Annotated in this window: 57 protein-coding genes, 1 tRNA gene and 6 pseudogenes (2 of these 64 only partly in view); 34 read left to right on the top strand and 30 right to left on the bottom strand. The window is 59.3% G+C overall.

Annotation, left to right across the window (positions count from 1 at the left end; all coding sequences use genetic code 11):
- The 3 genes in view from B3I26_RS20710 to B3I26_RS20700 are tightly spaced (at most 40 nt apart) and all read right to left on the bottom strand, a layout consistent with a single transcriptional unit that may run on beyond the window.
- Positions 1–908 carry the 5' portion of an FAD-binding oxidoreductase gene (locus B3I26_RS20710; protein WP_296260384.1) on the bottom strand. Its footprint begins 532 nt before the window's first position, so only the first 908 of its 1440 coding nucleotides appear in the window; its start codon is at positions 906–908; its stop codon lies beyond the left edge, outside the window.
- 12 nt (positions 909–920) lie between these two features.
- The gene (locus B3I26_RS20705; RefSeq protein ID WP_296260382.1) at positions 921–1769 is read right to left on the bottom strand and encodes a transporter substrate-binding domain-containing protein; all 849 of its coding nucleotides are present in this window, start codon (positions 1767–1769) and stop codon (positions 921–923) included.
- Positions 1770–1809: 40 nt separating this feature from the next.
- Complete coding sequence (locus B3I26_RS20700; protein WP_296260380.1) at positions 1810–2652, bottom strand: transporter substrate-binding domain-containing protein; 843 nt, start codon at positions 2650–2652, stop codon at positions 1810–1812.
- Positions 2653–3081: 429 nt separating this feature from the next.
- Between B3I26_RS20700 and B3I26_RS20695 the strand changes: the two genes are divergently transcribed.
- Complete coding sequence (locus B3I26_RS20695; protein ID WP_296260378.1) at positions 3082–3936, top strand: LysR substrate-binding domain-containing protein; 855 nt, start codon at positions 3082–3084, stop codon at positions 3934–3936.
- Positions 3937–4082: 146 nt separating this feature from the next.
- Here the strand turns inward: B3I26_RS20695 and B3I26_RS20690 are convergent, their stop codons facing one another.
- The 3 genes from B3I26_RS20690 to B3I26_RS20680 all read right to left on the bottom strand — a co-directional run bounded on the left by B3I26_RS20690 (position 4083) and on the right by B3I26_RS20680 (position 7396).
- The gene (locus tag B3I26_RS20690) at positions 4083–4808 is read right to left on the bottom strand and encodes an alpha/beta hydrolase (protein ID WP_296260376.1); all 726 of its coding nucleotides are present in this window, start codon (positions 4806–4808) and stop codon (positions 4083–4085) included.
- Positions 4809–5101: 293 nt separating this feature from the next.
- On the bottom strand, positions 5102–6427 hold the full coding sequence (locus B3I26_RS20685) for an LLM class flavin-dependent oxidoreductase (RefSeq protein ID WP_296260375.1): 1326 nt from the start codon (positions 6425–6427) through the stop codon (positions 5102–5104).
- A gap of 15 nt (positions 6428–6442) precedes the next feature.
- Entirely contained in the window at positions 6443–7396 is a 954-nt protein-coding gene (locus B3I26_RS20680; protein ID WP_296260373.1) for an aliphatic sulfonate ABC transporter substrate-binding protein, read from the bottom strand.
- Positions 7397–7615: 219 nt separating this feature from the next.
- Between B3I26_RS20680 and B3I26_RS20675 the strand changes: the two genes are divergently transcribed.
- Complete coding sequence (locus tag B3I26_RS20675) at positions 7616–8059, top strand: hemerythrin domain-containing protein (RefSeq protein WP_296260407.1); 444 nt, start codon at positions 7616–7618, stop codon at positions 8057–8059.
- A gap of 178 nt (positions 8060–8237) precedes the next feature.
- Here the strand turns inward: B3I26_RS20675 and B3I26_RS20670 are convergent, their stop codons facing one another.
- The 3 genes from B3I26_RS20670 to B3I26_RS20660 form a co-directional block, all read right to left on the bottom strand.
- Positions 8238–10904, bottom strand: a complete 2667-nt coding sequence (locus B3I26_RS20670; protein WP_296260372.1) for a DUF3616 domain-containing protein — start codon at positions 10902–10904, stop codon at positions 8238–8240.
- Between the two features lie 119 nt (positions 10905–11023).
- Positions 11024–12022: a bile acid:sodium symporter family protein gene (locus tag B3I26_RS20665; protein ID WP_296260371.1), complete on the bottom strand. Its 999-nt coding sequence runs from the start codon at positions 12020–12022 to the stop codon at positions 11024–11026.
- A 106-nt stretch (positions 12023–12128) separates the two neighbouring features.
- Entirely contained in the window at positions 12129–12359 is a 231-nt protein-coding gene (locus tag B3I26_RS20660; protein WP_296260370.1) for a hypothetical protein, read from the bottom strand.
- A 249-nt stretch (positions 12360–12608) separates the two neighbouring features.
- Between B3I26_RS20660 and B3I26_RS20655 the strand changes: the two genes are divergently transcribed.
- The 4 genes from B3I26_RS20655 to B3I26_RS20640 are packed head-to-tail and all read left to right on the top strand — an operon-like array spanning position 12609 to position 17552.
- Positions 12609–13622, top strand: a complete 1014-nt coding sequence (locus tag B3I26_RS20655; RefSeq protein WP_296260368.1) for a FecCD family ABC transporter permease — start codon at positions 12609–12611, stop codon at positions 13620–13622.
- The gene (locus B3I26_RS20650; protein ID WP_296260366.1) at positions 13619–14383 is read left to right on the top strand and encodes an ABC transporter ATP-binding protein; all 765 of its coding nucleotides are present in this window, start codon (positions 13619–13621) and stop codon (positions 14381–14383) included. Before B3I26_RS20655 ends, B3I26_RS20650 begins: the two co-directional genes overlap by 4 nt.
- 11 nt (positions 14384–14394) lie before the next feature.
- Positions 14395–16506 carry a TonB-dependent receptor gene (locus B3I26_RS20645; RefSeq protein ID WP_296260364.1) on the top strand — a complete coding sequence of 704 codons (2112 nt, stop codon included), beginning with the start codon at positions 14395–14397 and terminating at the stop codon, positions 16504–16506.
- Positions 16506–17552, top strand: coding sequence for an ABC transporter substrate-binding protein (locus B3I26_RS20640; protein ID WP_296260363.1), 1047 nt, complete (start codon positions 16506–16508; stop codon positions 17550–17552). The genes B3I26_RS20645 and B3I26_RS20640 overlap by 1 nt, the downstream gene beginning before the upstream one ends.
- A gap of 32 nt (positions 17553–17584) precedes the next feature.
- On the opposite strand, the gene B3I26_RS20635 is transcribed toward B3I26_RS20640, so the two are convergent.
- The gene (locus tag B3I26_RS20635; RefSeq protein WP_296260406.1) at positions 17585–17884 is read right to left on the bottom strand and encodes an ArsR/SmtB family transcription factor; all 300 of its coding nucleotides are present in this window, start codon (positions 17882–17884) and stop codon (positions 17585–17587) included.
- 85 nt (positions 17885–17969) lie between these two features.
- On the opposite strand from B3I26_RS20635, the gene B3I26_RS20630 reads away from it, so the two are divergent.
- Positions 17970–19061 (top strand): NADH:flavin oxidoreductase/NADH oxidase, encoded by a 1092-nt coding sequence (locus B3I26_RS20630; protein WP_296260361.1) that lies wholly within the window; start codon positions 17970–17972, stop codon positions 19059–19061.
- A 5-nt stretch (positions 19062–19066) separates the two neighbouring features.
- On the opposite strand, the gene B3I26_RS20625 is transcribed toward B3I26_RS20630, so the two are convergent.
- Complete coding sequence (locus B3I26_RS20625; protein ID WP_296260359.1) at positions 19067–19195, bottom strand: hypothetical protein; 129 nt, start codon at positions 19193–19195, stop codon at positions 19067–19069.
- 228 nt (positions 19196–19423) lie between these two features.
- On the opposite strand from B3I26_RS20625, the gene B3I26_RS20620 reads away from it, so the two are divergent.
- Positions 19424–19837, top strand: coding sequence for a hypothetical protein (locus B3I26_RS20620; RefSeq protein WP_296260358.1), 414 nt, complete (start codon positions 19424–19426; stop codon positions 19835–19837).
- Positions 19838–19886: 49 nt separating this feature from the next.
- Here B3I26_RS20620 and B3I26_RS20615 read toward each other — a convergent pair whose 3' ends face one another.
- Positions 19887–20135 (bottom strand): hypothetical protein, encoded by a 249-nt coding sequence (locus B3I26_RS20615; RefSeq protein ID WP_296260357.1) that lies wholly within the window; start codon positions 20133–20135, stop codon positions 19887–19889.
- 139 nt (positions 20136–20274) lie between these two features.
- On the opposite strand from B3I26_RS20615, the gene B3I26_RS20610 reads away from it, so the two are divergent.
- Together B3I26_RS20610 and tspO are read left to right on the top strand one after the other, a co-directional pair.
- The gene (locus B3I26_RS20610; protein WP_296260355.1) at positions 20275–20598 is read left to right on the top strand and encodes a hypothetical protein; all 324 of its coding nucleotides are present in this window, start codon (positions 20275–20277) and stop codon (positions 20596–20598) included.
- Between the two features lie 631 nt (positions 20599–21229).
- Positions 21230–21670 carry a tryptophan-rich sensory protein TspO gene (gene tspO, locus B3I26_RS20605; protein WP_296260354.1) on the top strand — a complete coding sequence of 147 codons (441 nt, stop codon included), beginning with the start codon at positions 21230–21232 and terminating at the stop codon, positions 21668–21670.
- A 49-nt stretch (positions 21671–21719) separates the two neighbouring features.
- Here tspO and B3I26_RS20600 read toward each other — a convergent pair whose 3' ends face one another.
- The 3 genes from B3I26_RS20600 to B3I26_RS20590 all read right to left on the bottom strand — a co-directional run bounded on the left by B3I26_RS20600 (position 21720) and on the right by B3I26_RS20590 (position 22996).
- Positions 21720–21986: a cupin domain-containing protein gene (locus B3I26_RS20600; RefSeq protein ID WP_296260353.1), complete on the bottom strand. Its 267-nt coding sequence runs from the start codon at positions 21984–21986 to the stop codon at positions 21720–21722.
- A gap of 24 nt (positions 21987–22010) precedes the next feature.
- Entirely contained in the window at positions 22011–22403 is a 393-nt protein-coding gene (locus B3I26_RS20595; RefSeq protein ID WP_296260351.1) for a VOC family protein, read from the bottom strand.
- A 98-nt stretch (positions 22404–22501) separates the two neighbouring features.
- Positions 22502–22996, bottom strand: a complete 495-nt coding sequence (locus tag B3I26_RS20590) for a GNAT family N-acetyltransferase (RefSeq protein WP_296260349.1) — start codon at positions 22994–22996, stop codon at positions 22502–22504.
- A gap of 141 nt (positions 22997–23137) precedes the next feature.
- On the opposite strand from B3I26_RS20590, the pseudogene B3I26_RS20585 reads away from it, so the two are divergent.
- Positions 23138–23509, top strand: a pseudogene (locus B3I26_RS20585) (NYN domain-containing protein); the annotation flags it as partial.
- A gap of 72 nt (positions 23510–23581) precedes the next feature.
- On the opposite strand, the gene B3I26_RS20580 reads toward B3I26_RS20585, so the two are convergent.
- The gene (locus tag B3I26_RS20580; protein WP_296260347.1) at positions 23582–24088 is read right to left on the bottom strand and encodes a GNAT family N-acetyltransferase; all 507 of its coding nucleotides are present in this window, start codon (positions 24086–24088) and stop codon (positions 23582–23584) included.
- A 1014-nt stretch (positions 24089–25102) separates the two neighbouring features.
- Between B3I26_RS20580 and B3I26_RS20575 the strand changes: the two genes are divergently transcribed.
- The 10 genes from B3I26_RS20575 to B3I26_RS20530 all read left to right on the top strand — a co-directional run bounded on the left by B3I26_RS20575 (position 25103) and on the right by B3I26_RS20530 (position 36816).
- Complete coding sequence (locus B3I26_RS20575) at positions 25103–25402, top strand: energy transducer TonB (RefSeq protein ID WP_296260346.1); 300 nt, start codon at positions 25103–25105, stop codon at positions 25400–25402.
- Positions 25403–25444: 42 nt separating this feature from the next.
- Positions 25445–26185 carry a MotA/TolQ/ExbB proton channel family protein gene (locus B3I26_RS20570; protein WP_296260344.1) on the top strand — a complete coding sequence of 247 codons (741 nt, stop codon included), beginning with the start codon at positions 25445–25447 and terminating at the stop codon, positions 26183–26185.
- A 53-nt stretch (positions 26186–26238) separates the two neighbouring features.
- Positions 26239–26604: an ExbD/TolR family protein gene (locus B3I26_RS20565; protein ID WP_409522079.1), complete on the top strand. Its 366-nt coding sequence runs from the start codon at positions 26239–26241 to the stop codon at positions 26602–26604.
- A 189-nt stretch (positions 26605–26793) separates the two neighbouring features.
- Entirely contained in the window at positions 26794–27726 is a 933-nt protein-coding gene (locus tag B3I26_RS20560) for a hypothetical protein (RefSeq protein ID WP_296260340.1), read from the top strand.
- Positions 27727–27904: 178 nt separating this feature from the next.
- Entirely contained in the window at positions 27905–28423 is a 519-nt protein-coding gene (locus B3I26_RS20555) for a sigma-70 family RNA polymerase sigma factor (protein WP_296260339.1), read from the top strand.
- A 73-nt stretch (positions 28424–28496) separates the two neighbouring features.
- On the top strand, positions 28497–30200 hold the full coding sequence (locus B3I26_RS20550) for an ABC transporter ATP-binding protein/permease (protein WP_296260338.1): 1704 nt from the start codon (positions 28497–28499) through the stop codon (positions 30198–30200).
- Between the two features lie 19 nt (positions 30201–30219).
- Positions 30220–31470, top strand: a complete 1251-nt coding sequence (locus B3I26_RS20545; RefSeq protein ID WP_296260337.1) for a thioredoxin family protein — start codon at positions 30220–30222, stop codon at positions 31468–31470.
- A 17-nt stretch (positions 31471–31487) separates the two neighbouring features.
- Positions 31488–32834, top strand: coding sequence for a TldD/PmbA family protein (locus B3I26_RS20540; protein WP_296260336.1), 1347 nt, complete (start codon positions 31488–31490; stop codon positions 32832–32834).
- Between the two features lie 19 nt (positions 32835–32853).
- Complete coding sequence (tldD, locus tag B3I26_RS20535) at positions 32854–34296, top strand: metalloprotease TldD (protein WP_296260335.1); 1443 nt, start codon at positions 32854–32856, stop codon at positions 34294–34296.
- Between the two features lie 129 nt (positions 34297–34425).
- The gene (locus tag B3I26_RS20530) at positions 34426–36816 is read left to right on the top strand and encodes a TonB-dependent siderophore receptor (RefSeq protein ID WP_296260334.1); all 2391 of its coding nucleotides are present in this window, start codon (positions 34426–34428) and stop codon (positions 36814–36816) included.
- A gap of 166 nt (positions 36817–36982) precedes the next feature.
- Here the strand turns inward: B3I26_RS20530 and B3I26_RS20525 are convergent, their stop codons facing one another.
- Positions 36983–37207: a hypothetical protein gene (locus tag B3I26_RS20525; protein ID WP_296260331.1), complete on the bottom strand. Its 225-nt coding sequence runs from the start codon at positions 37205–37207 to the stop codon at positions 36983–36985.
- A 1545-nt stretch (positions 37208–38752) separates the two neighbouring features.
- On the opposite strand from B3I26_RS20525, the gene B3I26_RS20515 reads away from it, so the two are divergent.
- Positions 38753–39871: a hypothetical protein gene (locus B3I26_RS20515; protein WP_296260330.1), complete on the top strand. Its 1119-nt coding sequence runs from the start codon at positions 38753–38755 to the stop codon at positions 39869–39871.
- Entirely contained in the window at positions 39838–40590 is a 753-nt protein-coding gene (locus B3I26_RS28695; protein WP_313484088.1) for an SOS response-associated peptidase family protein, read from the top strand. The genes B3I26_RS20515 and B3I26_RS28695 overlap by 34 nt, the downstream gene beginning before the upstream one ends.
- Here the strand turns inward: B3I26_RS28695 and B3I26_RS20505 are convergent.
- The 5 genes and pseudogenes from B3I26_RS20505 to B3I26_RS20485 all read right to left on the bottom strand — a co-directional run bounded on the left by B3I26_RS20505 (position 40577) and on the right by B3I26_RS20485 (position 44025).
- Positions 40577–41312 (bottom strand): annotated as a pseudogene (locus B3I26_RS20505) (DNA adenine methylase). The gene B3I26_RS28695 and the pseudogene B3I26_RS20505 overlap by 14 nt on opposite strands.
- Before the next feature lie 227 nt (positions 41313–41539).
- Positions 41540–42298 (bottom strand): SGNH/GDSL hydrolase family protein, encoded by a 759-nt coding sequence (locus B3I26_RS20500; protein ID WP_296260326.1) that lies wholly within the window; start codon positions 42296–42298, stop codon positions 41540–41542.
- Positions 42299–42301: 3 nt separating this feature from the next.
- Positions 42302–42784, bottom strand: a complete 483-nt coding sequence (locus B3I26_RS20495) for a hypothetical protein (RefSeq protein WP_296260325.1) — start codon at positions 42782–42784, stop codon at positions 42302–42304.
- A 120-nt stretch (positions 42785–42904) separates the two neighbouring features.
- Positions 42905–43381, bottom strand: a pseudogene (locus B3I26_RS20490) (DUF2280 domain-containing protein).
- Between the two features lie 29 nt (positions 43382–43410).
- On the bottom strand, positions 43411–44025 hold the full coding sequence (locus tag B3I26_RS20485; protein ID WP_296260323.1) for a putative metallopeptidase: 615 nt from the start codon (positions 44023–44025) through the stop codon (positions 43411–43413).
- Between the two features lie 70 nt (positions 44026–44095).
- Between B3I26_RS20485 and B3I26_RS20480 the strand changes: the two genes are divergently transcribed.
- Both B3I26_RS20480 and B3I26_RS20475 read left to right on the top strand, forming a co-directional pair.
- Positions 44096–44446, top strand: coding sequence for a hypothetical protein (locus tag B3I26_RS20480; RefSeq protein ID WP_296260321.1), 351 nt, complete (start codon positions 44096–44098; stop codon positions 44444–44446).
- A 136-nt stretch (positions 44447–44582) separates the two neighbouring features.
- Positions 44583–45149 carry a hypothetical protein gene (locus tag B3I26_RS20475; RefSeq protein WP_296260320.1) on the top strand — a complete coding sequence of 189 codons (567 nt, stop codon included), beginning with the start codon at positions 44583–44585 and terminating at the stop codon, positions 45147–45149.
- Here B3I26_RS20475 and B3I26_RS20470 read toward each other — a convergent pair.
- Complete coding sequence (locus B3I26_RS20470; protein ID WP_296260318.1) at positions 45146–45334, bottom strand: hypothetical protein; 189 nt, start codon at positions 45332–45334, stop codon at positions 45146–45148. The two genes, B3I26_RS20475 and B3I26_RS20470, sit on opposite strands and share 4 nt — an antisense overlap.
- 80 nt (positions 45335–45414) lie before the next feature.
- Between B3I26_RS20470 and B3I26_RS28690 the strand changes: the two genes are divergently transcribed.
- A complete protein-coding gene (locus tag B3I26_RS28690; RefSeq protein ID WP_313484067.1) occupies positions 45415–45543 on the top strand; it encodes a hypothetical protein in 129 nt (42 codons plus the stop codon).
- 108 nt (positions 45544–45651) lie between these two features.
- Here B3I26_RS28690 and B3I26_RS20460 read toward each other — a convergent pair.
- From B3I26_RS20460 to B3I26_RS20445, 4 genes and pseudogenes are all read right to left on the bottom strand, one after another.
- Positions 45652–45926: pseudogene (locus B3I26_RS20460) on the bottom strand (hypothetical protein).
- Between the two features lie 32 nt (positions 45927–45958).
- Positions 45959–46281: pseudogene (locus B3I26_RS20455) on the bottom strand (MFS transporter).
- 157 nt (positions 46282–46438) lie between these two features.
- A complete protein-coding gene (locus B3I26_RS20450) occupies positions 46439–47296 on the bottom strand; it encodes a putidacin L1 family lectin-like bacteriocin (RefSeq protein WP_296260316.1) in 858 nt (285 codons plus the stop codon).
- 8 nt (positions 47297–47304) lie between these two features.
- The gene (locus B3I26_RS20445) at positions 47305–47490 is read right to left on the bottom strand and encodes a Com family DNA-binding transcriptional regulator (protein WP_296260314.1); all 186 of its coding nucleotides are present in this window, start codon (positions 47488–47490) and stop codon (positions 47305–47307) included.
- Positions 47491–47835: 345 nt separating this feature from the next.
- Between B3I26_RS20445 and B3I26_RS20440 the strand changes: the two are divergent.
- A pseudogene (locus B3I26_RS20440) lies at positions 47836–48819 on the top strand (tyrosine-type recombinase/integrase).
- A 127-nt stretch (positions 48820–48946) separates the two neighbouring features.
- Here B3I26_RS20440 and B3I26_RS20435 read toward each other — a convergent pair.
- Positions 48947–49037 (bottom strand) — tRNA-Ser (locus tag B3I26_RS20435).
- A gap of 256 nt (positions 49038–49293) precedes the next feature.
- Between B3I26_RS20435 and B3I26_RS20430 the strand changes: the two genes are divergently transcribed.
- The 7 genes from B3I26_RS20430 (at position 49294) to B3I26_RS20400 (ending at position 53562) form a co-directional block, all read left to right on the top strand.
- On the top strand, positions 49294–49965 hold the full coding sequence (locus B3I26_RS20430; RefSeq protein ID WP_296260312.1) for a Bax inhibitor-1/YccA family protein: 672 nt from the start codon (positions 49294–49296) through the stop codon (positions 49963–49965).
- 115 nt (positions 49966–50080) lie between these two features.
- Positions 50081–50473 carry a sulfurtransferase complex subunit TusD gene (gene tusD, locus B3I26_RS20425; protein WP_296260310.1) on the top strand — a complete coding sequence of 131 codons (393 nt, stop codon included), beginning with the start codon at positions 50081–50083 and terminating at the stop codon, positions 50471–50473.
- Position 50474: 1 nt separating this feature from the next.
- On the top strand, positions 50475–50837 hold the full coding sequence (gene tusC / locus B3I26_RS20420; RefSeq protein ID WP_296260309.1) for a sulfurtransferase complex subunit TusC: 363 nt from the start codon (positions 50475–50477) through the stop codon (positions 50835–50837).
- Positions 50837–51136: a sulfurtransferase complex subunit TusB gene (tusB, locus tag B3I26_RS20415; protein WP_296260306.1), complete on the top strand. Its 300-nt coding sequence runs from the start codon at positions 50837–50839 to the stop codon at positions 51134–51136. The genes tusC and tusB overlap by 1 nt, the downstream gene beginning before the upstream one ends.
- A complete protein-coding gene (locus B3I26_RS20410; RefSeq protein ID WP_296260304.1) occupies positions 51133–51468 on the top strand; it encodes a TusE/DsrC/DsvC family sulfur relay protein in 336 nt (111 codons plus the stop codon). The genes tusB and B3I26_RS20410 overlap by 4 nt, the downstream gene beginning before the upstream one ends.
- Positions 51465–52466, top strand: coding sequence for a glycosyl transferase family protein (locus B3I26_RS20405; RefSeq protein WP_296260303.1), 1002 nt, complete (start codon positions 51465–51467; stop codon positions 52464–52466). Before B3I26_RS20410 ends, B3I26_RS20405 begins: the two co-directional genes overlap by 4 nt.
- Before the next feature lie 94 nt (positions 52467–52560).
- Entirely contained in the window at positions 52561–53562 is a 1002-nt protein-coding gene (locus B3I26_RS20400) for a glutathione S-transferase family protein (RefSeq protein WP_296260301.1), read from the top strand.
- A gap of 112 nt (positions 53563–53674) precedes the next feature.
- Here B3I26_RS20400 and cysG read toward each other — a convergent pair whose 3' ends face one another.
- Positions 53675–55069, bottom strand: coding sequence for a siroheme synthase CysG (cysG, locus tag B3I26_RS20395; RefSeq protein WP_296260300.1), 1395 nt, complete (start codon positions 55067–55069; stop codon positions 53675–53677).
- Positions 55070–55995 carry the 3' portion of a serine--tRNA ligase gene (gene serS / locus B3I26_RS20390; protein ID WP_296260299.1) on the bottom strand. The gene runs 355 nt beyond the window's last position, so the window shows 926 of its 1281 coding nt (coding positions 356–1281); its start codon lies off the right edge, out of view; it ends in the stop codon at positions 55070–55072.

Raw genomic sequence — 55995 nt, 5'->3', positions numbered from 1 at the left:
AGTACATCCTCGAATGCCTGGCGCGCATGGGCGTCGCTGTGATTGTCCGACAGCTCCAGCAAGGCGAACCAGGGTTGCGGCGCATTGATAAAAGGCTGCGGCCCCTCTGGAAACTGCTCACGCAGCAATGCCAGGCAATCGGCGGTCAGCAATTCGAATGCCGTCAGGCTTGCGCCAAAACCGCCTCGGGCGTGGGACAGGAAACTCACCGCCTGAGCCAGTGAATCAAAGGCCAGGAATGCCGTGCTTCGGGCTTTGGGCAGCGGGAACAGCTTCAGGGTCGCGGCAGTGATAATGCCCAGCGTGCCTTCGCTGCCGATGTACAGGTCGCGCAGGTCGTACCCGGTATTGTCCTTGCGCAGCCCGCGCAGGCCGTTCCAGATTTCGCCCTCAGCCGTGACCACCTCCAGACCCAAGGTCAGTTCGCGGGTATTGCCGTAACGCAGCACCGCCGTGCCTCCGGCATTGGTGCCCAGATTGCCGCCGATGGTGCAACTGCCTTCCGCGCCCAGGCTCAGCGGGAATAAACGGTCTGCCTCACGGGCAACATCCTGAACGTTCTGCAGGATGCAGCCCGCTTCGACGGTCAGCGTGTCATTGTCGGTATCGACCTCGCGCACGCGATTCAGGCGATCGAGAATCAGCAGCACCGAACGTCCACTGGCGTCCGGGGTGGCCGCGCCCATCAATCCAGTGTTGCCGCCCTGTACCACGATCGGCGCACGATGTGCGACACAGGCCTTTACGACCGCCGCGACTTCTTCGGTATTGGCCGGCCGCGCTACCGCCAGCGCCTGGCCAACATAAGTGCCCTGCTTGTCGGTCAGCTGCGCGATGGACGGATCACCCGGCAACACATGATGGGCGCCGAGCAGATGCTGCAATGTCTGGAACAGATCGCTGCTCATTGTCAGCCTCCGTTATTGAGCGGCAAGAGGCGCGGCATTGCTGAACTGCTGGTGCAGGTCACGCAGTGCCTGGGAAGGCGCCATACCGGTGCGCTCGCCGACTTCGATCAGCCAGCCACTGCGGTGCCAGTCGCGAATGATCGCGTCGATTTTCGCCTGGGTGTCGTGCTCGCCCTTGCGCACCCAGATCACCGATTTCGACGGGATCAGTTCGCTGGCCAGGGGGATGTTGTAGTCAGCCCATTCGGGGGCATCGAGCAGCGCGTGCATGGTCGGGCTGACGTGAACGGCCGCCACACAACCGTTGCCGCGCAGGGACAGCAGCGACTCGGACTGGCTACGGAAGGCCTTGATCTCGGCGCCATAGGTTTCCTGCAGCGGCTTGATGAAGTTGCTGCCCTGGGAGACGCACACCGGCTTGCCCCTGAGGTCTTCCCACGTGCCGATGCCCGCGCCCTTGCGGATCAGTGCCGCGCCACCGACTTCTTCATAGGGGGTCGGCGCGTAGTCGAGAATGCCGGCGCGCTCGTCGGTGTACTGCATGTTGGCGATCAGGATGTCGACCTTGCCCTGTTGCAGAAACTGCACGCGATTGGGCGCCAGCACCGACACGGTCTCAAGGTCCACGCCCAGTTTCTGCGCGATGCCTTTGGCCAGCTCGACGTTGTAGCCCAGATGCTCGCCAGTCTTGGGGTCGATGGTGCCGAACGGCGGGCCGCTGAGAATCACGCCAATGCTGATCTTGTGGCGCTGCTGAATCTTGTCCAGCGTGGCGTCGGCGTGGGCCAGGGTCGCGCCCATGGCAATGCCGATGGAAATGCCAAATGCGCACAGCGTCTTGCCAAAGGAAAAACTGCTCATGAACGATTGCCTTGTACGGTGCATGAAAGAAAGAAACGACTTACGCGCCGCCGGCCTGGAATTGGTCGTGCAACTCGACCAGCGCTGGCGAGGCCGGGGTGATGTGGTGGCGTTTTTCGCCCTCGATCAGCCAGCCGCTGCGGTGCCAGCCTTTGACAATGGTGTCGAGCCGGGCCTGGGTATCGGCCTCGCCAGGGCGGGTCCAGATCACCGATGGCGCAGGGTTGAGTTCGGGGGTGATTGCGCGGTAGTCCTTCCATTCGGCGCTGTCGGCGATCAGCGGGTTGATCAGCGTAGCGTCGTGCACGGCGGCGACGCAGTTGTTGCCGCGCAAGGCCAGGAGCGATTCGGAAGAACTCTTGAACGCCTTGAGTTGTGCGCCGAACTCGGTCAGCGGTTTGACGTAGCTGCTGCCTTGCGAAGTGCAAACCGGCTGGCCCTTGAGGTCTTCCCAGCGGGTGATTTTGCTGTCCTTGAGCACGGCCGCCGTCCCGCCCACGCGATAAAACGGCGTGGGCACGAAACCCAGTTGCTGGCCGCGTTCTGCCGTCCATTCCATGTTGGCGATCAGCAAATCGACCTTGCCCTGTTGCAGGAACTGCACGCGGTTGGCCGGCAGCACCGGGACCAGTTCGACCTCGGCCCCCAATTGGCGACCGATATCTTGGGCCATGTCGACGTTCAAGCCCTTGGGTTTTTGATCGCTTGGGTCGATGGAACCGAACGGCCCACCTGACAGCAACACGCCGACCACCACGCGGTGACGCTCGGCAATTTTGTCCAGCGTGGCATCGGCCTGGGCGCCGAGGCTGGCACCCAAGGTCAGCGCAGCGCCCATGAGTAAAGGCAGAAAACGGGCAACGGGCGGGCGTGTGTACGGCATGGACTTCCCCTGGAATGATCATCGGCTCGACGCTTGCAACGTCGGTAGCGTCAGCGCCTTGTAATGAAGCGCATCCTAGGGAGAGGGCACAGACAACGGAAATTCAAATATCAAATATGGTTATAACTTTCTGGTTTACGGGGATAGCTCTGGGGGGCATAAGCGCGTTTTTATTGATCAAAGTTGGCACATTTGAAAACAAAGACTTCAAAAAATATAAAACAACGTAATGTATTAACCTGCTCAGCTGATGCAATAGAGTGCTGCCGATGCGCTTCGAGGGTTGAACCCGTTTGTTGAGGCATGCGCTCGAACGCACGCGAGGCGCCAGCGATTCATCTGCAACGGGTCAGCCCCGTTCGCTGCCGTCGTAATCTCCGGCGTCTCCTACAGAGATTGCATTTCGACCTGACTGACGAGTAATAGCCTATGCCCACCACGCTCGACCTCGAACTGCTGCGCACCTTCGTCGCCGTCGTCGATCACCACAGCTTCGCTGGCGCCGGCGCCCGGCTTTCGCGCACGCAGTCGTCGGTGACCCAACACATGCAACGCCTGGAACAGCAGATTGGCGTCAGCCTGTTCCAGAAGCAGGGTCGGCACAAGCAGCTCACCGAGGCCGGGCGCCAGCTCTTGCGTCATGCCCGGCAAATGCTCTCGCTCAATGACGATGCGCTCAGTTCGCTCAGGGAAAGCAACCTCAGCGGGGTGCTGCGGATCGGCTCGCCTCACGACATCGCCGACACCATCCTGCCGCCGATCCTCAGCCACATCGCCCGATCAGCTCCGAAACTGCGCCTGGAAATCGACGTGGGTCGCAGCCCGTTTCTGATGGATGATCTGCACCGCGGCAAGGTCGACATGGTGATTTCCACACGCGAAGACCCCAGCCTTGAAGGCTTCGCCTTGCGCACCTCGCCAGTGTGGTGGATCTGTTCGGCGCAGTACCAGCATGTGCCAAACGAGCCGATGCCGCTGATTCTGGTGGACGAGCCAAGCATCTATCGGCGCTATGCCATCGAGGCGCTGGAGCGGGCGAACATTGCCTGGCGCCAGGCGTACCTGGCCTCGAACCTGATCGGCATCAAGGCCGCCACTCGCGCCGGGCTGGGCGTGACGGCCCGCAGTATGGAAATGCTGGGGCCGGACATGCGTGTACTGGGCGAAGCCGATGGCCTGCCGCGAATGCCGGACGTGACGTATCACTTGTGGATCCGCCCCAACACGGTCAACCCGCTGGCGCGCCGGGCATATGAGTTGATTCGGGGGAGTCAGGGGTTGTGATCGATCGGTTGGGCACAGGGACCCTGTCGGCATTTGCGACAAGACTTGTCGACATCCGTAGCTGACCAGCCCGTCATGCAGCCTTCCGGCTTACCGACGGCGACGTCCGAAAAACCGTTGGCAGGCCGTGCGGCTGCAGAAGACCGTCAGTGAGCCGCCAGCGTCTGCTCAATCCACGCGTTCAAATCCCCTACTTCCGCCGACGTGATGGTATGCCCTGCCCCCGCATAAGCGTGGAATTCGGGGCTGATGAGCAGATTTTCCAGCAGGGTCTGCGCTTCGGTGGCGCCGGAGAACGGCACGCGGTTATCCGCCGCCCCATGGCCGATGAACACGTTCAGCGGCTTGAGCTGATCATCCGGTTTCAGCCGGGCCTTGAGCGCGGCGAGGATCTTGCCGCTCAGCGGCGCAATGCCGCGCACCAGTTGCGGATACTGCAGGCCGATCTGATAGCTCATCATCGCGCCCTGACTGAAGCCCACCAGAATCACTTTGTCCGGCTGCGTGGCGTACTTTTCGGTCGCCTGCTGGATGAAGGTCCTGAGGCTGTCGGTGCTTTTGTCCACATCACTGGTCACGCCTTCATACTCGGCTTGATCGGTGTCCTGGGTGAACCACTTGTAGCCACCCCCATCGACCTCGGCGGGCGCACGCACGGAAAGGTAGGTGTAATCCTGCGGCAGCTCGTCCTTGATGCTGAACAGGTCGCGTTCGTTACTGCCATAGCCGTGCAGGAAGATGATCAGCGGTTTGTCTTTGGAGTCTGCCGGTGCGGCAGCCAGATAAGGCAAGGCCAGATCCGTGAGCAGTGCAGGTTCGGCGTGGGCGAAGCCTGTGAACACACAGAGCAGCGCGGCGAAAAACTTCATCATTGAGAACGGGCCCCTTGAGAGAAAACGTCGGGCCTATCATACGCAGCAGGTTTGGGATGTCAGCCCGCAATCGATCAGGGGACGCTGTCGGATCGCTGTACGGGGTGCAGATTTATATGCGCTTTTTCCCGGGAGCCGCAGCACGGGCAAGCGATGGCGGACCGACCTGGGAAGCGAATTCATTCGCGAAGTATATGCAAAGCGATAGGGGGACATGAACCGTACCGGCCAATCGCAACTGAATTCACTCCCACAGAACTTGCGTCGCTGGGTTACAGCACGATGCCGCGCGTTCAATCCTCCAGCGCGGCGAGCCCCAGATGCTCACGCAAGGTCGAGCCTTCGTAGGCCGTGCGGAACAGCCCTTTACGCTGCAGATGCGGGATCACGCTTTCGACGAATTCACTGAACGACCCCGGCAGATACGCCGGGGAAATCACGAAACCGTCACAGCCGCCCTGGGTGAACAGCTCGGCCAGTTGATCGGCAATCTGTGCGCCGGTGCCCACCAGTTGCGGCACGCGCACGCTGCTGGCGAAGATCCTGCCCAGTTCCTCCAGCGTGGTGTCTGCCCCTTGCATCAACAGTTTTTCCGCCGCCGCCGGATGGATCGACGGCGCTTGGGCAATTTCGGCCAGGGTCGAGGACAGCGCGAAAGGCGAGAGATCGACATTCAGCTGCGAGGCCAGTGTGACCAACCCCAGCTCAGGGCGCGCCAGGGCGTTGTGCTTATCGCGTTTGGCACGGGCCTCGGCCTCGCTGCCACCGATGAACGGCATCACGGCGGTCAGCACCTTGCAACTGTCAGCTGCACGCCCCTGCTGCTGCACCTGCCCACGCACGTCCTCGCGAAAGGCCTGCATGGCTTTGAGGTGCGGATGAATGGTGAAGATCGCTTCGGCCCAACGCGCACCGAAGCGCCGACCCCGCCCCGACGAGCCTGCCTGAATCAGTACCGGCCTGCCCTGTGGTGTACGCGGAATGTTCAACGGGCCTTCGACCTTGAACCACTCGCCCTGATGCTGCACGGAGGTGATTTTGTCGGGATCGGCCAGCACGCCACTCTCGCGGTCAAGCTTCAAAGCGCCCGGCGCCCAGCTGCGCCAGAGCTTCAGCGCAACTTCGACGAACTCATCGGCGCGGTCGTAACGCAAGTCGTGCTCAAGATGCTTGTCCTTGCCGAACAGGCGCCCTTCGCTGTCGTTCATCGAGGTGACGATGTTCCAGGCCGCGCGCCCCCTAGACAGATGATCGAGGGTAGCGAACTCCCGAGCGATATGCGCGGGTTCGTAGTAGGTGGTCGACCGGGTTGCGCCCAGTCCCAGCTTGCGGGTCTGCCCGACCAGGTACGAGAGGATCGGCAGCGGGTCCAGCCGCGTTGCATCCTGCGCGCCGTAACGCAGCGCCAGATCCCGCGAACCGCCCATTTGATCGCCGACGGCCAGGCGATCGGCAAAGAACAGAAAGTCGAACAACCCCTCTTCCACCACCCGTGCCGTACGCGCGTAGTACTCGGGATCAAGGTAGTTGCCCAGCGTTTCCGGGTGACGCCAGGCCGCGTGACTGTGAATGACCGGACCGGTCAAGAGAAAGGCAGACAGGTGAATTTGACGGCTCATGATCGTTCTCCTGCCTTATTCGGATGTGGGCTTGGCTTGCGGAACCCAAACCGAAATATCGGAAATCTTCAGAGGCTTGGGAATCAACTTCGCCTCGTAGTAATAATCGGCGATGCGTTGCTGCTCGACCAATTCGTCGATCTTGACCGGGACGATGTCATAGCTGCGGCGGCTATTGGCCAGCTCCACGGTTCCAGGCGGGATGTTGCCCCACAGCGGCGCAAGGTTCTTCGCCGCTTCCTGCGGGTGGCCCTTGACCCACTGGCCGGCCTGATGAAGGGTGTCGAAGACCACTTGCAGTACCTCAGGATGAGCCTTGGCAAAGCGGGTGTTGGCCACATAGAAACGGTTGTAGTTGGCAACGCCATCGGTGCCATCAGCCAATACACGCACGTGGTGCTCGCGTTGCTGGGTCGCCAGGAACGGGTCCCAGATTGCCCATGCATCGACGTTGCCGCTGGAGAACGCCGCCACACCGTCGGGCGCCTCCAGGTATACCGGCTTAATGTCGGCCAGAGTCAGACCCGCTTTCTTAAGCGCAGAAATGAGCAGGAAGTTGCTACCCGAGCCTTTGGAGACTGCAACCGACTTACCCTTCAGATCCGCGACGCTGCGGATCGGCGAACCGTCCTGCACGATGATCGCTTGAGCAGTCGGTGATGGATTTTCTCGCGCGTAGTAAGTCAGCGGTGTGTTGGCTGCCTGAGTGAACAGCGCAAACGCGTCGGCCACGTCAGCGTGCAGGTCCACGCTCCCCGCGTTCATTGCGCTCAACAGACCGCTGCTGAATTCATGCCAATTGACGGTAAAGCCCAATGGCTTGAGCCGCTGCTCCAGCTGGCCGTCATTCTTGAGCAAGATCCACAGCGTTGAAGAGCGCTGGTATCCGATGTTGATGACTTGCTCGGCGTGTGCCGTGACCGTCGCCAGCAATAATGCAGAAGCGACGATGAGTTTGCGTAGCGACATGGCGATCCTTGGAATAAAAAGAGAGAGCCGGATAGATGACGCATTCAGGCCTGAAAAGCATGAGCGCAGAAGATGAAAGTCGTTTTGATTATAAAAACTGCCAAAAATTATGAAAGAAACGTATGGATCTATGCTTATGCCACTTCCCCCTGTGAACGACAGCTGCTCAGTCGAGGTCTAGGATATGCACCGAACCTGACCCCGATTGAGGAAGCCCTTGTGAATATCTTCGAAGCCTTAAGAGAAAGCCATGAACGCCAGCGCGGCTATGCCGAGGCGCTGGTTAAAACCCATGGGGAAAACCAGGAGCGCGTCGAAGCCTATGGACAGCTCAAAGCCGAGCTGCAGGCGCACGAAACTGCGGAGGAGCGTTTTTTCTATATACCCCTGATGCAGTACGACAACGGTGTTGACCTGAGCCGCCATGCCATTTCCGAGCATCATGAAATGGACGAGTTGATGGAGACACTGGACGAAACCGAGATGTCCAGCCCGTCCTGGCTGGCGACAGCGAAGAAGCTGTCGGATAAGGTGCATCATCATCTTAAGGAAGAAGAGCACAAATTCTTTCAGTTGGCCGGAAAGCTGCTGGATGAACAGCAGAAACAAGCACTCGCCGGGCAGTATGTGAAGGAGTACGAGGCGCAGTTGGCCGAAGCGTGATGTTTGATGAGCGTTGCACCTGGGGCGCTGTTTGGGGGTGTCAGCCGTCGTTTCGAGCGCTGTTGGTTTAGATCCTTCGTAACGTCTGGACTGCTGCGCCTTCGGCGAGTCACTAGCCGAAGGCGCAGCAGGTCTGCCTAACGGCAGCGCCGACAGCCCCTATCAAGCCACCGCGCTATCAAGCCACCGCCCTATCAAGGTGCGGCGCCGTCGCCCCGGTCTGCACGATCTCGACCACGCCGGGCGAGCCTACCGATGTCGAACTCCCCGCTTGTGCATAAGCCCCCAACTGCCCTGCCACCGCGCCAATGTAGTGCGCATTGGCGGTCGATACGCCGTCCCATACCGCCGAGGCCGTTGCAGTGCTGCCATAGGCCGCACCCGCATGGGCGCCATTGGTGAATGCATTCGTTGCAAGGGACTGCGTGATAACCGTGCCGTCACTGGCCTTCACGCTGGCAGCATCGTAATTGAAGGCGGTTGCCACGTTTCCATTGGCATCGAACAGCACCACCGCATCGGCCTTGCCAAGGCCGGGGCCGTCGATACTGATGACGTTCGCTCGATCGTCCAGGCCCCACGCCGTCTTGAATGCCGCGAAGTCAGCGTCCTTCACCGAAGCCACCAGCAAACTCTGGCCCGCAGCCAGTGTCAGGTTGGCGGGCAGGCCCGTTGCGTCGCTGAACGTGCCCGCCTCGTCGTTCATTCTCCAGCCGCTCAGGTCGAGCGGGGTCGAGCCGTAGTTGTAGACCTCGAAGAAGTCGCCTGCGACAGCATTTGAGTTCACCTCGGTGATCAGTACCTCGTAATGCGGCACCTCACCGGTGGTGAAACTGATGGTTTTGCCTGCCAGCGCGTTGCCCGAATGATCGGTAACCGCGTCGGCGCTGATCACCAGCTTATAGTTGCTGCTGAACGTGAGTTTGTCGGCCGGCTGGAGGGTAATTTTGTTGTAATCGATTTTGACCCCCGTATCACCCAACTTGAACGTCTGTACGGTGTTGCCGTTGGCGTCCTGCAATTGCAGGGTGCCGACACCGAGGGCCACGCCCTCATCGAAGATCAGGGACAGCGAACTGCTGACGGCAACACCCGTGCCCCCGTCGTCGGGGGAAGCCTTCATCAGCAACGGCGCGGTCGTGTCGGTTACCGGCGAACCCAGCGTGATGAGGTTGCCAAGGAAGTGCTGGTCCGCCGGGTCGAGATCCTTGGAGGCGCTGGTCTGGCCCGGCCAGATCGTGTCGCCGTTATCCTGCAACAGCTGGACCTGCGTGCCCGGCTTTATGCTGGCCGGCGAGACGATGGATTCGAAGCTGCCACCTGTTGCCTTAAGCAACGCGTCGAGGTTGTTGTCAAGCTCGACAGGGGCGCTGCTGGCCTTGCCGTCCCAGGTGTACAGGCGAAAGTCGTGAGTCACGTCCGCGCTCGCAACACCAGACGGCCCGGCCACGATCAGATAACCGCTGCCATCGATGGCCTTGTCGATGGAGCGGATACCGCGGCCGCCCAGGTTCAGCTCGATAGCCTCCCCGAAGACCGGGGTGGTGGCGCTGTGATCGAGCAACGCCAGGTAATTATCCACCGGCACGATCAACGCCTTATCGCGGGTGACGGTGTCGGTCTGAGGGGCGCGAAAGCCCAGCCACAATTCGCTGTTATCGACAGATGTCGTCATCCCTTCGATGGAAAAGCCGTTGGTGTTTTCTGGCGCCAGCCCCGGATCCGACGAGGCCGCAAAGCCAAAGTAACCGGCTGGCTTGCCACTGCTGCCACTTTCGTCCCACGCCACCAGCGCTGCTTCGAACCCGGTGAACTTGCCTTGATAGGCGAACTGCGTGCTGACGCCGGTTCCGCTGACTTTCACGCTGAACACGATCTCGCGACTGTCAGCGTCGACGCCTTTTTTGGTGTTGCTGTGAGAACCGGTGACGTAAAGGCTATCGCCGACCAGGGTCAGCGCTTCCAGGTCCAGTTCGCCCGCGCTGCCGATGGCGTCGCTGTAGTCCCATTCCACCAGGGCGTCGCCGCCCGCGCGATCATAGACGCGCAACACGCTGGCTTCGTCATCGCCCACGATCATGTATTTGCCGTCCAGCGCGACGGCCCCGGAGGCGTCGGACGATCCGGCCAGGCTGCCCTTGATTGGCGTGAACGTCGTCTCGGTCGGCGTGGCAGGTGCCGTGGGGATGCCTGGCGGGGTCGGCGCAGTGCCACCGCCTGCAAGCAGAGCGTTGGCGGTGTCCTTGATCAGCTCGGCGGAAGACTTACCGCTCTGACTCTGCATAATGTCGTGGATTTCGGCTTGCGATGGCGAACGACCCAGCAGGCCGTTATAGGCGAGTACGATCTGGGTTGTCACCCCAGTCGCCGATTGGCTTTGCGCAGAAGCGCTGATCGCCGACAGCACCTGATCCCGGCTCAGACCATTGGCCAGTTGCTCGATCCAATAGCTCAAGCCCGCAGCATCCGGCGTGCGCCCCAGCGCGTTCTGATACAACGAGGTCAGGAAGCTTTCGTCTTGCGCGCTGGCGGCCTGGGCGAATTCGGCGGACTGGGTGAAGGCCTGGGCGATGCCGCCAAGACTCATGCCGTTGTGATGCGCATTGAGCCAATACTGCAGCCCGGCAGCGTCAGGCACGCGGCCAAATGCACTGAAGTAAAGATTGACGATCGGCGCGACGTTGCTCGCCGCTTCATCGGATGCGGTGAAGGCCCAGACGACCTCGGCAACGCTTTCCACGGCGCTGTCGATACGGCTGACCCAGTAGGCGGCTTCACTGCTGGCGGCGTCGCGCCCGAGAATCTGTTTATAGAGGGAGGAAACCGTATCGAGGGTGGTAGCCATGAGGGACGTACGCTGCTGATAGCAAAATGAGCTCGGACGTTATCAGCAGAGGTTTACCAAATTGTTTCAACGCTGGGACTCAAGCGCACGAGGCGCTGTACCGCGCCCCGCCCGTGGTTTCAAGGATCGACTTGGGCCATTAGCTCGGACACCGACTCCTGGCGCTTGGCGTAACGCTGGGCGAGCACTGCGCAGACCATCAGCTGGATCTGGTGAAACAACATCAGCGGCAGGATCAAGACACCAATGGTGCTGCCGGCAAACAACACCTGAGCCATCGGCACGCCCGTGGCCAGGCTCTTTTTCGAACCGCAGAACAAAATGGTGATGCGGTCTTCCAGGTTAAAGCCAAACAGCTTGCCCAGCAGCGTCGAAATCGCTAGCACCAGTGCCAGCAGCACACCACAGACCACGACCAGGCCGGCCAGATCCCACAGCGGAATCTTGTGCCAGATACCTTCATTCACCGCCTCACTGAACGCGCCATACACCACCAGCAGTATGGAGCCCTGATCGACGTATTTCAGCCAGCTCTTGTTGCGCCCGACCCAGGTGCCGATCCAGCGTCGGGCAATCTGCCCGGCCACAAACGGCAACAGCAACTGCACGCTGATTTTGATGATGGCATCGAGGGTCGAGCCACCTTCGCCGTGGACGTTCAATAGCAGGGTTACCAGCAACGGCGTCAGGAAAATCCCGAACAGACTCGACGCCGCCGCGCTGCAGATGGCTGCCGGGATATTGCCTCGGGCAAGCGAAGTAAACGCGATCGCCGATTGCACGGTGGCAGGCAGCGCACACAGATACAGAATGCCCATGTACAGGTCCTTGCCGATCAGCGGTGATAGCACCGGCTTGAGCGCCAACCCCAAAAGCGGAAACACCACGAACGTGAGGCCGAACACCAGCACATGCAGGCGCCAGTGGCCTGCGCCGGCGATGATCGATTCACGTGAAAGCTTGGCGCCGTGCAAGAAAAACAGCAACGCGATGGCGATATTGGTCAACCAACCAAAGCCCACCGCCACCTGACCGCTGGCGGGCAGGAAGCTGGCAATGATCACCACCGCAATCAGCGTAAGGGTGAAGTTATCGGGTAAAAAACGAGGACGACTCATCGGCATAATCCGGTCATGGCAAGGACAGTGTGGCGACTCTACGCCCTTGCACAGGGGCTGGCTAACGCCAATAAGCCGAGTAATAGCGCCTAACGGACAGCGCCGCTCAGGACATGCCACCTTTGATCACCCGTAAAACCGTCACGCGCCGCTTCACTGGCGTATGACTGATGAGCTCCGTCAGTGCCGCTTGCCACTTATGCACGTCGCGTTCCCGGGACAGGGTCATCAACTGCTCCCAGCCCATCTCGTCCTGGGCCATGAGCTGCGCGCTGGAAAGCTCGGCCATACGTTCACGCTTCATCAGATTTGCTGCAATTTCCGAGAGAGTACTCAAGGCTGGCTCCATGACACGCTCGCCGGGAGCGCGTCTCTACATAGCGACGGGGTGGGCGCAAAGGCGGCTGGACGTCAAAATCCAGACGTCGCAGCCCCTGCGCCTATGTCATAGCAAGGTTCAGACCATTAAACCTCGGCAGCGGGGAGATTCGGACCAAGATGAAACGTTGGCCTGTGGCAACCCACCACGTAGAGCCTCGGCGCGTATCGCTGTATAGTTTTTTATACGCCCAGACCCGAGTGACCAATGCCCCTGCGAGCACCCTTGCCTCTGCTCAGTTTTCTCTTACTGATTATCGCGACGCTGTTGTCCTTGATGCTTGGCCGTTACGCGATCTCGCTGACGGAACTGCTTCGGTTTCTGGCGACCTGGTGTGGCATGGGAGACCTGCCCCTGGCGCGTTTTCAGCTGATCCACAGCCTGGTGATCGAGGCTCGCGCGCCGCGGGTCCTTGCCGGGATTCTGGTGGGCGCCGGGCTTTCGGTGTCGGGGGCGGCGTATCAAGCAGTGTTTCGCAATCCGCTGGTCTCACCGGGCTTGCTCGGGGTGCTCAGTGGCTGCGCGTTCGGCGCCGCATTGGGAATCCTTTGGCATTTGCAGCCCTTGCCAATTGCCCTGCTGGCCGGCGTGACCGGCTTGATCGCGGTCGCCGCAGGCGTTGGCATTGCGCGCATGTTCCAAACGACATCGATTTTGCTGCTGGTCCTTGGAGGCATCATCGCCAATGCGCTGTTTACCTCGCTGTTGTCCATTACCCAGTACCTGGCAGACCCGGTCGACCAACTGCCAAGCATCGTTTACTGGTTGCTCGGCAGCCTCAGCGCGGTAGACCGACACACACTCTGGCTCACCGCACCTGTGCTGATGCTCGCAATTGCGCTGTTGTGCATGGCTGGGCGTGCCATCGACACGCTGTCGTTGAGCGATGACGAGGCGTTGAGCCTGGGCGTCCCGGTACTGACAATTCGGTATGGCGTGATCGTCCTGGCCACATTGATCTGTGCGCTGACCGTGAGCCTGGCTGGGATGGTGGGCTGGATCGGCTTGCTGATGCCGCATCTGGCGCGGCTTCTCGTCGGACCGGGCAACGCCCGCTTGCTGCCGGTCAGCGCCTGCCTGGGCGGCGCGTTCTTGCTGGTGGCTGACGGTATCGCCCGCAGCCTTTCGGCGGGTGAAATCCCATTGGGCATCATCACCGAGCTATTCGGCGCACTTGCGTTCGTGCTGGTGCTGCACCGTGTGCGCAAGGGTTGGTTATGACGCGCTTGCAGGCAGAGGCCTTGAGTTATCGGATCGACCACCGGGAGATTCTCAAGGGGATCTCGCTGACCGTTAATGCTGGCGACAACATCGCCTTGCTCGGCGCCAATGGTGCGGGCAAAAGCACCCTGCTGCGCATCCTGCTGGGCTTGATCGCCCCCTGCAGCGGACAGGTCAGTCTTGAGGGGCGGCCATTGACTACCCTGAATCGGCGCGCCATCGCCCGGCAGCTGGCCTACGTCCCGCAAAGCCACGTTCCCGGTTTTCCCTTCAGCGTGTCCCACGTCGTCGGCCAGGGCCGCTTGCCTGCCGTCGGCCTGATGCGCGCCCCGAGCCGCGCCGATCAAGCAGTTGTCGAACAAGCCCTTAGCGACCTGGGTATCGCACACCTGGCCGCGCGGACGTATACCGATTTATCCGGTGGCGAGCGACAACTGGTGCTGATCGCCCGGGCCTTGGTCCAGCGCGCGCAGGTACTTGTCCTCGATGAGCCCATTACCGGCCTAGATTATGGCCATCAACTGCGATTGCTCGGGCTGCTGGACACGCTCGCCCAACAGGGATTGAGCATCGTTTCCAGCACCCACCGCCCTGACCAGGCGCTTGCCTCGGCCAATCGCACGTGGGTGTTGCACGACGGCCAATTGATCGCCGATGGCCATCCCCGGGACGTCATCGACAGCGATCTGATGCAGCGCCTCTATCAGGTCAAGGTCAGGCAGATCGATGCCGACGGCCACCGTTTTTTTATCCCTTGCTGAGTCCTTCATTCATGAAACGCTCGTTCTCGTCACGCTTTGCCTTTGCGCCGCTGCTGGTCGGCAGTGCCGTGCATTTGGCCCATGCCGATGAAGTCACCCTGGCGCCCATCGACGTGGGCGCCGATGAGTCGATCACGCAACAGGCGCGGGAGAAGTCGGCAACGTTGGGGCCTATGGGCCAGCGACGCCTCCAGGACACGCCCTACTCCATCAGCGTTGTGCCACGCGAGCTGATCGACAGTCAGCAACTGAAGAGTTTCAAGGACATCATTCGCTACCTGCCTTCGGTACAGGCTGACGGCGCCAGGCCGCAAACTCGAGGCCTGCAAGGCAGCGTGGTGCAGAACAGCCGTCTGGACGGCCTCAATGTGGTGTCAACCACCGACTACCCGGCCGAACAACTCGGTGGCGTGGAAGTGCTCAGTGGTTTGTCAGGGTCGCTTTACGGCCCCGCCAACCCGGCGGGCACCTTCAACCTGCTGTCCAAACGACCGACCGACTACACCCGCAACCGCGTGACGCTGGGTGTCGGCACCGGCCTGAGCTGGCTGAAAACCGCCGACCTCAGCGGCCCGTTCGACCCCGAGGGCAAGATCAAATACCGCCTCAATCTGGCTGACGAGCAGGGCCACAGCTACGCGCACGGCAGCACCCTGCGCCGACAGCTGGTGAGCCTGGCAACGGATTTCCAGATCAGCGACGACAGCGTCATAGAGACCCACTTCAGCCATTACAACTACCTGGCCAAAGGCTTGCCGGGGAAGTTCGCGGTGGCCTCAGGCGTCACCCTGCCCCACGCACCGGATCCAACGCGCAGTCACCTGGGGCAGAACTATGCGGGGGATAACAACACCACCGACACCGCCAGCGCGCACTTCAAGCACGATTTGGACGGCAACTGGAAACTCGACGTCGGCGCGCTGCGGCAGATCGCCGACCGTGAGTCGAGCGGCGTTACCAACACCCTGATCAACAACGCCGGGACCTACCGCAGCTCGGTCTCGAGCGCCACGGCCAGCCGCTTTACGATCAACAGCTATCTGGCCAACCTCAACGGCAGCGTCTACACCGGGCCCGTCCGGCATGAGCTGACGTTCGGCCTGACCGGTTTTGACTGGGACAATTACAACCCGGTGGCAGGCAGCGCCAAGACATTGGGCACTGCCAGCTTGAGTGACCCGTCGAGCTTCGCGGAGCCGGATTATCCGGACTTCACACATCGCTATCATTCGGCCAATGCCAAGCAGCGCTCGTTCATCGTTGGCGACACCCTGACTTTCACGCCGCAATGGAGCCTGATGCTCAGCGGCAGCCAAAGCCGTCTGACCGCCGATAACTACACCCTGGCCGGCGCCCACACCTCGTCGCAAGACTCGGGAATCAGCACTGCCAGCAGCTTGTTGTACAAGCCGGTCGACGACTTGACGCTGTACCTGACCTACGCCGACAGCCTGCAGCAAGGCGACAGCGCCACCGCAGGCAGCAGCAACGCGGGGAGCATTCTTTCGCCCTATCGCAGTCGCATGTGGGAGTTGGGTAGCAAGTGGGTGGTCAGCGGCGTCAACCTGTCGCTGGCCGCGTTTCAAATCAAGCGGCCTTTCGCCTACACCCAGGCGGACAACGTCTATGCCATCGCCGGCCAACAGCGCAATCGTGGCCTGGAGTTTCTGGTCGACGGCAACCTCACGCAGAACCTGAAGATGTACGGCGGCCTCACCTGGCTTGATCCCAAGCTGCTCTCGACGGGCAATGCCAGCACCGAAAACACGCGCATCGTCGGGCTGTCGCGGGTAACCGGGAGCCTGTTGACCGAGTATCGAATCGATCAGGTACCAGGACTTGCGGTCAATCTGAACGCCCGCTACGTTGGCCCTCGTCCCACCGACGACAGCAACGATCATTGGGTCGGCAGCTATGAGACCTTCGACATTGGCGCCAGCTACAGCACCCGGCTGATGAAGCGCGACACGGTGTATCGCCTGGAAATGACCAATGTCGGTAACGAGCACTACTGGACCAACATCGTTCCCGGCGGCCTGAACGGCTATACCGGTGCCGGCCAGTCCAGTGCCACGCCCGCTGCCCCGCGGATGCTGCAGGCCTCCATTCAAGTGGACCTGTAATGAGCGCCTCTTCCTTAAAGTGCTGGGCCAAAGCGATGTTGGGCTGCCTGCTTATCATCAGCGTTGTTGCGCATTCTGCGGACCAAACCACCGGCACGCGGCAGGTCGTTGATGACAGCGGACGTTCGGTGAATGTGCCCCATGAGGCCACGCGCATCGCCGACGCCTGGTACGCCCACCACGTGCTGCTAATGACGTTGGGCGCCGGTTCGCGGATCGTCGCGACGGTCAATCATCCCCGCAGCCAGCCGTGGATGTTCAAGGTCCTTCCGGTGTTGAACAACGCAACTGCAGTCGAAGGCACGGCGTTTAATGTGGAAGGGTTGCTCGGTCAGCAGGTGGATCTGGTCTTCACCTCACTCGCAGACCGGCAGGGTCTGGCTTATGAACAAGTCGGCCTGCCCGTGATGCGTATGGGATACACAGACCTACCCGGCTTGCAGCGGTCGATGCTCGCGACCGCTCGGTCGCTGGGTTCAAAAACGGCGATGGAGCGCGCCCAAACCTACAACCAGTATCTGGATCAACACGTGGGGAATGTCAGCAGCCTGATATCTGACCTGCCAACGGAACAGCGTCCGCGGGTGCTGCATATCGCCTCGATCAATCCCCTGAAAGTGGACGGCAGCGATACGCTGATCGATGACTGGATAAAAATCGCCGGTGGCCGCAATGCTGCCGTTGGGGTGCGAGGCAACATGCAGATCGTTTCGGCAGAACAGCTGCTCGCCTGGCAGCCCGACGTACTGATTCTGGCCGCAGGCGCGGGCGACATCGACCAGGCGGCACAAGCATCGTTACTCCAGCAACTTGACGCGGTAAAGAATCAACGCGTGTTGCGCAATCCTGCTGGCGTGTTCCCGTGGGACCGTTATGGCACCGAGGTCGCGTTGCAGGTCCAGTGGGCAGCGCAACAGCTGCATCCGGCGCGCTTTGCGGGTATCGATATGGCGCGTACAACCATGGACTTCTATCGGCAATTCTTTGATTACGCACTGAGCCGCGGCGACGCTGAACGGATACTGCAGGGGCTGCCGCCTGCGTAGAAGCAAATGTTCAGGCCTGTGCAGGGTGATGCTCAGGCTTGCGCAAGAATGCTGCGCAGCAGACCTGGGAAGCGCTGGTCCAACTCCTCGGTGCGCAACGAGTTCATGTGCGTGGTGCCAACATTACGGGTATGAACCAGCCCTGCATCGCGCAATACCCGGAAGTGGTGAGACATGGTGGACTTGGGCCGGCCGCCATCGAGTTCTCCGCATGACGCTTCGTCCACGCCCGCCAGGCAGCGCACGATTTCAAGGCGCACCGGGTCGCTCAGCGCATAAAGCAGCCGCTCGAGGGCAAAGTCGCGGGGAATAGGGTGTTTGAAGGCACGCATCGGCACATGATAGCCGGGGGTTCCAACGAACGCTATATTTCGAATACTATCGAACAAGCGAAACATCATTATCCGGAGTTTACTCATGTCTGCATTGTTCGAGCCGTTTTCCCTGAAGGACGTTACCCTGCGCAACCGCATCGCCATTCCTCCGATGTGTCAGTACATGGCTGACGACGGCATTATCAACGACTGGCACCACGTGCACCTGGCCAGCATGGCGCGCGGCGGCGCCGGTCTGGTGGTGGTTGAAGCCACCGCCGTTTCGCCGCAAGGCCGCATCACTCCCGGTTGCGCCGGTATCTGGAGCGACGCGCATGCCCAAGCGTTCGTTCCGGCGGTAAAAGCCATTAAGGCCGCTGGTGCCGTGCCCGGCATTCAGATCGCCCACGCAGGTCGCAAGGCCAGCGCCAATCGTCCGTGGGAAGGCGATGACCACATGGCCGAAGATGACCCTCGCAGCTGGAAAACCATTGCTCCCTCCCCCATCGCGTTCGGCGCCAATCTGCCGAAGGTGCCCGAGGAAATGACGCTGGCCGACATCGCTCGCGTGCGTCAGGACTTCGTAAACGCTGCGCGCCGGGCGCGCGAAGCGGGTTTCGAGTGGATCGAACTGCATTTTGCTCACGGGTATCTGGGCCAAAGCTTCTTCTCCGAGCACTCCAACAAACGCACCGATCAATACGGTGGAAGCTTCGAAAACCGCAGCCGCTTCCTGCTCGAGACCCTGGCGGCCGTCCGCGAGGTATGGCCGGAGAACCTGCCGCTGACCGCGCGATTCGGTGTCATTGAATATGACGGTCGGGACGAGCAAACATTGAGCGAGTCGATCGAACTGGCCCGTCGCTTCAAGCAGGGCGGCCTGGACCTGCTGAGCGTCAGCGTCGGTTTCACCATTCCTGAGACCAACATTCCCTGGGGCCCGGCCTTCATGGGTCCTGTCGCCGAACGCGTACGCCGCGAAGCCGGTCTGCCCGTGACGTCCGCCTGGGGTTTCGGCACGCCTCAACTCGCGCACGCTGCACTCGAGGCCGGCCAGCTGGACCTGGTGTCGGTGGGGCGTGCCCACCTGGCCGATCCGCACTGGGCCTATTTTGCGGCCAAGGAGCTGGGCGTGGACAACGCATCGTGGACACTGCCTGCGCCTTACGCTCATTGGCTGGAACGCTATCGCTGAGTTGATCAGCTTGACCCTGGCGGAATGCCGTCCTTGTTGAAATCCTTGAGACGTTCCTTCTCCTCCTCAGTGGAGTGAGCCGGAACGTCCTCTTTTGCTGGGGTTTGTGGTGGGGCTTCTTTCTCTTTGCTCATGATAAATGTCCTCCATTGGGCATCACATTGGGCAGCGAAGCTGTGGTGCAGTTCAGCTCGATATGGGCGGCCTTGGCCCGCCCCGTCGCAATGCGGTCAGGGTACAGGCGTCACCTCGACGCGTCGCAACTGCCACGGCCGGAGCTTCTGAGCTATCGGAAATTAAAAAAACGGTTTTACCAAACACGTGCCATGCTCAACCCCACACGCGCAAGGGCAGGCAGCGATATGACACGGTCAATGGATACGCCCGAGGCTCCAGGCACGGCAGTGATCGTGTTCGAAGCGCTAATGCTGCAACGAATGATGACTGCCGTGCGCAGCCTGGGGCTGCAAGTGGAGGCGTTTCACGACGCTGACAAAGCCATGGAATATGTCCAGCATCCGCAAACTTCAATCGGTGTAGTAATCGCCTGCGCGACGCTCCCGGGGGTGATGAACGGCGTTGATCTCACGACCACGCTATCGCGCGCCTACCCCACCCTGCCTTTCGTGCTCGTTGACCATTATGAAGGGCTGGTGGAGAGCAACGTCATGTGTCTGGATAAGCCATGGACGCTTGAACAGGTCGAAGAGCATGTGTTGACCATGATGGCCAAATTGCCGAGAGGCAAGCGACCGACCGTCGAACCTGCGGCGTAATGCCTAAACCGTAGGCGCACTCAGCGGCGCCACGGCGTTGAGGACCGGCTCAGCCCAGCTTGATGACGCCCGTCATCGCGGTGAACTGGCTTTGCCGGTGCTGCAGCTTGTCAAGGATCTCCGGTGGAGTCGATTCGCGAAACACCACCATGTGGCCTACTTCTTTTCCACCCTCGGTCACCCGCTCGATGTCGTTGATCATCCAGGTGGTCAGCTCATCGACGCTGATCCCCAGCTCTCGTGCAACTTCCTCATGGAGCCGTTGCGCATCGTACTGATTGTATTGGTCGTTGTTCATGGGGGTCGCTCCGGTGCTGGATGTAAGGATAAGGCCGCGCAGTAGCTTCACAGTTCAGTAAACGGTTAATGCGCACCTCTCGTGCCAGGACGCTGTCCCACTGAAACACGCTGAACAACCGGCTAAGGAACCCTATGACATGAACCCCACTACGCCCGATGGCCGCTATTTCGTGGTCAAGGAACAACTGTGGCGCTGCTCCAATCCCACGCTTGATAAGGACCAGCGCCAGCAATGGGTGAACGCGCTCATGGCTGCGCGCCGCGCAGTGAAGGCAGCGAAAGCCTCTGGCGACGCGACGCAACTGAAAGCGGCGAGGAAAGACGTCAATACCGCCAAGGTTGCGCTAGGCGAACGCGGGCCGGTCTGGTGGGATGACGGCGCGCCCGATCTCAACCAGCACAAGGTCTCCCGCACGCCTTATGCGCAGTGGTATGCGTCGCTGGGCGAAACCGGTACGTGACAACGGCGTCAACCGACCTATCGCTGGCGCCCGCCGGTCGCACTCACCCGCCCCCAAATCTTCCCGCCGCGCCAACAGGCTGAGTGGCGTCATGAAAATAAACTACTTGCCTTCCGATAACAGTGATAACGCTTTATTGATATCAACGGAAACGGGACGCATATGATTATCGTAACGAAGGCTTGTCATAGGTTGGCCGCGAATCCCTGGCAGCGACCGAGGGGCTTGAGACGTTGAAGACACGCATCAAGGCTGTTACTCGTGCGGGGCGTTTGCGGGGCAGTGAGGAGCGCGCTGTGAAGATGGTGCATGCAGCGGGCTCAGGCGTCGTGATGAGCTTTATCAGCCAGGCTCAGCGGCCTGAGTACCCTGATGTTGCCAGTGATACACGTGAGGTTATCATCAAGGCCACCACGACAGATGCACCCGAGCTAGCGGACTGGGGGCACAGTGTCGGACCCTCACCCCGGGGGAGATGGGCCTGTTAGACGCGCTACTGCTGCGACTAAGCATTGATTGCTGAGCAACATTGACGATTGCTGCCGGGACTTTTCTGCGCGATGAGCGTCCAACCCTCAGACGGCCAAACCGGCCTTCCCTGAATCCGGACTGCTTTAGCCAAGGACCCCAGATGACCTTCTATATTTTCCTGATTGCCTGCTGTGCAGCAGCCAGTACCGGCGTCATTTTCAAACCCGGCAGCTGGTACGACGCCCTTAAAAAACCTGGCTTCACCCCGCCCAACTGGGTGTTTCCGGTTGCCTGGACAACGATCTATCTGCTGCTCGCCTGGGCCGGTTATCGCTTGAGCCTGCTGCCAGGCAGTCAAACTGTCCTGGCGCTGTGGGCCGCTCAAATCGCGCTCAATACGTTGTGGACACCGGTATTCTTCGGAGCACACCAAGTCATCACCGGCATGGTGATCCTCACGCTGCTCTGGCTCGTAGTGGCGACCATGGTGGTCATGGCCTTGCAACTGGACCTGGTCACCGGGCTGATCCTGTTCCCGTACCTGATATGGCTCAGCATCGCCGCGGCGCTCAACTTTTCCATCATGCTGCACAACCGTTGATGAAATGACTCAGCAGGCGGGCGTCGCGCCGACAGCGAACGCCCACCGGTTATTTACGACCCACCAGATAGCGCACGCCCTGTTTATCGAATACCTCGGAATGCGGTTCATCTCGCTGTAGGTGGAACGTGTCGCCCTCGTTAAAGGTTTGTTCGCCCGCCGCGGTACGGATGGTAAGGCCACCGCTGAGCACCAGCGCTTTAGCCTCGAACGGGTGGGCATGGGCGTCGAGCGTTCCGAATGCCTGGCGCTCGACAACGACGGTCGTGCCAAAGCCCTCTTTTTCGAGAAGTTTCAGAAATTCGTCACGTTGCATCACTGTCTCCCCTCTCGTCAGCGCTCAATCATCGAAGAAAACAGCGACTTTATTGCCAACGGGATCTCGCAGATAGGCAACATAAAACCCCGGTGTGTACGCCGCTCGGGTTCCAGGACTGCCCTCATCTGCCCCGCCGTTGGCGATGCCCGCCGCGTGCACCGGGTCCACCTGACTTCGGGAGTCTGCGCGAAATCCCGGCATCATCCCGTTACCGACCGAAGCGGGCTGCCCATTGAACGGCTTGCCGACGTGAACTGCGCCCGGACCGTTGGAGTTATCCGGGAGGCCTTTTAATGCATAGTTGTGCTGATGATCGGATTTCTCTTTCTCGTAGCCCAAGGGCAAAAGGATCGCGTCATAGAAACGCGCTGACGCGTCGATATCGTTCGCACCAATAAACAGATAGCTGAGCATGATCGCCTCCAGGGGCACCTGACCAGATAGTTAAAAAGCGCCCAAGCTACAGACCGCCGGAGGCAAGGGGGATTCACCGCGACCGAGCATCCGGAATTTCACAGCGTCAACGCATAGAAACGAGTGTCGACCACCATCAACGGAAAGCTTTCAGGCAGATCCCGTTGATCGATCAGCTCAAAGCCATGCTTTTCATAGAAACGGTGTGCAGCGAGAAACTTCGCCGTGGTCCCCAGATAAATCCTGCGCACCCCACGGGTTCTCGCAGCCTCGATCAAGCACTCAAGCAATTGCCTGGCTACGCCAAATTCGCGGCCTCGCCAGGCGGCGGCCACGAACATCTTGCGCAGCGCAGCGTCGCCACCGCCGATATCCTTCAAGCCAATCGTTCCAATCACAGCGCCGTCCTTGCGCGCCAGCCAGAAATCGCCGTGGCCAGTCTGGTAGAACGACTGGACCTGCATCAGGTCGGGTTGATCCTCAGCGGCGATGGCAATCCCGAACTCCTCGCGCTGAATGGGAACGATCAATTGCACAATGCCTTTTTCGTCACCCGGCGCATAACGGTCGATGCTGATCTGGGAGGTGGTCACAAGGTTCTCCTGAAACATTCCAAAGCGCTGAATACTGCCCGGGACGCCGCCGGTCGTAAAGCCAAGGGACGAATGAAGCCCTAACGCCGGTGTGAGCGGAAACTTTGCAGGTCAGGGTGATGTTTTCACCAAGGACAAGCTCTGGCCCTTCACATCCCCAGCAACGCGCAAAAGCACCTTGCCGTATTGATCGATGCCGATAACGCCCCTGCCGCGATCGTGGAAGGCTTGTTCGAAGAGATCGCCAAGTATGGCGTCGCCAGCGTCAAGCGGATTTACGGCGACTGGACTGGCCCACAGCTCGGTGGCTGGAAAAAAATCCTCCTCGATCACTCTATCCAGCCTATCCAGCAATTCGCCTATACCAAGGGCAAGAATGCCACCGACAGCTCATTGATCATCGACGCGATGGACTCGCTGTACACGCATCGCTTCGGCGGATTTTGCCTGGAGTCCAGCGACGGCGACTTCACGCGTCTGGCGTCACGCCTGCCCTCATCGACCTTATCCATCCCAGTAGCCTGATCATGTAACCCGGCAGGCTCATCAGCAAGCTTCCGGTTAACACACATTGCTCGGAACACTTTAATTAATTGCAAACCAGGCCATAGTGATATCGGCAATGAAAGTGCCGTCGGGCAGCAGGATTCGCTTTGCCAAGCGTCCTTCCTCAATAAAGCCAAATTTTGCGTACAGGCGCCGGGCCCGTAAATTGGTTTCACGCACGCGTAGCTCGATCTTAAGCAGGCCGGGCCGGGCTTGGGCCCATTTCAGAAGCGCGGTCATCAGTGCGTCACCCACACCTCGCCCGAGGTTATTGGGATGCACAACGATAGTCAGACTATATACGTGGGCCAGTGCCTCAAGCCTATACGGCTCCAGCAGAGCATGACCGACCACCAAGCCACCTCGCTCGGCCACCACGTAAAAACCCTCACGACCTAATACGTCGATTTTTTCCTCAAAGGATTTACAGCTGAATTCACTCGGGCGGGATATCAGCAGCCCAGGTGTCCGAGCGGTTTCGCGCTCAGCGTCGCATAGCACAATCGCGTCAGCGATCAACGCGTTTCGAATGGTTAGGTCGTTCAAGCCGCACCTCCTGATGGGTGGTAAATCATGTCAATTTGTGGGCGGCTGAATACGCTTAATCTGTTGAGGGAACCGAGGCATTCAAAATCAGAACCAGCTTCGAACCTGGGCGCATGCCTCGATACGCATCGGCGTCGGTATAACCCCAACGGCGTGCCGTACGCACTTTTCCCTCGAACTTTTCGTCAGTCGCTGTCCTGGTCTATCGCTACCCCATCCACGGTTAGGGTCAAGAACACAAGCCAGGTAGACCCTTTCTTGATATCCCACTCGGAAAGACCGGCAGTATTCACTTGAAATTAAGTATCAGCGTGGGGTGGCTCCCAGTAAATGCCATCATTTCCAGCGTCGTCTACAAGCTGAGCCAATGCATGGATGATCGCATCTCACCCCAGAAAAAATCACAGTATCCACTGTCACTTTTCGCCGCTCGTTGCACATAGCTCTATAAACGACCCTCGTCGGCCAGCCCCTGTATGAGAATCCAACATGACCAGCCTGAAAGTTCGTTTGGGCAATCATTCAGCGCCATCGCCCTGGGTTGCACAAACGCACCGTGCCAAGCCCAAGCCTCACCACCTCCGACTCTGGTTAGTGGGCAGTCTGGCGGTACTGGCCGTTCATGGACTGCTCATATTGGCCTTGCTCACGAGCAGCCCGAGCAAGCGACTTGATCTAGTCAGTGCTCCTGCGGCACCAGCCAGTGTGCGGGTGACGATGATTGCGGCTCCCGCTGTGAAACCGGCGCCTGTGACTGAGGCTTTGCCAGTGGAGCCTGCGCCGCCAGCACCGGCGGTCATGACCAGTGAAGCCGCCGAGCGCACAGTAACTGCCCCGCCGCCGACACCGACAAAACCGGCTGTGCCGAAACCTCCCAGGCCAGCCAAGCCACCGCGTGCGCCGGCCCCGCCTCACACGCCGGCGCCGATGCAACCTCCGGCTCCGCCGCCCGCGGCCTCGGATGCCCCTGCTGCGCCGATCACTGCCCCGCCCGCCGAGAGTCCGGGAAAAACTTTGCAATTGCCCGCAGCCGCGCCGAAGGACCTCAGCAGTATTGGTTGCCGGGTTCCGGCCCCCGAGTACCCGCGCAAGGCCAAGCGCCTGAAAGTCGAAGGCGAGACGTTGATCCGGCTGGTGGTTAATGCTCAGGGCAAGATCGATCAAGCCGAGATTGCCCGTAGCGCCGGCAATGCCGATCTCGATGCGGCGGCGCGGCAGGCTGTGCTGGGCGCGTCCTGTGCGCCTTACATCGAAAATGGCCATGCCGTGGCTGTGCGCGCGCTGCAACCGGTCAGTTTCCGTCTAACCCGCTAGCACTCACTGTTTCAGAGGTAATCGAAGATGCAGGAATTAGGTATGAGTTACGCCTGGGCCCAGGCCGATGGCGTGTCGCGCAGCATCGCCGTGATCTTGCTGATCATGTCGTTGCTGTCCTGGAGCGTGATTGTGGTCAAGACCTTTCAGTTACTGCGTTTGCGCAACATGACTCAGCGCGCGAGGAGCCGTTTCTGGCATGCCAGCAGCTTTCAGGAGGGTGTCGAGGCCCTCGGCTCCCAACAGGACAACCCTTTCGTGGAGTTGTCCATCGCCGGTCACGCTGCCGACTCGCACCGCTTTCAGCGTAGTTCGGAGTTGCACACCCAGTTTGATCTCAGCGACTGGCTGACCCGCTGCCTCAAGGACGTGCTGGATGATCGTGTCGCCCGCATGCAATCGGGGCTGGCGATTCTTGCGTCCATCGGCAGCACCGCGCCCTTTGTTGGTTTGTTCGGGACGGTGTGGGGCATCTACCACGCGCTGAAGGTGATTGGTATCAGCGGCGACGCGTCGCTGGCACAAGTTGCCGGGCCCGTCGGCGAGTCGCTGATCATGACGGCCTTCGGCTTGTTCGTCGCTATCCCGGCAGTGCTCGGCTATAACGCGCTAGCCCGGCGCAACAAGGCGGTGATCCATCAACTCAACCGTTTCGCCCATGACCTGCACGCGTTCTTCCTCACCGGTGCCCGCGTCGACATCAGTGAGACGTCACTGCACAAGGCTGCGGAAAACAGCCAGCCGTTGACTCGCACGGCCATGGGAGGCGCGGTCAAGTCATGAGTATGTCCGGTTCTGCTTTTGACAATGACGACGACCTCGTTACCGATATAAATATGACCCCGTTGATCGATGTGATGTTGGTGTTATTGATCATTTTCATCATCACTCTGCCGGTTATCACCCATGCCGTGAAAGTCGATCTGCCACGCGGCGACACTCAGAGCACGGTGCAAGAAGACGTTGTGGTGGACATCTCAATCACCGCCGATGGCAGCATCCTCTGGAACAAGGAACCTCTGGACGACCAGCAGCTTCAGCAAAGGGTGGCCGAAAGTGCTCAATTGCTGCCGGCGCCGACCTTACGGGTGTACGCCGACAAGGAGGTGCGCTACGACCGCGTCGCCCACTTGCTGACCGCGGCGCAAGGTGGCGGCCTGTCCAAAATCGACTTTGTAACCCAAGCGGTGACGCCGCCTTGAGCAGGTGTCATCGCCCACGAAGGGCACGGCGATAACGCCATCGCCCGGCCATTTTTCAGGCAATTTCGTGGTGCTGATGGCCACCTGTGTCAGCTTTAAACTCCCGTGCTATCCTCCCCGCCTGCGGCCTTTGCGCCGTCGCCACCGACCACCTGACACGATGATCCGGTCATCCGAAACGGAGTGCCCATGACCGATGCAGCCCCCCCTTTCCCTGAGTTGAAAACGCCCTTGAACGCCTTCCATGGCGATCCGCAACTGGCCGAGTTTCTGCTCAATCGTCTGCGCTGGCACGCCAGGGCCGGTCATCTTGAAGTGTCCCGTCGCCCCTACTGGCGGGCTGGCAAAGGCACTACCAGTGCGGCATTGGTGCATAGCGCCGACCCGCAGGTTTTCGAGCGTATCACCGGCCTGCCGTATTCGTTGGGGCTGATGCTGGAATGGGCGGCGGTGCGAACGCTGGCAGAGGTCGATCAGATCGCCGCCGCATTGCGCCCGGGGCTCGACACCGAGCATGTTGCGTTGCGCGTGCTGCACGGCTGGTTTCTCGACCCGGCCAACCGCTGGCCAGAGTTGATCGATGACCCCGAGGTCGATCAGCTTCGCCTGGACTGGTTGTACGCCTGCGAGCAATGGCTGTCGGAGCCGCGCGCGGTTGACTGGCAACCTCTTGCTGCCCGGGCCAAGGCCCTGACCCAACCGGGCGTGGCGCTGCGTACAGTCCAGAACAGTCTGCTGGAAATATTCCAGAGCCTCTGCCCGCCCCCATCGTCGAGCGAGTTCAGCACCTGGCTCAACCTCACGGTGGGTGCCGGGGTGCATAGCAAGTTCATGGTCGCGCAGTTCGCCTTCGGCTGGAAGGCAGCCGATTTCGCCAAGGAAGTCGAACTGTTCCAGTGGTTCACCGAGCGCGAGAAACAGGAGCCCGGCGGCAAGTTCAACGACGCCACCCTGCGTGTTGCTCAAGAGGAATGGGCGCAACTGCCCAAGGACCTCGACTACATCGCCAAGGAGCAACATTTCTTCCAGAACGCAGACAGTGCATTCACGTCCATCAATGCGCGACTGCGAGCCATGCTGGTGGCTCAGCTAGAAGCCGCAGGCACAGCTTCTTCGGTGTGACGTTCAGGCTGTTATATCGGCCTAACCAAATGATATTTCTACAATATGATTTCGCTTGTTACTGTGCGCCGCGGCCTGATGTGCAGGCTGTTCGGCGCTTATCGCAGACGATACCGGCTCTGGCCTCGCTCTTGCATTGACGCCTTGGAAACTTCACCTGAGCGCGGGTATGGCAGGCATGGCTGAACAAGTAATGGACACGTCAGAACTGCTTGATGATGTGTTTCGCAGCGACTACCAATGGTTGACGCACAAGCTGCGTTATCGCTTGGGCTGCGGCGAAAACGCCGAAGACGTTGCCAGTGAAACCTTCACCCAACTCGCCGCCTTGCCTCATCTTGACGAGGTGCGTGAACCCCGGGCGATGCTGATGACCATCGCCAGCCGCGTGGTTTATGAAGTCCGTCGCCGCCGTGACCAGGAACGCTCGCACCTTTACCATCTGGCACAACGCCCTGATCGCCAGGCCGATTCACCGGAGCGAAGGCAACTGCTGCTCGGCGAACTGGATGCGGTTGAGGCCGCCCTTCAGGGGCTCTCCGACAGGGCTCGACAGGCCTTCTACCTCAGCCAGCTCGAGGGCCTGACGTATGCCGAAATCGGCCAACGCCTGGGCGTCTCCGCCAGCATGGTCCGTCAGTATGTGGCCAAGGGCTTGGCGCAATGTCGCAGCGTTGCCCATCCCGACGGAAAATAATCTTCTACAGCACTGTCACTTTCCCCGGCTGATTGCACAAATAGGGCAAATCATCTAAAGCGGATAACCGTCGGTGAGCGACAAGACCCCTTCCCCTGCAAAGCGCCCAAGCATTGCCGGGTTGATACTGCCTTACTGGCGCAGCGCCGATCGCTGGAAAGCACTGGCGATGCTGGCCGTCGTGTTGACCATCAGCTTCACCACCATTTACGCCTACATCGCCCTCAATGATGTACACGGCAAAGTCACCGACGCACTGATCAAACTGGACTGGTCAACCCTTAAACCATTGCTGGCGCTGACGTTCGGTTACGGCCTGATCACGGTGCTGTTGCCCATCACCTCGACCATTCTCCAGGACTACCTGCAACTGCGCTGGCGGACCTGGCTGACCCATCGCCTGATCCAGCGCTGGACCGCGCACCTGGCCTACTACCAGCTGGAGCGCGACGGGCTGCTGAGCAACGCCGACCAGCGTATCGCTGAAGACACCCGCGAGTTCGTCGACAGCACCCTGCGCTTGTTCATCAACATTGTCAGCGTTGTAGTGAGCACGGTGTCCTACACCGCCGTACTCTGGTCGCTGTCGGGCGCCCTGGCGTTCAGCGTACAGGGCGTCGACGTGGCCATCCCCGGCTACATGGTGTTCGCCGCCTACGGCTATTCCTTTGCCCAGCTGGCAGTCACCCATTGGCTGGGCAAACAGTTGATCGGGCTGAATAACCATAAGCAAACGGCGGAGGCCGATTTCCGATTCGCCGGTATGCAAGTGCGCGAAAATGCCGAGCAGATTGCGTTTTATCAAGGTGGCCGACACGAGGCTGAACGCCTGCAGGAACGGTTTGGCCGAGTACGCGCCAATACCCTGCAGATACTGGTGCGCACCTTTAAGGCGATGCTCGGACAGAGCCTGTTCTCGCATGTCTTTAGCCTGCTGCCAACCTTGCTCGCACTGCCGTTGTTATTAAGCGGCAAGATCAGCTACGGCGACATGGTGCGCCTGATCGGTGCTTACGGCATGCTGGTCGGGAGCCTGTCGTTCTTCCAGCAGGCGTACCAGAACTTCACTCAGTGGATGGCCTGGACCAACCGCTTGCGCGACCTGCTCTGGTCGATCGACAAGGCTGATAAGCAAGTGCCAGGGATCAGCCTCAGTACTGCGCCATGCGCACTGCTGCGCTGCAGCGCCTTGACCTTGCATACACCGCATCATCAGCCACTGACCTACCTGAAAGCATGGCAGGTCAGCGCCGGTGAACGCTGGTTGGTGCATGGCCCTTCTGGCTCTGGCAAGAGCACCCTGCTGCGCGCCTGCGCCGGGCTATGGCCTTACGGCAGTGGCCACATCAACTTGCCCGAACGCAACCGCAGCCTGTTTGTGCCGCAGCGCAGCTATATCCCGGCAGGCACCCTCAAAGCAGCGCTGTGCTATCCCGCCGACCCCGAGCTATTCACCGACGCCCAGTGCCAGCAAGTGCTCGAGGACTGCTGCCTGGGCAGCCGTCGCGATGCCTTGTCGAGCAGCGAGCGCTGGCAGCAAGTGCTGTCGGGGGGCGAACAGCAACGGCTGGCCATCGGCCGCGTGCTGCTGCATCGCCCCGAGTTCATCTTCCTTGATGAGGCCACCAGCGCGCTGGACTCAGACACCGAAGCGAAGCTCTATCAAGCGCTGGTAGAACAGCTGCCCGACAGCGCCATCGTCAGCGTTGCGCACCGCAAGGCCCTTGAGGCCTTCCATCCTTATCACCTCGACCTGGCTCGCGCTGACGACCATTGATTCACCTCTGGAGATACCCATGTCCCACTCAGTCATCACTGTTTCCGAAGACTCGCTGAATGAGTATTTGACGGGCTCTGATCAGATCCTGCTAGACCTCTGGGCGCCATGGTGTGCGCCCTGCCGGGCCATGACGCCGACTTTGGAACGCCTGGCCGAAGAAGCCGGCGAACACCTGGCGGTGCTGAAGATTGATGTCGATGTCTTTCCCGCCGTGCGTGAGCGTTTTGCCGTGCGTGGTATTCCAACCTTGATTCTGCTCAAGGGCGGTCACGAACTGGCTCGGCTTTCAGGGTCTCAGTCGCTGGTCAGGTTGCGCGAGTGGCTGGGCGACAGCGGTGCGGCGCTGCCTGCCAATCCCGCCGCCGAGCGCTCAGCACAAGCTTGGGGGGCCTTTTACGGTGACGCGCAACTGCGTGAGTTCCTTGTCACCCGGCTCAAGCAGCAGGCTGAAAACGGCGATGTGAAAGCCGCCAGGACGCCGTTTTGGGTCGACGGGCAAGGCACTCTGTGTGCGGCGTTGGTACACAGTGAAAGCCTGCGGGTATTCGAACGGTTGAGCGGCCTGCCGATCCATCTGGCGCCCGCACTGGACTTCGTCAATGCCTGCGAAGAGCACCAGGTGGCGAGTCTGTTCGACGGTTTGCGAGTCGACGCCGATACGTACCAAGTGCCCGTGCGCCTGCTTCGTTACTGGTTGAGTGATCCGCTGCATGACTGGACAGCGCTGCTGGCTGAACCTGAGCTGGACGCCCTGCGCCTGCAGTGGATCAGCTTGTGCGACCAGACACTCGCCGGTCAGGCCGTGGCGGCTTCAGTGTGGGCAACACTGCGTAACGCCTCACTGGCGTTATGCAACCCGCAGCAGGATCCCTACCGCGAACTGCCTGGCATGCTTGCACAATTGCTCGCCAATCTGTCGCCCCTGCCAGTCGTTGAAGATGCCCTGGCCTGGAGCGAATTGTTCGCCATCGCTGCCCGGTGCAATTTCCACCTGTTGATGAGCGCAGTCGGCTGGAGCGACCAGGAGCGCGCCATGCCAGGTGTGCGCAACCGCTGGTTCGAGGCGCATGAGCAAGCGCTGGGAGGCTTCAGTGGCGAGCAACTCGATGCGCATCGGCAACGCTGGCAGGCCGAGAATGCTGCGTTCATGGCCAAGGAGCAGGCGTTCCATGCGAACTATGACGAAAACAGCAAGCCCGCCCGCCAACGTTATATCTCGGTGCTGGCGAACTTGCTGGCCAACGCTCCCCTCTATCTGCCTGCGTAACGGCTCAGGACGCTCACATGTCGACCTCACTCGAACAGGCCCCGGCGCAGCTTGCGGCCGCGGCTGAACAACTGCTGGATTACGCCCGCCAAAGTGGTGCCAGTGATGCCCAGGTGCTGCTGTCCAGCGGTCAGGGTCTGAGCCTCCATCTGCGTCAAGGCCGCTTGCGTGCACGCCGCGCCGAAGGCCACAACAGTATCAGCCTGACGGTGTACCGCGGGCAGCGTCAGGGCACTACACACTCGAACGACTTCAGTCCCGCCAGCCTCGCCGACATGGCTCGCGCCGCTTGCGATATTGCCACGCACACGGCACAAGATCCCTGCGCCGGGTTGCCTGATGCGAGCCTGATGACTCAGGCACCGCTCGACCTGCAATTGCATCACCCATGGGCCGTTTCGGCTGAGGAGGCTCAAGCACTGGCCGCGCGCATCGAGCAAGGTATCAGCGACCAGGGCCCGCAGGTGCAGAGTGACGGCGCTTTTGTCAGTGCGTATGAGGCGCGCAGCTATCTCGCGAACAGCCGCGGTTTTGCCCAGGGTTATGCGCAATCGAGCCACGCATTGAGCGCCAATGCGTTGGCCAGCGACGGACAGCACCGCCATCTGAGCCATTGGCGCAGCCACGAACGAGACAGCCAGCGCCTGCAAATGCCCGAGGAGATTGGCGCCCGAGCGGCGAGTAAAGCGCTGGCCTATCTGGATGAACAGCCGCTGTGCACAGGGCGCTATCGGGTGCTGTTCGATCCCGACATGGCGATCAGTCTGCTGATGGACTTGGCCAACGCCGCCAGCGGTCGTGCGCTGTACAGCCACGGCAGCTATTTACGCGACCGTTTGGGGAGCCCGGTGATGGCCGAGCACCTGAGCCTGCACGAAGACCCTTTCCAACTGGCTGGCCTGGGCAGCGCGCCGTTCGACAATGACGGGCTGAGTGGCCAGCGCCGCAGGGTGGTCGAACACGGACAGTTGCAGGGGTACTTCCTGTCGACCTACAGCGGTCGGCGCCTGGATCTGCCTTCCACTGGCAACGCCAATGGGCCTTATAACCTTAGCTTGCATAGCCAACTCACCCGCGACAGCGATGACTGGCCTGCCATGCTCGCGCAGCTGGACCGCGGCCTGCTGGTCACCGAACTGGCGGGCGAAGGTACGCACCTGATCAACGGCGACTACTCACGCAGCGCCAAGGGCTTCTGGGTCGAGAACGGCGTGATCGCCCATGCCGTGACCGGTATCACCATCGCCGGCAACTTGAACAGCCTGCTTGGCGACATCCTTGCGGTGGGCAACGACGTTGTCACCCGAGGCCATTTCAGCAGCGGTTCGGTGTTGATCGCACACATGCAGATAGGTGGGCGCTGAGCGCTCGCGGAGAACTTCGATGACTGATACGCGGCTGACGATTGCCTGTGAACGACTGCTGACACCCTATGGTGTAGACCTTAATGATTTGCGCAATACCCTGGATCAGGTCATGGAGCATCAGGTCGATTTCGCCGATCTGTACCTGCAATCCCGCCGCCGAGAAAGCTGGTCACTGGAAAACAGTCAGGTGACCGGTGGCACCTTCAGTGTCGATCAGGGCTTCGGCTTGCGCGCCAGCGAACTGGACCAGAGTGCCTTCGCTTATTCGCAGCAGATCACCCGCGAGCAATTGCAGAAAGCCGCGTTGTCGGTGCGCAGCATCGCCGGCAAAGGCCGCAACGCCCGAGTGGCGATACCCGAGCAACGCGCATTGATGCACTCAAGCTACGGCACCGACGATCCGCTGCCCGTATTGGCGTCCGCCGCCAAAGTGGCGCTGCTTGAACGCATCGAGCAACTGGCGTGCGCGCTCGATCCACGGGTCAGCCGTGCGGGGGCGACGCTGGAACTGACCCACGAAGTGATGATGGTGATGCGTCACGACGGCCGTCTGGCTGCCGACGTGCGCCCGCTGCTGATGCTGCATCTGTGGGTGGTGGTCGAACACAATGGCCGTCGTGAAACAGCCAGCGGCGGTATGGGTGGACGCAACGGTTTCGAGCACATCGAGATGTCATTGGTTGATGCTGAGGTCCGTCGTGTGGTCGATAGCGCGCTGACTAATCTGGATGCCATCCAGGCGCCTTCCGGGCAGCTTCCCGTGGTGCTCGCCAACGGTTGGCTAGGCATGCTCCTGCATGAAGCAATGGGCCACGGTTTTGAAGGCGACTTCAATCGCGTTGGCAGTTCGGTCTATGCATCGCTGATGGACAAGACGGTGGCGGCTCCCGGGGTGACGATTGTCGATGACGCGACGGTGCCCGGCGCCCGCGGCTCACTAAATATCGACGATGAAGGTGAGCCAGGACAGCGCACCACCCTGATCGAAAACGGTGTTCTGCGCAGCTACATGCACGACGACATTAACGCCCGCCTGATGGGGCAAAAGGTCACCGGCAACGGACGGCGACAGTCCTATGCCCACCTGCCAATGCCCCGAATGACCAATACCTTCATGCAGCCCGGCCCCTACGCCGCAGAGGAGATCATCGCCTCGGTAAAACATGGCGTGTATCTGGCCGATCTGGGCAGTGGTCAGGTGGACATCGTCAGCGGCCAGTTCAGCTTCCAGAGCGCCCTGGCGTGGTTGATCGAAGACGGCCGCCTGACCACGCCTATCCGCGGCGCAACGCTGACGGGAAGCGGTCCGCAGACCCTGCGGCAGATCAGCATGGTGGGCAACGATCTGGCCCTGGATCGCGGTCTGGCGATATGCGGCAAGGCGGGCCAAAGCGTGCCGGTCGGGGTCGGTCAGCCGACGCTGAAAATCGACGGTTTAGTAGTCGGCGGTACCGCCTGAAAACATTGATCCGCGTGGGCAAAAAAACATCGACCCGCCACTGTCACTTTTCGATTCTGATTGCACATTAGAAACAACTGCAAGGCGCGGCAGGACGACTTTCTAGTGATTCGAAGGGGGGAGTTACACGTGGAAAACTTATCCGGTTTCAGGACGATTCGACCGTTACCGCTGACACTTGGCATCTCTCTGGCCTTGAGCAGCGTGAGCTTTATTCCTGAAGTGCTCGCGGCGCCTGCAACAGCAACTATTACCCAACAAACTCGCTATGACCTGCCTGCCGATACATTGCAGCAGACGCTGAGCCGTATCAGCCAGCAAAGCGGCGCGACTATTGAATTGCGCCTGACCGACATCAGCGCTTATCGCTCGCCTGCCATCAGCGGCAACCTCAGCGCTGCCCAGGCATTGGCTGCGGCGCTGGCGGCTACCCCGCTGCGCTCAAGCCTCGCAGCCAACGGTCATCTGGTGGTCGAAGCGCCGGCTGCCGTTGCGAGCAACCCAGTGGATACGGATGCCGCAGTCCTGCCGGCGATTGACGTCCAAAGCACGGCGGATGACGACTACACCGCCAGCGAGTCCAGCAGCGCCTTGCGTACCAGCACTGCACTGCAGGAAACCCCGCAGTCGGTGAAAAGCATCACCCACAAAGTCATCGCCGATCGCCAGGCCACCAGCGTCGAAGATGCCTTGCGCAACGCCGCTGGCGTGGTCGATCAAAAGGGCAACCGTGGCAATTCGGTGTATTTCATTCGCGGCTATGAAGTCACGCAGACATCCACCGATGGCGTGACCACGCCGGAGACTCGCAACGGCCTGGTGATACCGTCCACACCCATTGATGGGGTCGAAGGGCTGGAAGTCATCAAGGGCCCGGCAGCGGTGATGTCAGGCAGTTCTTCGCCTGGCGGCACGATCAACATCATCCGCAAGGCCCCGGTGACCGATCCCTTGCACGTGATTCGCGGCGAAGTGACTGATCGTGGTGAATACAAGACCGCCATCGATCTGGGCGGCGCCTTGAGCGACGACAAGGCCTGGAGCTATCGCCTCAACGTCGCCCGCACTCGCTCCAGCGAAACCTACCCCGACTACAACGGCTCGCGGGCCGATTTCGTGGCGCCGGTCATTGCCTGGAAAGGCGACTCGACGCGTATCAAGGTCGGTGCCGAGTTCAGTGATACCCGCACCGCCCAAGGCCTGGCGGGAACTTACTACGACACCACTTTGCAGAAAATCCGCAAACTCTCGACTTACCGCATGGGCGACAAGGACGATCATATTTCCGGGGTATCGAAAACAGGCTACTACGAGCTTTCCCAGGACCTGGTCGATGGCTGGACCTTCAACAGCAAGGCGACCTACGGCGATACCAAAATGAGCTTCAAGATCAACGAGCCCTACGCGATCCTTCCCGACGGCCAACAGATCGCTCACCAATTTTCCTCAGTGGACACCACTCGCTACTGGAGCACGCAGAACGACGTGCGCGGCACTTTCAATACCGGCCCGGTCAAGCAAGAGGTGCTGTTGGGCGTCGACTACATGCACAGTAATAACACCCAGTACGAGTTCGCCGATGGCGCTATCAATGTCGATGGCAACGTCCTGGATAAAAGCAGCCTTGATTACCCGCACATCCCGACGGCCAGGGACAAAAGCTACGACAGCCGCAACATCCAGCGCGGGCTGATCATTCAGGACCAGATCACGATTCTGGAAAAACTGCACTTGCTGTTCGCCGGCAAAGAGTCGGTGTGGGAGAACCAGAACAACATCGTAGGTTCGGGTTCATCATCGTTCCGACAGACCAAATGGGTGCCCAACTACGGTATCGCTTACGACCTGACCCCGGAAATCACTGCCTACGCCAACCTCATGCATGGTTTTTCCGGCAGCTACAACATCGACAGATTCGGCAATGCCCTAGCGCCCAGCAGCAGCAAATCCAAGGAGGTCGGCCTCAAGTTCAGCCTGCTGGATGATCGCTTTACCATCACCACCGCATTGTTCGATATCGAGCAGACCAACGTCCCGCTGTCAGACCAGACCGGGCAATACATTGGCTCCGAGGGCAGACGCAGTAAAGGTTTCGACCTGGACCTGAACGGCGAGATCCTTCCTGGCTGGAACCTGACTGCCAGCTACACCTACTCGAAGTTCAGCGATCCCTCTGAGGTCAATGGCCAGGCGAACAAGGTGACCGGACAGCCGAAAAACTCAGCCAATATCTGGACATCCTACGAATTGCAGACAGGTCGCCTGAAAGGCCTGGGCGCAGGGATTGGCGTTACCGCCGCGAGTGACATGGTCAGCGGCTACCGCACCAGTACCTACTACGACGTCAGTGGTTATGCGCAAACCGATCTCTCGGTTTTCTACCATCAGAAGGACTGGTCACTGAACCTGGGTGTTAAAAACCTGTTCGACCGCGATATCTACTCTTACAGCACGGCCACGACCTGGATGGGCGTCAAAGATGGCAGGACTGCACGTCTTACTGCAGAGTATCGCTTCTGAATCATTTCGGCGGCTTCACAAACCCGCTACGGAGTTTGCTTCACTGACTCAGTTGACGGCTCAATCAGACCTTACAGCAGCGCCAGATATTAGATCCTTAAGCTAGCTAAGTGCCTATTGCAGCGGGCTCAGAGTAACGTTTGCACACCACGTCATTGCCTACTGATCAGTGTCTGCCAGGGAGCAAAAAGCTAACACCACTATCAGCACGATGGTCCAGTTCCAAAAGGCTGCTCAGTGCGTCGCTGTCGCGCAGGTGGTCGTCCTGGTCCTCTTCGCTAGCGGTTCCAGCTTCGCACTTTTCGTGAAAGCGCGGCACTGCGGAAAGCTTTTGCTGAACGAGCCCCACACCGCGCCCCGGAGCCCCTTGCAGACGATTGAGGTCGGTCATAGGTATGAGTCTTGTTTGATGTACTTGATGCGGTTGCTGTGGTTGGTCGACGAATCAGTCACGATGGTTGAGACCGACTGAGGCGCGGCAGTTTCGGGACTCGATGCTCCCCTGCTTAAAAGGCCAACACGCGCGATCTTTCATGCTCGGCGACTGCCGGACGATCGTAAGCTTCATTACCTTCGGAGGCTGACTGTCCGGAGAAAGATCTTTGCCAGCGGGAAATGCAACAACGTTGACGGCGCCCCTCGGAATGTAGTTCCGATCGTTAAAGACGGTTTGTCCAGCTGTCCCGGCAGGAAGCTGTGCATCGGGCGCTCGAACCCAGGATGAATCGAGGGACTGCCCCTGCCGCATAGCACTTGCGTCAGCCCCTACCTCACCCCTTCCATTTGGGCTCACCGCCTGCCTGAGTGTCGAGGCTACGGTCGCGGTTCTGGTTATGAGTTGAAATGCACCTGTGGTTGCCGCGCTTGCGATCACCAAGCAGAAGGCTATGTAAAGACCGCTGCGTTTTTGACGTCTTCTGATGACTCGATCTGGAGCGTCACTAATGTCGGCTTCCATCCATCCCCCGGGATCGTCCTTGAGTTTAAAAAGCTTCCTTGCGTTGCGGCTTGGCCGCGCCAGGCGGGCTAGAGGATACAGTGAACCTCTCACTCGAATCGACCCGAATTTAACTGAGTTGGGCCGAGTCGAATCGCGACGATTAGAGATGACTGTTTCTTCAAAAACTCCAGCGCAGCATCTCGCCGGTGTTGACGATGCTCATCCATGCACTGTGGTTAATTTAGCCAAAAGTCGCGCGGCGGGGACCGCGACGCGTCCAGCCAAACAAACGGAAGGCGTATACACATAGGGGCTCCCGTCTCCGACTCCGAATTGCTTGAGATAGCCCATGAGCTCTGGCCGAAACCATTATCGTCAACCAAGATCAGGTTCATCCTGGCTCGATATCGTTCGCTCTCAAGATCCTTGTATTCGATGATCAAAGGAATGACAGCCTCGCTCCTCCAAGCTCCGGACTTGCCTCCAAGGTACCCAAAAGCGCTTGTCACCCGCTTCCCGTTGGCCAACACGGAAATCTGCTTATCACTGAAAAAGCAGTGCAACGCACCCCCCGAGGGATAAGTGGTGCGACCGATGAGTTCACATTAGCGGCTGCGGTACAGAACTTGCGCCGACTGGCCAAACTTACATCTCAGGGGCCGCCCGCCACGGGATAGGTACGCCTGTTTCAAGCAAAAACCCTCAAATCAACCCACTGACAAAGCAGCAACGGTCACCGAACTACCGAAAAGCGGCTTAGGAGTGGTGAATAGGTTCTTTGATGAGGCCAGGCTCAGCGTCACGTTCCTGAAAATCGACTTTTTCAACAGAATCGGCCGATCTCTGCCTGTGGCCACGGGCAGCATTGGGTCGACTTCTGCCCAAAACTGTCGGCCGCCACCTTAACGCTTGAAAAAATTCAAAAACAGTCATTACGATAGCGATAACACCCGAACTAATACCAAGCTGCGCCCTTTAAAAGGATGTTCCGTGCCAATGACGTGCCTCCAGAAACCATTCAAATTCAGCACCGTACTGTCCTCCCTTTTACTGGCAGCCAGTTTGCTGAGCCTTCAGGGGTGCGTACCTATCGGTCAAACGCCCCAGTCCAAAGCCCTCAACGCGTTTGATCCGGAGGCGCTCAAAAAGGAGCAGGAAGAACATAAAAAAGCCGTTGACCAGCTATTTGCTAATGCCAGGGCCGCTGGCAAGGCTATTGTGGTTACCACTACCGCCAGCCTCGACACGCTGCAATTCGACTTCAAAAACAATGATTCCGCCGCAGAGTTCGCAAAGCTTCGTTCGGCCAATGTCCTCTGGCGAAACGCCGCTAACCCTGATCAGGCCTTGAATGTGGGCTACGACACCGACATCAATCGCGACCCGAAGGGTTCGTACTTTCAGAACGGTTTCGGCCGGGCAATTTACAAGATCTACCTAGTTGACCCCGGCCATTACAGCCTAGACACCATCACCTACAACCTGCCAAGGATTCCGCCCAATGAGCCTCTGGGCGAACCGCCGATTTATCCTTCTTCGCTGGGCTTCGCCATATTGTCGCCGTTCAAACTGGATGAATTCGATCATGGCCAGGCTTGGCATGACGCGACTTATGAAAGCACTACCCACCATGAAAGCGTCTGCATCCAAGTAATGATGCCGGAAAACCGCTGCATCAGTTGGGGGGACTCTTCCTATAACGTCGAGCAACAAACATCAAACGCAGGCTGGCGGGATACCACCGAGAAACGCGAGGTACGAGGCCGTGCCGTGAGCATCACCCTCAACCGGCCCTTTGCAACGTTCGATGTGGCGGCAGGCGAAGCCATCATGATCGACGGCTTTTACCCGGAGCCGCCAAGTTCCGGTCTCAAGCCCGGCAGTTGCCAGCAAGCCACCGATACCTCCATGCGATGCGAGCTAAGCGAAACTAAATTGGCGAAAATCCCGGCCAAGGTGGCTGACTTCAACCAGTCGGTCCACCCCGCGCAATATGGCCTCCCTGGCGTAGCCGCTGCGTTGGTAGGCATTGTCTACCGGCCTGTTTCAATCATGGCCAAGAAAACCAGCGCCAGCTCCCAGTGGGGCCAGTCCTACGTTCTGAAAGAAAAATAAAAGCGGCGTTCAGCCCTTCGCCTCTGAATCGGGGCGGGGGCCATTTCCGGGTGCACCCGAATCTGCACCCTGCCCACGCTGAGCGGCTGATTGGGTCAACAGCGGTCTGCCAGAGCCGGGCACCCTACGCCTGGTCAAACTCGCGGGCACCATCCACTTCCGACGCTTCAAACCCGAGACCGTACGATGTGGTGTCTGATCGTTTCAATCACGGTGCCTCATCTGCCGGCCCGTGCTGGGTGATCAGGTTATTCGTCAGGTCTTGCTGCTCGCGTCCTCAAAGCGCGTCAGGCAGCTGTGGCCGAAAGTCGTGCGCTCGCGCCAGCAAACGAGTGTTTGAATGGGTAAAGTACCCTAGAGACCCGAAAAAGAAACAGCCCTACTTCATCAAGCTGCAAGAGGAAGGAACGATGTTCTTCGCGGCTCTGGCGGAGGTGCATTACGGGCTTGAGCCCAACCCGCAGGACGGCTACGTGAGCATCACGGCCGACAGCGATCAGGGCATGGTCGACATTCACGATCGACGCCCGGTGGTGCTGCGCCCGGAACATGCACGGGAATGGGTTGATCCTGAGACGACGCGCGAGCGCGCCGCCGAGATCGCCAGAGAGTGCTGCAGGCCGACCGAAGAATTCACCTGGTTTGAAGTCGCGAAAGACGTCGGGAACGTGCGGAACCAAGGACCGCACCTGATAGAACCGTCTATTACCAGTTCATAATCGCCAGTTCTCCTGTCACCGCGGCTTTTCCATTCCTGTGGTTTGCCGTGCTGTACCGGATACTAAGCTCCTCCATCCGGAATCCTTCAAACACCCGGCGGATGTCCGGATGGTCGTTGATGCTGACCATTACCTTCCCCTGACACCGGCGCATGAAATCGGCCATCGCCTGGTACTCGCCGATTCCGAACTCTGACCCCTGTGTCTGCCAGTACGGCGGGTCCATATAGTGAAACGTGCGGACGATCGTATTTTTCAGCGCATTTCAGCCAAGGCAGGTTTTCTACGTAGGTGCCGGCCAGACGCTGCCACGCATCAGAAAGCGTTTCTTCAATCCGCAGCAGGTTGATCGGGCGCCCAGTGGTCGCGGTGCCAAAGGTCTGCCCAGTCGCTTTTGCGCCGAAGGCGTGGTGCTGAAGATAGAAAAACCGAGCAGCACGCTGAATGTCGGTCAGCGTTTCTGGCCGGGTCCTTTTTTGCCACTCGAAAATCTGCCTTGAGCTGAGGGCCCATTTGAACTGGCGCACAAACTCCTCCAGGTGGTTCTGCACAACCCGGCACAGGCTGACCAGCTCACCATTTATGTCGTTCAAGACCTCGACCTTTGCGGGCTCTGGTCTTTTGAAATAAAGCGCTGCGCCGCCGGCGAACACCTCAACGTAGCACTCGTGCGCCGGAAACAGCGCGAGCAGCGGTTTTGCAAGACGGCGTTTGCCGCCCAAATCGGGTTGGTCATTTTTTGCAAGCCTTTACTGTATGGATAAACAGGTTCTAGGCTCGCCGCGCTTTGTGCACAGAGCGGGAGCCTTGGCTGGACTTACAGGGATAGTCTGCGGTTCGGTGGCCAGCGGGGATGTGGACGCATCCTGCGGGCCGCTCCTTTTTTTGTGTTGCGAAGCGCTCATTCTTCGCCGGTCTTCCAGGGAGGAAGCTCGGGTTTAAGCGCGGTTCAGATCTTTCTGACTCCGAATTGACTCACCTTGACCTTCGAGTCAAACGCCACGCCAACTGCCAGATACAGCCCCATGCGCGAGGTAATGACAGTTTCAGTCCCATCGAACTGATAGCGCTGCGTCTCAAGCGCGCCTTTCCAGTTCGCCGGCAAGGTAAATGGATCCTGGTACTTGTCCATCGAGCGGTAATAGATCGTAGTGGACGTGCCCGCCACCGGCTTGGTGATGATCATCTCAGCCTCCCAACCAAGGATGCCCCGGTCGTTGCCGACGATTTCAGGTGCCGAAACCATCTCAATCACGTCACCCGCCACAAGATTGCTCAGCGTGACGTTGGCCGAAGGCTGCAGATAGATGTAGCCACCCGCCGCCCCCATGGTTCCGCTCAGTTCGACGCACTGTGCTTCGCCGTATGCGGCGGGTTCCTTATACCAGCGAGAGGTTATCCCGGTGAGCCCGGAACCGTTGGCCTTGTAGCTGTCCGCCAGTACCGACCCGGCCACTGGGTTGACCGATACGTTGATTGTCCCAGCCGTCCCGGCCATCAGTGGGTTTGCATTCAGGCAGCCGAACGGGCGAATCGCCGAGTAAACGTCAGCGGCATCCGTCGGCAGCGGCATGCCGAAGAACTCGAAATTGGCATTGATGACCGGCACGCATCGGGACTGAATGAAATCAGCGCCAAGGATGTTGGGATGCAGGCCTTCCACGGTCATTGCTTCGGTAAAGCCATCCCAGATATTGACCACCGGCACGAACTAGCTGACGTAGCTCAGCACCCAGTCCCTGTACGCGATAGCCTCGGCCAGTGCGGCGTCCGTCAGGGCTTTGGCCCCGAACCGGGGCGTTCCAGTACCCACGATCAGGTACTTGCCCGGCGTGTTCTGGAAAGCAGTAATCGCCTTCATCACGTTCGCCTTGCTGTCGGCCAGCGTCATGCCCGGGGTCGTGCTGTCGTTGGTGCGCGAGAGCAGCATCCACAGATCGGCCGTGGCTGACGCCAGGCAAGCCGGGAGCCGGGCCAGGAAAAAGCCAGAGTGGTCGCCCACCTTGCCCTGATTGTCGAGGTAGCTCGGGAACAGGCCGGTCTTCGCCGCGATCGCTCCCGCGTATCCATAGGCCTCAGTGGCGAACGCCTTGGGGTCAATCGTGTGGCAGTTCGCGCTGAAGCTGTTGCCGAGTAAGCCCAAGCCTCGGCGGATCTTCCGCCGCAGCGGTGCCTGGTCCGTAAGCAGACTCATCGGCTGACCTCATAGGCGGCGCCACCAGTTGGAGTAATGCGTGTCGCCGTATTACCCAACTGGAGCGGGTAACCGAACCCTGCAACGAATCCACGAAACTTGTGCGGTAGCTGGAGGAAATCAGCTTGGGGAACGTTCAGGCTCGGCATCCCGCTTCCTCGCATCAATCACATGAACCGACACGGCGGTTGAGACAACGGGCTCCTCGTTCGCATCGGCTCTCTTCTGCCGGTTGACGTACATGTCGCCGGTTTCTTTGGCGGCCTGCTCCAGAATCTGCATGGCAAGCACGATGTTCTTCATCGTCTCCGCTTTCTCAACGAACCGGTTCATGGCTCACAGACGAAACGCGCGATTCGCGATCGGGATATCAGCCGTCTCCTCGCGGAAGCGTTTGCGGGTGTCTTCGAAAGAAGTCTTCCACTTCACATTCAGGTTACGACCGACGTACTTGGTGGGGTCGTACGCTTCACACTGCTGGCGGGAGACATCCAGGCCGAACCCAGCTTTGACGGAGGCGACGACCTGAGACGGCGTATCAAAGCAAGCAAGCGCCTGCACTACGAAGGCTTTCACTTCGTCTCTGAGTGCTGCCATAGGGAACGTCCGTCAAAGTGCTGTCAAAGTCAGGCGGACTTGAGCAGACAGGTTCCGCAGACCCTCGAAATATTTAGTTTCCCCACCTCAGCGGGTTTGTTTGCTGCATCCACCAACGCTTGAACGTCAGGGCTCGTGCCGTAGCGGCGAATCACTCCGAACTCTTCAACATCGTGACCGCGGAGCGTCAGGCTTGGCAGCCCGTCCTTGGTGAACTTGGGTGCGCCATACGCATCAAGCTTCTGGGCAATGTGGTAGAGCTCGTGCTCCACCAGTGCGCAGAAGTCAGCGTCACTGCAACTCGCGCAGTAATCGGCAGCCAATGTAATCAGGAAGGCCGGCACTTCACCGAACCAGTCAATCATTTGCTGCTCTTGCCGCGCTTTCTGCCTCCCCCTGCACGGAAGGCGACCTGTTCGGCCTGACCCAGCACAGTGCGGCCCTGCTTCTCGAAGGCGGACGATGCCCACAGGATGCGAATAGGCGCATAAATCAGCGTGGTCGGGGTTATAGATGCTGCCAATATCAGAGGGGATCTGTTCAGTGATCCAATCCCACACGTCAAGGGCAGGCTCAAGCCTCGGCACTAAGGCATTCAGGTCTGAAAGCGGCAAGAGAGCGGGTGGAGGATGCGGCCTGGTCATCAACTTCCCTCGGGTACACAGATCACTTGTTGATACTATTGGCAACGAGCAGGTAGCCAAGAGGCACGTCATGGACTCCGCATACGCGACTAACATTTTAGTCATCAGCTGTCTGGCAGTCCCAACAGTACTCATGGCTTACAAAGCCGTTGCTGCGGGCCGCGAGCTAAAGATCCGCAACAAGAGGGTGATTGACGAAGCTTTTATCACCGCAACCAGTCTCGATGACATGAGCCACGCAGTCATACTCAAGGACTACGTGAACCTCGGCAGGAAAGGCAGAAGAGACACGCCATTTGAGGTCTATCGAGTAGTCCACGTTCCGCCCACTAGCTGGTTCGCCTACACCCATGTGCAAGGAGCTGATCCGGTGCTGACTCCAATCTCGGAGCAACGTGCGCTGATTGCCGTAAAAAGCTAAACCTTGAATTCAGTGCTGCAAATCAAGGCGACCCGGCCCGGTATGCAGGTTCAATAGCCTCCCAGTCGGGTTGCTTTACTGTCATGTTTTTCCCTGATGAAGTGGCTTAGTCGTCTGTTCAGGCACGGAGGTCATGATGTTCCGCAAGCTGATTTCGCGATTACTAGGGCGCGGTGCCGGGAGCACCAAAGGTGAGGAAACGCTGAAAACCCCGAGCGACACATCGCAGGCGGATATCGAGACCTACTACATCGAAGAGATAGCTGCCTCGCCCTACATTAAAAAGTCGGGGCGTAATACTGTGCTCAACGACTTTCTTCAGAAGACCAAGCTCAGCGCCGGCGAGCTGTTATCGCTCCAAGAGAAGAAAGCCCTGGGACTCAATACGCGGTTCAAAATTACCCGCTGCCAGTACGATGCGCTGACCGTCGAAGGAGTCAACCTTAGTTCTAAGCGAGTGCTAGAAGCCGTCTGTCTTAGGGCGACGTTCAACTATAATCGGCACCGAGACATCGCCAGGATGAAAGGCATAGGCATCACCCAGTATTCTCCAATGTCCTGCGGAGATAGCCGAGACTGCGAATGGTGCGCCTCAATGAACGGTAAGGTGCTAGCGATCGACGTAGACTTCGTTCAACTGATCAAAGAAAACTGCACTTGCGACTACTGCCGGTGCGTTGTGCAGGCAAAACTGACGTTTTAGCCAACCATCCTCGCTGTCTCGCTATACGCCTGCCCGTGGAGTAATGCCACGATCAGGCACTGAGGTAGGCCGGCGGCCTTGGCTACGTCGATGGCTCTGCGGATACCCGCGTCCAGATCATTGACGGCCTGGACCACCTCGGCGCCGAGCGGCAATGCATGATGCAGTCGTGTGACATTGCTCATGCCAGTGGTTCCAAATCGTCTTCAGCCGAAAATATGGTGTCGATGAGCCGCTGCTCAGCCAGTCGCATGGCGCCAATGCATTGCAGGTCATCCCCGCGCTTTCCGAAGCCGAACACATCTACCTGTCCAGCGTCGCAAACAAGCGCAAGTACGCCTACATCGCATGGCGGCAGCTCTCCAGCCTCAAGCTGGTCAGCGACCTTGCGTAACGTGCCCGCAGCATCGCGTCACCCTTCTCGTTCGAAGGTCAGAACACTGAGTTTACTCATGCGCTGCTCCGCGCCACGAAATGGACGCATCTCAATTTGTGGCGCGGGTTACTTGACCCGCTTGCACCGGTCACAGTCCAGCCGCGCGCAGATCCATCGTTTTACCTTGGGCCAGTAACTGACCATAAACATGTGCCGCAATCCGGCCAGGCCAACGCTACGTGCATCGTTACTCCCGCTGAATTGGGCGTGAAGAAGAAACGGTCGGATCGGGCGAGGATGGCGTGACCGCTGATGGCGATCACTGCGTACAGGATCTTGCCGGTCACCCCATCACGGACCTTGCCACTCAGCACGCACCAGGTCGCCCAGAATGCGATCAGTCCTGCAGCCTATGCGTTTAGATATTCGACTGTCATGGGCTTAGTCCTCCGAATTTGCTCCGGATAAATGACCATAGGTCAGCGGCCTTGGTCACCCTGGTAACAGCAGCCATGAGTGATCCGCCGAACGTACTCAGGAGGAAGCCCACCCGGCGACACTGCGTGGCTCGATGATTCCAAAATAAGCACTGACCATGCCGGTCAGGTAATGCGCACAGGCCATGCCTGTGAACAGAAATAGTAACCATGACTTTCGGTCAGTCAGGTCGTCTTTGTGCCACCGTGTGGCAACAAGGGCCCCGAATAGGCCCGCTATCAGCCATTCGAACTTGTCGAGCAGGCGATGAAAGAACATCACGCGCAATACTCCGTACTGGGCATGAAAAAAAGCCTCGGCGTATACCGAGGCTCACAAGCATTGCGGCTCTAAGTTGTAATACGGAATGTCAACAGCCAAAAAACCAGTCAGGCATCATGGCCGTCTCCGCACTAGGTAAAGTCAACCGCAGCAGTTAAAACGTGTATAGAACGCGGCTATAGAACGTTTTAAGTTCGTCCTTAGTATGGTCAGGGTAATAAACAGCGCGTGCTTTTACCAAGGGCGTATATCCGAACCGAGCCCAGACGACTTTGTGTACCACGATGGAAAAGCTGCCATTAGCCTGGATGCGTGCATGAGCACCTGGGAAAGCAGTGGTACCTGTATTCCAAAGCGCCTTGCCAGCGTTATCGTAAATCACGAAATTGCCGTCAGTTTGCATTACGGCCAACGAAGCGGCCTTATTTTCTGTGTAACTGGCCCAAACAACTGAGTTGTCGGCACCGTAGAGGACCAAGTTTCCATCAGTCTGAAATTTAAACCAATACGAACCGACGACTAGCTCCTCACCCGGGGTCATGCTGCTGCCTGGAGGAATAATTGCTGCCGGCACATCTGGCGTGACAGGAATCGACTTGTTGGTTGCCCATACCGGAATCGCATCGATGCTCACAAGGTTGCCGTCGTCTTGCAATTGCGTGAACGTTCTTACCTGCGCTGCAGCAGTATTTCCGTCAAGTGGCGTGCTGGTGGTCGCTTGCCACTGCCGCCCGCGTTGCAGATCCCTGAGCCCCAAACTACCGAACATGGTTACTCTGCTGTATTCACCGGCGTCGTAACGCTGAGGATATACCTGAGTAGAATACGGGGTGTCTTTATACGCAGACCACGCTCTAATATCGCCATCGCTGAGGACTAGATCCGAATCTTCATTGAAGCGCAGCATCCAGCGTTTATTTGGAGACTGGAGATATTGCCCGAGTTGCATTTGAGTCTTCGGCAACAGAACGGATGAGCCGTTTTGAGCGCTTGGAAGGGGTGTAAAGGCCATTTGATTACCTATTGAGTCGAATGAGTTGGTGCGGAGGATTCCGCATTCATGTCGCTCAAAGGCGATAGCTCGGGGCTCGTGGCCCTCACATGATTCAACGTCCCGCATCGGGAACATTTGATCTGGAGCTCCGTCATCTCACCGCTACGGGCGAGAAGTCTTTTGCACTTTCCACATCTGTAATCTTTCAGCATTCTGCAAAGCCTTTTGGTTTCTGCTAGGCCCCGCCCCGCTCGCGCGAGCAGTGAGGGCCTTGGCTGGCTTGCAGGTACACTCTGCGATCTGGTGTCTCCACGGGGTGTTAGCGCACCCTCTGGAGTCGCCCTCTCTTTAACGCACAAATAAAAAAGCCCCGATCATCTCGGGGCTTTTTTGTTTCTGGTAGGCAATAAAAAGCCCGACACATTGGTCGGGCTTTGGAGTAAGTTGCCGCACGCAAAATGCTCAATATGGGGAAATGATGCCCTCAGCCGTGCGGGAAGTCAAGCAGCCTCATTCATTTGATAAATTATCGCTCCCATGGGACTCAAGGCCAAGCGATCAAGGTCCTCGCAGCACTCGAAGATCAGAGTGACCGGGACTCAACTGGCAGGGAGATCCCGCTGGGCAGTGACCTGGACAAGGCCAGGGGTGAAATGGGCAGAGCTCGAAGCAAAGGACAAGCCGGCTGACTTGAAGGTTATGAAAGCAATTTTCGACCGGTACGACCGAGAAATCATTCCGAAAAAGGCGCCGCGCACCCAGGTGGATAACCGAGCGGAGCTGAAACAGCTCCGCCCGCTCTTCGACGAAGCACCGATAGATTCGATCACGCCGTCGATGATCGCTGGATACCGGGACGCCCGGACGGCAAAGGTCCGCGCCAACCGCGAGATTGCCCTCCTGTCGCACATCTTCAACATGGCGCGCGAGTGGGGCCTCACTGAACGGGAGAACCCGTGCCAAGGCATCAGAAAGAATAAGGAGACGCCACGTGACTATTACGCAAACGCGGTGGTGTGGGACGCCGTGTACGCCATGGCAGAGCCGGAGCTCAGGGAAGCAATGGATCTGGGTTATCTGACTGGCCAGCGGCCTGCCGATGTCTCATGCGCAGCGACGATCGTGATGGTGGTTACTTCATGGTCATCCAGGGGAAGACGAAGCAGAAGCTCAGGATCTTACTGACGACGGAGTCGGGGGAGAACAGCCTGGGCAGATTGATCCGGGAGATCACCGAGCGGAACGCTCATCACCCGTCCAAGTACCTGCTGATCAGCAAACACGGAAAACGAATGACCAAGGGGATGTTGCGTCTGAGGTGGGACAAGGCCCGAGAAAAAGCACAGCAGAAGGCTATCAAGGAGGGCGACCCGATGCTGGCAGCAAACATAGGTGGATTTCAGTTCCGCGACATCAGGCCAAAGGCAGCCTCAGAGATTGTCGATATCGGCGATGCAAGCCTGCTGCTGGGGCACACCAGACAGGAGATCACCAAGCGCGTCTACCGGCGCGTCGGCGTGACCGCCAAGCCATCAAAATAGGAGAAGTTTCGGAACTCGTTCCCTGAAAGTTTCGGAACCCTGCCTTAAACGATCAAAAAGCACCCCGGCGAACACCAAACGCCAGAAACGAAAAGGCCCTGAATAATCAGGGCCCTGTCGTAATATTTGGCGGGAAACCAGGGATTCGAACCCTGGGTACGCTATTAACGTACGCCGGTTTTCAAGACCGGTGCATTCAACCACTCTGCCAATTTCCCGGATGCTGCTGGGGTGGGGTGTGTAGCGTGCAGTCAGGATGTACCTAAGATAAGAACTCAGGGACCTGTGACAGTCATCAGTCTTCAAGACTGCTGCCTTAAACTACTCGGACACGCCTCCAGTTGCGTTGCGGGCGCCATAATACCTTAATGAAACAAGCTGTCAAACTCTGTTCCTCGCGTGTGACGGCGGCTCTGTTATGATCTTTGCAACTTGAAATTTCAAACCACCATCCCCGCCATCAGGAGTAGCGCCATGCGCGAACAGGATTACGCAAGCAACAACCGCGTGCAGGTCGAGCAGCTAGAGGTTAGCCGCGTCCTGCGCAATACTTACGGCCTTCTGGCCCTCACCCTCGCTTTCAGCGGCATCATGGCATTCGTTGCGCAGCAAATGCATGTGCGTTATCCAAACGTATTCGTGGTGCTAATCGGCTTCTACGGCCTGTTCTTCCTTACCAATAAGCTGCGTGACTCGGCATGGGGTCTGGTCTCCGCGTTCGCGCTGACCGGTTTCATGGGCTTCATTCTTGGTCCGATTCTTAACCGTTACCTGGGTATGCAGGGCGGCGCCGAGATCGTTTCTTCGGCGTTTGCCATGACCGCACTGGTGTTCGGGGGCTTGTCGGCTTACGTGTTGATTACGCGCAAGGACATGAGCTTCCTCGGCGGTTTCATCACTGCAGGCTTCTTCGTCCTGCTGGCGGCGGTGCTGGCGAGCATGTTCTTCCAGATCAGCGGTCTGCAACTGGCGATCAGCGCAGGCTTCGTGCTGTTCTCCTCGGTGTGCATCCTGTTCCAGACCAGCGCTATCATCCAGGGCGGCGAGCGCAACTACATCATGGCGACCATCAGCCTGTATGTATCGATCTACAACCTGTTCATCAGCCTGTTGCAGATCTTCGGCATTATGGGTCGTGACGACTGATCAGTGGCGACCGCCTCAACAAAAAGCCCGCTTCTGCGGGCTTTTTGCTGTCTCGTATGGTCGAATTCTTTATCATTGGCCTCATTCACCTGCCAGCCCGCTAAACGAGCCGCCCATGAAGTTCGCCATTGCCCTTTATTCACCCGCGCATGCACCCTCTTCGCGCCGCGCCCTGTTGTTCGCGCAGGCTGTGCTGAGTGGTGGCCATGAAATCGTGCGGTTGTTCTTCTATCAGGACGGGGTCCATAGCGCATCGGCGAATGTCGTCACCCCACAGGACGAGCTGGACATAGTTGCGCAGTGGCGCGATTTCGTTAGCCATCACCAGCTCGATGGCGTTGTGTGCATCGCCGCTGCCCTGCGTCGCGGCGTGCTGAATGAAGAGGAAGGCCAGCGCTATTCACGTACTGCCGCGAATCTCGATGCGCCGTGGGAACTTTCAGGCCTAGGGCAGTTGCATGACGCAGTACAAACTGCGGACCGTTTGATCTGCTTCGGAGGGCCCTGAGATGCCGAAATCGTTGCTGATTATCAGCCGCCAGTCGCCGTGGTCCGGGCCTAGTGCGCGTGAAGCGCTGGATATCGCGCTAGCAGGCGGCGCCTTCGATCTACCGTTAGGGATGCTGTTTCTGGACGACGGTGTGCTGCAGTTGGTGCCGTCACAGAGCGCTACTCACGTACAGCAAAAAGACATCACGGCCAATCTCCAGGCGTTGCCGATGTTCGGGGTCGAGGACCTGTTTGCCTGCCACACCAGCCTCAACGAGCGTGGGCTGTCGCTGACAGAGTTGGGTATCCAACCCTTGAAGGTCCTGCACGACCAGGAAATTGCCGCGCTTATTGACCGATATGACCAGGTGATCACGATCTGATGTCGACCTTGCACGTGTTATCCCACTCCCCCTTCACCGACTCACGCCTGGGCAGTTGCCTGCGAGTGCTTGGCAGCGAAGACGCGATCCTGCTATGCGGCGATGCGACCTACGCATTGACCGCCGCTACGAGTGCGCACCAGGCGCTGGACAGCAGAGCCGGGCAGCTAAAGCTGTACGTCCTCGACGAAGACGCCAAGGCGCGCAACCTGACACTGCCCGGTTGGGTCATCAACGTCGATTACCCCGGATTCGTTGCGCTGTCTGTGCAGTACGATAAGGTCAACACGTGGCTATGAAACAGCTCATCGTGGACGGGTGCAGCATTGCCCTGGACAAGGATGGTTACCTTGTAGACCTGCACGACTGGTCGAATAAGGTCGCCCAGGCCCTGGCGCAGGAAGAGGGTATCGACCTGACCCCCGAACACTGGGAGATCCTTGAACTGCTGCGGGCATTCCATGCCGAATTCCAACTCTCCCCCGCGACCCGGCCGCTGGTGAAATACACCGCGTTGAAACTGGGCGTCGAGAAAGGCAACAGCCTGCACCTCAATCGTCTGTTCAACGGCACTCCCGCCAAACTTGCCGCCAAGCTGGCGGGCCTGCCAAAGCCGACCAATTGCTTATGACCGAATTTGCCCCTCTGGTGACCGAACCCTCTGCCGAGCACCCTTTTGCTCAATTCGTACGCATTTTGGGCAAGGGCAAGCGCGGCGCGCGCAACCTGACCCGTGAAGAAGCCCGCGAAGCCATGGGCATGGTGCTCGATGAGAAGGTCGAGGACACCCAGCTCGGCGCTTTCCTGATGCTGCTGCGCCACAAGGAGGAAAGCGCCGAAGAACTGGCAGGCTTCACCGAAGCGGTGCGCGAACGACTGACAGCTCCACCTCTGGCAGTGGATATCGACTGGCCGAGCTATGCGGGCAAAAAACGTCATTTGCCATGGTATTTGCTGGCCGCCAAATGTCTGGCGCAGAACGGCGTACGGGTGCTGATGCACGGGGGTGGCGCGCACACCGCCGGGCGTCTGTACAGCGAGCAGTTGCTGGAGCTGCTGGGCATACCGCTGTGCCGCAACTGGCAGTCGGTGGGCAACGCCCTGGAGATGCAAAGCATTGCATTTATCCCGCTAGGGGATTGGGCGCCGCAGTTGCAACGGATGATCGACCTGCGCAACACCTTGGGCTTGCGCTCGCCCATTCACTCGCTGGCGCGGGTTCTCAACCCGCTGGGCGCGCGCTGTGGGCTGCAAAGCATCTTCCACCCCGGTTATCAGTCCGTGCATCGCGATGCGAGCAGCCTGCTGGGCGACCACGCCATCGTCATAAAGGGTGATGGGGGCGAAGTGGAGATCAACCCCGACACCATTAGCCACCTGTACGGCACTACCGACGGTCAGCCGTGGGATGAGGAATGGCCAGCGCTGTCCGACCGCCGCCATGTCAAACCCGCGACCCTGGATCATTCACAGCTCGTGGCCTTCTGGACAGGCGACATCGAAGACCGTTATCCGCGACTGGCATTGATCTCGACCATGGCATTGGCCTTGCGCGGTTTGGGAATGCCGCGTGCCGAAGCTTTTCAACAGGCCGAGGCGTACTGGGTCAATCGAAACCGATCGATATAGACGATCATTCTCCCCGACTCTTTGCGTTATTTGCCCGAACGATTGTTCTTAGACTGTCTCCAACGCACGACGCACGCATCTTCTGGAGACATATATGGGCCTGCTGGTTGAAGGACGCTGGCAAGACCAGTGGTACGAGAGCAGCAAAGACGGGGCATTTGAGCGAGAGCAGGCTCAGCGCCGCCACTGGGTGACCGCAGATGGCCGCGCTGGCCCTTCCGGTGAAGGGGGTTTCAAAGCTGAGGCCGGTCGTTATCACCTCTACGTCTCACTGGCCTGCCCTTGGGCGCATCGAACCCTTATCGTGCGTCAGCTCAAAGGTCTGGAGCGATTAATCGATGTGTCGGTCGTAAGCTGGCTGATGCGCGAAAACGGCTGGACGTTTGATACACAAACCGGTTCGACAGGTGATCCGCTTGACGGTCATGCCTTTATGTACCAACGCTACTTGGCGGACACTCCCGACTACACAGGCCGCGTGACCGTGCCGGCGCTATGGGACAAAAAGCTGCAGTGCATCGTCAGCAACGAGTCGTCTGAAATTATCCGAATGTTCAACTCCGCATTCGACGATCTGACCGGCAATCGTCTGGATCTATACCCTGAAGCATGGCGTACCCAGATCGATCGCTTGAATGACGAGATTTATCCTGCGGTGAATAATGGTGTGTATCGGGCAGGCTTTGCTACCTCACAAGGCGCCTATGAGAAAGCCTTCGATGACGTATTTACCGAGCTCGATAAACTTGAACTGCTACTGGGCGAGAAGCGCTACCTGGCCGGGGCATACCTGACCGAAGCCGATGTGCGCCTGTTCACCACGCTGATTCGCTTCGATGCCGTCTATCACGGCCATTTCAAGTGCAACCTGCGTCGGATTGTGGATTATCCAAACCTGAGCAATTGGGTGCGTGAGGTGTACCAGTTGCCAGGTGTTGCTCAAACCGTGGACTTCGAGCATATCAAGCACCACTACTACGCCAGCCACGCCACCATCAACCCGACAGGCATCGTGCCCAAAGGGCCGGCGCAGGATTTCAATGCCGAGCATGATCGTGAACGACTGAGCGGCAACGGGATTTTTCACAACCGCTGATCATGCATTCAAGTGACCTGCCTGCACCGAAAGGCGCTTGAACCTGGCGTGTCAACGAACTCGCGGTCACGGCGGATTGCGAGCTGCCTTGCCTTCCAACCGTCCTGATGGATCAAACGCCCGCCTGAGCGCCTTCGAACCACGCCAGCTTGTCCCGCAGCATCACCACTTCCCCTACGATCACCAACGTGGGCGCATGCACTTCATGCTCCGCCACCAGTTGCGGCAGGTTGGCCAGCGTGCCGGTGAACACCCGCTGATTGGTGGTAGTACCTTGCTGGATCAGCGCCGCCGGCGTCTCCCCGGAGCGGCCATGTTTGATCAGCTCGCTGCAGATGATCGGCAAGCCTATCAGGCCCATGTAGAACACCAGCGTCTGCGTCGCGGACACCAGGTCGCTCCACGGCAAGTCCGTGGTGCCATCTTTCAAATGCCCGGTGACGAAACGCACCGACTGCGCATAATCACGATGGGTCAGAGGAATCCCGGCATACGCCGCGCAGCCACTGGCTGCCGTGATACCCGGTACTACCTGAAACGGTATCCCGTGGGCGGCCAGCTCTTCGATTTCTTCCCCGCCCCGGCCAAAGATGAACGGATCGCCCCCCTTGAGCCGCACCACGCGCTTGCCCTGCTTGGCCAAATTAACCAGTTGCTGGTTGATCTGGTCCTGAGGCAGCGCATGATCGGCGCGTTGCTTGCCGACGTAGATCCGGTCTGCGTCGCGACGGCACAATTCGAGAATCGCAGGTGCAACCAGACGGTCGTAGAGCACAACATCGGCTTGCTGCATCAGGCGCAGTGCCTTGAAAGTCAGCAGATCCGGATCTCCAGGACCGGCACCGACGAGATACACTTCCCCCGCAGCGCTCGGTGCATCGCCTTCGATCTTGGCCTTGAGCAAGCGTTCGGCTTCAGCGCCCTGCCCGGCCAATTGGCGGTCGGCGATCGGCCCTTGAAACACCTCTTCCCAAAACGCCCGGCGCTGCTGGACGTTGGGAAACAGGCTCTTCACCTGATGGCGAAAGCGCGCCGCCAGACCCGCCAGATGGCCATAGGTCGGTGGAATCCAGCTCTCCAGTTTGGCCCGAATCAGCCGCGCCAGCACCGGCGCATCGCCGCCACTGGATACCGCTATCACCAACGGTGAGCGATCAACGATGGCCGGGAAGATCACGCTGCACAGGGCAGGCGCGTCCACTACATTGACCGGCACACCCCGCCGACGAGCATCGGCTGACACCCGGGCATTCAGCGGTTCATCATCAGTGGCGGCAATGATCAGCACGCAATCGTCCAGATCCGTTTCGCTGTAACCACGCAGAATCTGTTCGCCACCGCTGCTGTCGATCAGCTCCCGCAGCTCCGTTCCGATCTGAGGTGCAACCACCCGCAGGACCGCGCCGGCGTCGGCGAGCAGACGAGACTTGCGCAAGGCAATCTCGCCGCCGCCCACCACCAGCACGCGGGCGCCCCGCAGGTTGTGGAACAGTGGCAAAAATTCCATTTAGCCGATGACCTCGATGCCACCCATCCACGGCTTGAGCACTTCAGGCACACGAATCGAGCCGTCGGCCTGCTGGTAGTTCTCCAGCACCGCGACCAGCGTACGCCCGACCGCCAGGCCGGAGCCGTTGAGGGTGTGAACCAGCTCCGGCTTGCCTGTTTCCGGATTACGCCAGCGGGCCTGCATGCGCCGCGCCTGGAAGTCGCCACAGTTGGAGCAGGAGGATATCTCGCGGTATTTGTCCTGGCTTGGAATCCACACTTCCAGGTCGTACGTTTTCACCGCACTGAAGCCCATATCCCCTGTACACAACGCCAATACGCGGTACGGCAGTTCCAGCAGTTGCAGAACGCGCTCGGCGTTGCCGGTCAGGCTTTCCAGCGCTTCGAGGGATTTTTCCGGCTCAACGATTTGCACCATCTCGACCTTGTCGAACTGATGTTGACGAATCATGCCGCGTGTATCGCGACCCGACGCTCCGGCCTCGCTGCGAAAGCACGGTGTGTGAGCGACGAACTTCAAGGGCAACTGCCTGGCATCGAGGATTTCGCCCGCGACGATGTTAGTCAGCGAGACTTCGGCGGTGGGGATCAGGTACAGATCGGCTTCGCCTTCGCGGGCGATCTTGAACAGGTCTTCTTCGAATTTCGGCAACTGGCCAGTGCCTTGCAGCGCCGGGGCCTGCACCAGATACGGCGTGTAGGCCTCTTCGTAGCCATGCTCATTGATATGCAGGGTAATCATGAACTGCGCCAGCGCGCGATGCAGGCGTGCAATCGGACCACGCAGCAGAGCGAAACGGGCACCGGAAAGCTTGGCGGCGGTTTCGAAATCCAGCCAACCGAATTTCTCGCCCAGCGCGACGTGATCCTTGACCTCGAAATCGAACGACGCCGGAGTGCCCCACTTGCGCACCTCGACGTTTT

It is taken from the genome of Pseudomonas sp. UBA5706, from assembly GCF_002419965.1.
In the GTDB taxonomy this organism is placed as follows: domain Bacteria; phylum Pseudomonadota; class Gammaproteobacteria; order Pseudomonadales; family Pseudomonadaceae; genus Aquipseudomonas.
Note: the sequence above shows the minus strand (reverse complement) of the source record. Positions and strands in the feature narration are given on the sequence as shown.

Coding starts and splice junctions, on each gene's coding strand:
- B3I26_RS20670 (WP_296260372.1), bottom strand. CDS start 10,904: ATGGCTACCACCCTCGATACGGTTTCCTCCCTCTATAAACAGATTCTC.
- B3I26_RS20450 (WP_296260316.1), bottom strand. CDS start 47,296: ATGGCCTTTACACCCCTTCCAAGCGCTCAAAACGGCTCATCCGTTCTG.
- B3I26_RS20470 (WP_296260318.1), bottom strand. CDS start 45,334: ATGAGCAATGTCACACGACTGCATCATGCATTGCCGCTCGGCGCCGAG.
- B3I26_RS20475 (WP_296260320.1), top strand. CDS start 44,583: ATGTTCCGCAAGCTGATTTCGCGATTACTAGGGCGCGGTGCCGGGAGC.
- tusD (WP_296260310.1), top strand. CDS start 50,081: ATGAAGTTCGCCATTGCCCTTTATTCACCCGCGCATGCACCCTCTTCG.
- B3I26_RS20695 (WP_296260378.1), top strand. CDS start 3,082: ATGCCCACCACGCTCGACCTCGAACTGCTGCGCACCTTCGTCGCCGTC.
- B3I26_RS20680 (WP_296260373.1), bottom strand. CDS start 7,396: ATGTCGCTACGCAAACTCATCGTCGCTTCTGCATTATTGCTGGCGACG.
- B3I26_RS20495 (WP_296260325.1), bottom strand. CDS start 42,784: ATGAGTCTGCTTACGGACCAGGCACCGCTGCGGCGGAAGATCCGCCGA.
- B3I26_RS20645 (WP_296260364.1), top strand. CDS start 14,395: ATGAAACGCTCGTTCTCGTCACGCTTTGCCTTTGCGCCGCTGCTGGTC.
- B3I26_RS20615 (WP_296260357.1), bottom strand. CDS start 20,135: ATGAACAACGACCAATACAATCAGTACGATGCGCAACGGCTCCATGAG.
- B3I26_RS20640 (WP_296260363.1), top strand. CDS start 16,506: ATGAGCGCCTCTTCCTTAAAGTGCTGGGCCAAAGCGATGTTGGGCTGC.
- cysG (WP_296260300.1), bottom strand. CDS start 55,069: ATGGAATTTTTGCCACTGTTCCACAACCTGCGGGGCGCCCGCGTGCTG.
- B3I26_RS20600 (WP_296260353.1), bottom strand. CDS start 21,986: ATGCAACGTGACGAATTTCTGAAACTTCTCGAAAAAGAGGGCTTTGGC.
- B3I26_RS20595 (WP_296260351.1), bottom strand. CDS start 22,403: ATGCTCAGCTATCTGTTTATTGGTGCGAACGATATCGACGCGTCAGCG.
- B3I26_RS20545 (WP_296260337.1), top strand. CDS start 30,220: ATGTCCCACTCAGTCATCACTGTTTCCGAAGACTCGCTGAATGAGTAT.
- B3I26_RS20565 (WP_409522079.1), top strand. CDS start 26,239: ATGACCCCGTTGATCGATGTGATGTTGGTGTTATTGATCATTTTCATC.
- B3I26_RS20700 (WP_296260380.1), bottom strand. CDS start 2,652: ATGCCGTACACACGCCCGCCCGTTGCCCGTTTTCTGCCTTTACTCATG.
- B3I26_RS20405 (WP_296260303.1), top strand. CDS start 51,465: ATGACCGAATTTGCCCCTCTGGTGACCGAACCCTCTGCCGAGCACCCT.
- tusC (WP_296260309.1), top strand. CDS start 50,475: ATGCCGAAATCGTTGCTGATTATCAGCCGCCAGTCGCCGTGGTCCGGG.
- tusB (WP_296260306.1), top strand. CDS start 50,837: ATGTCGACCTTGCACGTGTTATCCCACTCCCCCTTCACCGACTCACGC.
- B3I26_RS20400 (WP_296260301.1), top strand. CDS start 52,561: ATGGGCCTGCTGGTTGAAGGACGCTGGCAAGACCAGTGGTACGAGAGC.
- B3I26_RS20655 (WP_296260368.1), top strand. CDS start 12,609: ATGCCCCTGCGAGCACCCTTGCCTCTGCTCAGTTTTCTCTTACTGATT.
- B3I26_RS20525 (WP_296260331.1), bottom strand. CDS start 37,207: ATGACCGACCTCAATCGTCTGCAAGGGGCTCCGGGGCGCGGTGTGGGG.
- B3I26_RS20480 (WP_296260321.1), top strand. CDS start 44,096: ATGGACTCCGCATACGCGACTAACATTTTAGTCATCAGCTGTCTGGCA.
- tspO (WP_296260354.1), top strand. CDS start 21,230: ATGACCTTCTATATTTTCCTGATTGCCTGCTGTGCAGCAGCCAGTACC.
- B3I26_RS20570 (WP_296260344.1), top strand. CDS start 25,445: ATGAGTTACGCCTGGGCCCAGGCCGATGGCGTGTCGCGCAGCATCGCC.
- B3I26_RS20630 (WP_296260361.1), top strand. CDS start 17,970: ATGTCTGCATTGTTCGAGCCGTTTTCCCTGAAGGACGTTACCCTGCGC.
- B3I26_RS20610 (WP_296260355.1), top strand. CDS start 20,275: ATGAACCCCACTACGCCCGATGGCCGCTATTTCGTGGTCAAGGAACAA.
- B3I26_RS20515 (WP_296260330.1), top strand. CDS start 38,753: ATGACGTGCCTCCAGAAACCATTCAAATTCAGCACCGTACTGTCCTCC.
- B3I26_RS20555 (WP_296260339.1), top strand. CDS start 27,905: ATGGCTGAACAAGTAATGGACACGTCAGAACTGCTTGATGATGTGTTT.
- B3I26_RS20690 (WP_296260376.1), bottom strand. CDS start 4,808: ATGATGAAGTTTTTCGCCGCGCTGCTCTGTGTGTTCACAGGCTTCGCC.
- tldD (WP_296260335.1), top strand. CDS start 32,854: ATGACTGATACGCGGCTGACGATTGCCTGTGAACGACTGCTGACACCC.
- B3I26_RS20485 (WP_296260323.1), bottom strand. CDS start 44,025: ATGACCAGGCCGCATCCTCCACCCGCTCTCTTGCCGCTTTCAGACCTG.
- B3I26_RS20410 (WP_296260304.1), top strand. CDS start 51,133: ATGAAACAGCTCATCGTGGACGGGTGCAGCATTGCCCTGGACAAGGAT.
- B3I26_RS20430 (WP_296260312.1), top strand. CDS start 49,294: ATGCGCGAACAGGATTACGCAAGCAACAACCGCGTGCAGGTCGAGCAG.
- B3I26_RS20685 (WP_296260375.1), bottom strand. CDS start 6,427: ATGAGCCGTCAAATTCACCTGTCTGCCTTTCTCTTGACCGGTCCGGTC.
- B3I26_RS20665 (WP_296260371.1), bottom strand. CDS start 12,022: ATGAGTCGTCCTCGTTTTTTACCCGATAACTTCACCCTTACGCTGATT.
- B3I26_RS20625 (WP_296260359.1), bottom strand. CDS start 19,195: ATGAGCAAAGAGAAAGAAGCCCCACCACAAACCCCAGCAAAAGAGGAC.
- B3I26_RS20650 (WP_296260366.1), top strand. CDS start 13,619: ATGACGCGCTTGCAGGCAGAGGCCTTGAGTTATCGGATCGACCACCGG.
- B3I26_RS20620 (WP_296260358.1), top strand. CDS start 19,424: ATGACACGGTCAATGGATACGCCCGAGGCTCCAGGCACGGCAGTGATC.
- B3I26_RS20445 (WP_296260314.1), bottom strand. CDS start 47,490: ATGCTGAAAGATTACAGATGTGGAAAGTGCAAAAGACTTCTCGCCCGT.
- B3I26_RS20635 (WP_296260406.1), bottom strand. CDS start 17,884: ATGCGTGCCTTCAAACACCCTATTCCCCGCGACTTTGCCCTCGAGCGG.
- B3I26_RS20540 (WP_296260336.1), top strand. CDS start 31,488: ATGTCGACCTCACTCGAACAGGCCCCGGCGCAGCTTGCGGCCGCGGCT.
- B3I26_RS20560 (WP_296260340.1), top strand. CDS start 26,794: ATGACCGATGCAGCCCCCCCTTTCCCTGAGTTGAAAACGCCCTTGAAC.
- B3I26_RS20705 (WP_296260382.1), bottom strand. CDS start 1,769: ATGAGCAGTTTTTCCTTTGGCAAGACGCTGTGCGCATTTGGCATTTCC.